This window comes from Synergistaceae bacterium (assembly GCA_031267575.1).
Taxonomy (GTDB): domain Bacteria; phylum Synergistota; class Synergistia; order Synergistales; family Aminobacteriaceae; genus JAIRYN01.
Genome location: JAIRYN010000045.1, coordinates 1 through 57,671, shown reverse-complemented (window position 1 = coordinate 57,671; position 57,671 = coordinate 1). Strand labels below are relative to the sequence as shown.

Below are 57,671 nucleotides of genomic sequence, written 5' to 3'. Positions count from 1 at the left end.
AGAAAAAGGCCCTCGTCTTCCCCGAACCACCGTTGAAATTCGAGACGTCCCATCGACAGAGAAGACGTCCCGTTGGCGAGATCGCTATCCCAGCTATCGATGTCCAACCGTAGTTCCCCGGTGATCTGCCAGCCGCCCAAACGATCCTCCACCACCGAAATTCGCTTGTCCAGTTGGTCCATTCTTACACCCAACGCGTCCAGCTCGTCTTTGAACTCGACAACCAGCCTCTTGAGCGTCTCTATATCCCGCTTCTCGGCTTTCGTGAGATCGACGAGGGCAAGGGCGCGGGCCAAAGCGGACGCCATTTCATAGCGCGTTGTCGGCTGCCTGCCCTTGTACGTGCCATCCGGGTAGCCAGACAAAACACCGCGCGCCGCCAACTGACCAATCGCGTCGTAGGACCAGTGATTCAAGGGCACGTCCATAAAGGGATTTATAGCGGCCAAACTTGGCGTCGCCCACAAAAACACCACACACACACAGAATAAAAAGACTCCGCTTCTTTTTGCAACGCTTACTACTTTTACACCCACCACAAAGACCTCCTTGATGTTTTGTAAACAATCTCTTGAGTATTGTAGCATAAAGTTTGTAAGCGCAAACTCAACTAGATATTAAGAATACACCGAAATTCGTCCCGTCTAGAAGGGAATTTCAGTGTATTGCCGTTGATTTTTTAGAAAAATTGATCTAGCTGGCGATGATTTTGGTGTAAATATCGCGCAGAAAATCCTGCGTGACTGTTTTCTCCCATTTACCACCGAAATGACTCAACCAGAGTTTACTCAAACCCAGGGCCGTCTTGACCATTTTGTCGATTTGCAAGGTGTCGATGCCATAGTCTCTGGCTTTGGGAATAGGGATTTTGTTGATGTGGAGATATCGAAGAGTTTCTTCATATCCGCTGTCCCTGTAAAGATCGACGAGCCCCAGCATGGAGATCGTCACCGCCACGCTATGAGGCAATGTGGGGCTGGAGTTGCTCAGACCATAAGATATGGCGTGACTGGCCCCGACCCGGCCTCCGATGGTGCTGCTGCTTCCAAGGATGGAAGCTCGCGCGGAGCGGACGGCCGTGTCCAGGTCGTACTGGGACAGATCTTGGGAAAGAACGCTCCGGGAAAGCTCCAGACCGTCCTTGGCGTCTTGAATGGCGTCGGGTTCGCTAGTCTTGCTGCGGCTGATCTCGTAGTGATGGAAGTAGCAATCCATCATCGTGAAAAATCGGTTGAATTTTCTGGCTCCTTCGGACAATTGAGGATCTACGACAGCGAGCTTTGGGGCGACGTGGAGCGTGTTGATGCCCAGCTTCTTTTCAGGCCCTCTCAGCACGGCGATGGGCGTTAGCTCCGCCCCTGTTCCATTCAAAGTCGGCATAACCCAAGCGTCGACCCCCGGTAACATATCGAAACCCCAACCTTGATACTCCGCGGCGGACTTGGGGTTCTTCAAGCAGATGCCGGTCGCTTTGGCCAAATCCATGGTGCCGCCTCCGCCCACGCCAACGATCACATCGGGATCCAGATCGTTATCTCGGATTGTTTTCACCAGAAAATCCACGTCTCTAGTTTTTGGTTCCGAGGCTGTCGCGTCGAATAAAAATAGATATTTTCCGTCTTGTTCCAGTATCGGCGCAAACTTTTCTTGCTTGGCCAGGGCCTTGTCCAAAATGAAAAAGGGCTTGCTTTTTCTCTCGCGCAACAGACCGAAAAAATCTCCCACTCCGTTTTTTGACAGAACTATTTCGCTTGGAATCTCTGTTCGCCACCACTTGGGGGCCTGGATAAAATCGTCCAACGCTTTCATGTCCTTCAGCATTTTATATCCCCCTCACGTGTTTGCGATTCTGTATTCTTTGAGTTACTTTAATTGTTTTTATTAATGGTGTAACCCCCGAAAAAACGTAAATCAATATCAGTGACTTCTCGACAAAAATTGTTAATATAGCTGATTTCCCTATTGCTGGATAAGTGAGTATGAAAATCTCATGATCGCGAAAGTGTCCGGAAATTGGACGTCTGATGCATGGAATATTATAATATCTCATAAAATAAGCATACATGACTATAAAATGAAGCACAACAATGGCGCGTCTTGAGGATATAACGGTCGGCAGTAGCGTAATAGGGCATCGCGGGCGACGCGTTCATGAGCGTAATGGCGGTCACATTTAGGAATGCGAACGACAACGCGGCTGAGCAGTTATTATAGCGCGAGAGCGCAAGACGAAATTCATCGACAAGACAGCCAAAGCGGTCAAGAGGTGTGCGAAAGGCGCGGACATCGCGATGAGTAGTGCGGAAATCTTACTGAGACAAAGGTGATGCCATATGAAAAATGATGCTTTTCAAAATGGCGCGACGTGGTGTCGCGCGGATTTTCACCTGCATACCAAAGCAGACAAAGAATTTGTCTATACAGGCGAAGAGAATTTTTATTTTTCTTCTTATGTGGACGCATTGGCGAATGCCGACATCGGCATCGGCATTATCACAAATCACAACAAGTTCGACTTTGAAGAATTCAAGGCATTGAGCAGTACAGCAAAAAAACAAAACATCTTCCTGCTACCCGGCATTGAGTTGTCTGTCAATGATGGCGCGAATGGTATCCACACGCTTATCGTGTTCTCCGATGAATGGCTGAAAAACGGACAGAATCACATCAACCCATTCTTAAACGTGGCGTTTGAGGGTAAGATTCCCGCGAATTATGAGAGTAAAAATGGTAGAAGTTCTCTGAACTTAATGAATACTATCAAAAAGCTCGAAGACTACCATAAAGATTTTTTTCTTGTTTTTGCCCACGTCGAGCAGTCCAGCGGATTGTGGACCGCATTAGATGGCGGGCGATTGCGGGAACTTGGACAAGACGATTTTTTCAAACACCGCGCGCTTGGGTTTCAAAAAGTCAGCACTCACGACAAACCAGACGCCAAATGCCGAACTAAAGTAAAAGACTGGCTTGGCAAAGCCTATCCCGCGGAAGTCGAAGGCAGCGACCCGAAAAAAATTGATGAAATCGGCGCAGGAGAAAGATGTTTTCTTAAACTTGGTGCGTTTACTTTTGAAGCGGTCAAATTCGCGTTGATTGATCACGAAAACCGTCTGCGTTTGAAGAACGTGCCGAAACGCACAAATTCACATATTCGGCAAATCCGCTTTGAGGGTGGGATGCTGGATGGCGAGACAATCCGATTTTCACCGGAACTCAACGTGCTCATCGGCATTCGCGGTAGCGGCAAGTCCTCCGTTCTCGAAGCCTTGCGCTATGCCCTAGACATCCGGCTCGAAGCGAATGCTCATGATCGAGAATACAAACAAAAGCTGGTGGCATGGACGCTTGGAAGCGGCGGAAAAGTTGTAATCGACGCCACCGACCGTCATGGCCAGTCTTTCCAAATCCGACGCATTTGGAAAGAAAACACCGATGTTTTCAAATTTGTTTGTGCTGGGACAACGCGAAAACGAGATGGAAGGCGGTCAAGAGGCGTTTAAACGGAGGAAGGAGATTTATCGGATATGGAAGCCATAGAACTGCTTGCTATCCTGGAGCGCGGAGAAAACAGTCGCCATCAGTTCAAAAAAAACCTCAACAATTCCGACGCGCTGACCGCCGAGTTCATCGCATTCAGCAATGGCGGCGGAGGGCGAATCTTTATTGGTGTGGACGATAGCGGTGTCGTTACGGGGTTGACCGGTGAAGATATCCGGCGGTTGAACCAAATGATCTCCAATGCCGCCAGTCAAAATGTCCAGCCCGCTATCAATCCGGTAACCGAAAATATCAAAACGGGCAACGGTCTTGTCATGGTTGTCGAAGTGCCGGCCGGCATCAACAAGCCTTATCAAGACAAGAACGGCGTGTTTTGGGTGAAAAACGGTTTGGACAAAAGAAAGGCGACTTCCCGTGATGAAATACAACGGATGTTTCAAAAATCCGCACGGATTCACGCGGATGAAATTCCGGTTTCTGGAGTTACCGTCGCCGATTTGGATCTGGATTATTTTAAGGATTTTTTTCAAAAACGGTTTGGCGAAACTCTGGACGATCAAATTTTGTCGTTGCCAAATATTCTGGAAAACATGAACTTATTGAAGAATGGTTCCTTGAATATATGTTGCGCATTGCTTTTTGCGAAATCACCGCAGTATAAACTTCCTGTTTTTATTGTCAAAGCGGGAGCCTTTGAGGCGAACGATCTCGCTACAATTCACTACAATGACAGCCGCGATATTACGGGAAAATTATCCGATGTTTTCTATCAGACCGTCGCTTTTATTGTCTCAAATCTCCACCATATCCAAGACGAGCAAGGTATAAACAGCGTAGGCAAACCGGAGATTTCCGTGGAATCCATTGAAGAGCTGGTTTCCAATGCTTTGATCCATCGTGATTATTTTATCTCAGCGCCTGTACGGGTGTTCGTGTTTTCCAACCGTGTCGAAATAATCAGCCCTGGACACTTACCCAATAATTTAACCATTGAAAACATCAAATCGGGAAACTCTAACGCGCGAAATCCGACATTGGCGTCTTTCGCAAACCATGTACTGCCTTATCGCGGCTATGGATCCGGAATCATTAGGGCTTTGGCAAAATATCCTCACATAGACTTCGTCGATGACCGAGAAGGGAATTTGTTCAAGGTAACTTTGAGACGAGGACAAGATTATTTTGGAAAACGCGGTGATTGAAATGGACGATGGGAATGTCGGAATACAAACTATCTATCAAAAAACCCTTTTATACGCCGCTGGCCGCCACGCTTTGCGAAATCAAATGCTTCCGGAATCCGACATTCCTTACGTCGTGCATTTGAGCAACGTTTGCATGGAAATTTTGATAGCCGGACAACATACGAAAAACTTCAATCTTGAGCTTGCCATCCAAGTCTCTTTATTACACGATGTTTTGGAGGACACGGAAACGAAGGATGCAGATTTGACAAGTATCTTCGGAAAGAATGTAGCCTATTGCGTCGCTGGATTGACGAAAAACGAGTCTTTGCCGAAATCTGAACGCATGAATGATTCTCTTGCGCGGATAAAAGAGTGCCCAAAAGAAGCCTGGGCGGTAAAATTGGCGGACAGAATCACGAACCTCCAAAAACCACCGAAAAGCTGGTCACTCGATAAGATCGCCCATTACCGCGAGGAAGCGGAACTAATTCATGACGCTTTGCGGAAAGGCAATCGTTATCTCGCGAAACGATTAGCAAGGAAAATAGACGAATACGAGAAGTATTGCTTAGATTGAATATCTCATTAGAATATCTCATTAGAATATCTCATTAAATATCTCATTAGAATATCTCATTGAATATCTCATTAAATATCTCATTAAATATCTCATTAGAATATCTTAAAGGAAAATCGAAAAATACGGCTTCAAAAATGAGATTGTCCCTTAGAAATAGAACTCATCCCGTGCGGAGCCGGATGGACTCATGTCTACTTGACCACTCGCGGCGGAGGAATTAGCCATGAGGAAGAAAAGAATCTATAAAACGGTACAGGTTAAAAAATCCAAAGTGGTATTTCAGGAATATCGTTCAATGTGCCACTTTATCTTAATGAATTTATGTCAGTCACTCAGGGGCGGAACAGTATTTTGATTTTTTTCCCACTCACCGAACACTTTCTCGTAATTCCCGTAAAGGGCCTGAAGCGCATTTTGGAGGAGAAGCGGCAAAGACAGCGGATCCAGTCGTTTGGACTTCCCTCTTCCCGCTTTGGGTATATTGAATTATCGCATGTTATTGTTCATGTCTTTTGAGAGTGAGCGAGGGTATTTTGGAGAAAGGCCCCGACTGTTATAATCTTTCTATTTATAAAAGTAACTGAAGGGAAGTGCGAAAATGAAGTTAGGCGAAGACGATGTACGCGCCATCGCGGATGAGGCGCGGCTTTCTTTGACAGACGCGGAGCTGGTCGGAGCGGTGCGCTACATCAACAACTTCCTGGAGATGGTAGACAGGTTCAAGGAGCTCGACCTGAAAGACGTTGAACCTTTCTGTTTCGCGGAAACCAACGTGTGCCCCTTGAGAAAGGACGTTCCGGCGGTGTTTCCCGACGCGAAAGATATCTTGGCTGAACGGACGAGAGACATGGGTTCCTTTTTCAAAGTTCCGCGTATTGTGGAGGACGCCGTGGGGAATCGTGACGTGTCTTGCGAGCCGGCTATGGGGGCGTAGATTATGGAGTTTCACGCACTGGGAGTACACGAAATCGCGGCGGGCGTTCGAGCAAAGAAGTTTACGGCCCTCGATGTTTTTAATGAGTGTTTAGACCGAACTATCGCTTGTGAAAGCAAGTTGTCCGCTCTTATCACCGTGACAGCCGATTCCGGACGAGCTCAGGCCAGAGAGGTGGACGCGGGCATCGCGCGAGGCGAGGAGATGGGACTTTTGGCCGGTGTCCCGGTGATCCTTAAGGACAACATGTGCACTCATGGCATACGCACCACGGCGGGAAGCCGCATTTTGGGGTATTGGTCCCCTCCTTATGATGCCACAGTATGGAGGTTGCTTTCTTCCGAGGGGGCTGTGCTTCTGGGTAAAGCCAATATGGATGAGTTCGCTATGGGAAACACCACCGGCACCTCGGCCTTCGGTCCTACGGCGAATCCGTGGGACCTTTCCCGGGTGCCGGGAGGTAGTTCAGGCGGTAGCGCGGCCAGTGTGGCCGCGGCCTATACGCCCCTCGCTCTAGGCAGTGACACGGGAGGGTCTATTCGTCAGCCAGCGTCTTATTGCGGCATTTACGGACTAAAACCCACTTATGGTCTGGTGAGTCGTTACGGATTGATCGCCTATGGCTCCTCCTTGGACCAAATCGGTCCTTTCACCCGCGATTTAGAGGACATGGCGCTGGCGATGCAAATTTTAGCTCACCATGACCTCAAAGATTCCACAAGCGTCGCCAAAGGCAACATCGATTTTTCCCTTCCTATGGGAGACAAAAATGGCAATGTGAACTTGAAGGGCAAACGTATCGCTTTGGTCAAGGATTTTCAGGACTTCACCCTGGATCCGCCTATCGCGGACGCCATGAGACGCGTTTTACGCGTCATGGAGGAAGGAGGGGCTGAGATTTCCGAGGTGTCATTGCCGACGGTGGCTCGTTATGCTGTGGCGTGTTATTACGCCATCGCGGCCTCGGAAGCTCACACAAACTTGGCGCGTTACGACGGGGTACGTTATGGACTCATGGTGAACACGGCGACGAGTTTGAAGGATATGTTCGAGCAAGTGCGCTCTCAAGGTTTTGGTAGTGAGGTGAAGTCCCGGATCATCGCGGGAACTTGCCTGACCGAACCGGTTCGCAGCGAGGAGTACTACGTGGCGGCCACGCGGGTACGCACGTTGATTGCCGCCGAGTTCGGAAAAGCCTTTGAGAAGGTGGACGCCATCCTTCAGCCCGTAACTCCCTCACTACCGGAGAAAATCGGAGAGTCGGACGAGGACGCGATGAAGGGCTACGAGTCGGACCTCTATACCCTGCCTGTCAATATGGCGGGGTTGCCGGGACTTTCGTTTTGCACAGGCTACGCGCGAGACAGCGGGCCCGTGCCGGGCTTTCCCAGCGAGCCCACGTCGGGACTTCCCGTGGGATTGCAGCTTGTCGGGCCTCGGTGGAGCGACAAAAATCTTCTCGACATCGCCTTCGAGTTGCAAAAAGTTTTAGGCGCTCCTCAAATCGCGAGAGGAGGAATTTGACCATGTCCGATAAAACAAGCGGTGATGCTCTCACCTTCACGCCAGTCATAGGCATCGAGATTCACATACAGTTGAAGACCAAGTCCAAGATCTTTTGTTCCTGTTCGGCGGATTACACCCATGACGCGCCCAACTCGCACATCTGTCCTGTTTGTATGGGGCTGCCCGGCTCTATGCCCGTATTGAACGAGACCGTGGTCCAGCAGGGGATGCTGGCGGGAATGGCGTTGAATTGCGGGATACAACCGACGACGTATTTTTTCCGTAAATCTTATTATTACCCCGACTTGCCCAAGGGACATCAGATCACCCAGAGCGACCTGCCCATCGCGGAAAAGGGCTATCTCATGATCAAAGACGACGCGGGCAACCCGAAAAGGATCCGCATCACGCGCCTGCACTTGGAGGAAGACGTGGGCAAGCTCCACCACAGTGCCGCGGATGGAAGGCTGGAGGGAGCGGCTACGTCCTACGTGGATTACAATCGTTCGGGGTTACCCTTAGCGGAGATCGTTTCGGAGCCGGATATCTCCTCGGCTCGGGAGGCCGTGGAGTACGCGACGGCGTTGCGGCGGCGGGTACGTTACTGCGGCGCGTCGGACGCGGATCTGGAAAAGGGCATGATGCGTTTTGACGCCAATGTGTCGGTCAAATGTTCGGATGGGCGCTGGGGTCGTAGGGTTGAGGTTAAGAACATGAACTCCTTCCGTGCCCTGGAACGGGCCATTGAGTACGAAGTAAAGCGCCAGTCAAAAATTCTGACGGAGGGCGGAGAGGTGTTGCAGGAAACCCGCCATTGGAACGACGCGAAGGAAACGACCATGGCTTCGCGGGTGAAAGAATTTTACCGCAAGTTCATCGTGGAGCCGGATCTGCCGCCCCTGGTAGTCTCTCCGGAGTGGGTAGAAAACACGCGCGCGGCCTTACCCGAAATGCCGGACGAAAAACTTCGACGTTACGTGGAAGAGTGGGGTCTTTCCGAGGTGGACGCGGCGATATTGGCGGACTCTCGGGACGTTGCACAGTATTTCGAGGCTTGTGTCACCGCTGGGGCAAACCCGGCTCGGGCGAGTAATTGGGTGCGCACGGAAATTCTGCGGACTCTCAATGAGAGACAAAATCAGAGACAGAATGAGAGACAGAACGATAAGCAGATGGGGGCGGAGGAACTCGCCGTAAAACCCGAGGCTTTGGCAGAGTTGCTTATCCGCGTCGATGGGGGTAAGATTTCCACGACTCTGGCTAAAAGCGTCTTCGAGAACATGCTGGAGGGACTTTCCTTGGACGAGGCGCTGACAAAGAGCGGCGCGTCGGAGGGAGGCGTGAAGGCTGACGTGTTAAGCGATTTGGCGCGCGCGACTCTCGCGGCTAATCCTGACGTGATCGAGGAGATCAAGGCCGGTAAAGACGTCAAGGGCAAAAAGCTCAAGTTTTTGCAGGGTTTGGTCATGCGGGAGACAAAAGGACAAGCCCGACCCGAGGAGGTGGCCGCCGTGATTGAGGCTGCCATCAAGGTTCTTCTGAAATGAGGTGTTGCCCCCGATTTCTTTTATAACGAAGAGACCGGGGGCATATTTTTTTGTGATTTTTTTGTAATCGCTTTTCTATTCGCGACCCCCGGTGCGCGTCCTTTGGGGGCGTCCCGGAATCAAGAGGAGGTAGTTGGAGATTATGGGATCACGTCAACCTGAGAACACGAGAAGTTTTGCGCTGGTGGCCCACGGCGGAGCCGGAAAAACCACCTTGGCGGAGGCCATGCTTTTTGATAACGGACAAATTTCCCGTATGGGAAAAACGGAATCGGGCAACACTGTCAGCGATTTCAGCTCGGAGGAACAGAAACGTCAGATCTCGATAGGAACCTCGCTCATGACTCTGGAGCGAGGAGGCAAGACTCTCTTCGCGCTGGACGCCCCTGGTTTCGCGGACTTTACAGGTGAAATGAGCGCCGCCATTCGCGTGGCTGACGCGTCGTTGCTCCTAGTCAGCGCGGTGGGCGGCGTCGAAGTTCAGACCGGGCGGGCCTGGGAGTACGCGACGGAAAACGCCTCTCCCGTAATTTTCTATATCTCCAAAATGGACCGAGAAAACGCCGATTTCGATAAGGTATTGGATGACATAAAAGAGCAATTCTCGAACAACGCGCTTCCCGTGTTTCTACCCATTGGAGCCGAGGCCTCCTTTAAAGGGATTGTCCACGTGCTGAAGGGCAAGGCGTACACCTACAACCTGGACGGCAGCGGCAAATTTGTGGAAGAGGACATTCCCATGGATATGGCTGATGCGGTGGCAGCGGCGAAAGAAGCCTTGTTGGAGGCAGCCGTGGAAATGGACGACGCTTTGATGGAACGCTACTTGGAAGAGGAGCCCATAAGCGACGAAGACTTGGTGAAGGTGGTTCGAGCCGCCATTGCGAAACGCCGTATTTACCCTGTTCTGGCGGGGGCGGCGGCAACCAACGTAGGGGTACATCAGTTGTTAGACTTCGTCGTGGACTATTTCCCCTCGCCCATAGATCACGGTCCCGTCAAAGCCGAAAAATCCGACTCCGACAAGAGTCTGATCGAGATCGTGCCCGATGTCGCAGCGCCCTTCTCCGCCCTTTGTTTCAAGGTGATGGTCGATCCCTATGTGGGCAAGCTGTCGTTTATACGGGTCTATTCCGGCACTCTGTCCTCCGAGGGCAACAACATCTACAACGTGAAGAAAGGTGAGGACGAACGCGTCAGTACCTTCAAATTCATGACGGGCAAAGATGGCAAGGATGTGAAGGAGATCATCGCCGGCGACGTCGTGGCGATCCCGAAACTTCAGAGCACCAAGGTGGGGCACACGCTGGCGACGAAGGGCGGCGCCTCATACCTGTTCCCTCACATCGAATTTCCCTTGCCGGTCTACAGTGTGGCCGTAATCGCGAAAACTCGAGCGGACGAGGACAAGCTGGGTAACGCCATCACCAAGACTCTGGAGGAGGACCGCAGCCTGACTTTCGAGAAAAACCCGGAAACCCACGACAATGTTCTGTCTGGTATGGGAGACCTGCACATCGACATCGTCCTGGCGAAGATGAAAGAACGCTACGGTGTCGATTTAGATACGCGTACACCCCAGGTTCCCTATCGGGAGACGATCAAAAAGACCTCCGAGGCTCAGGGGAAGCACAAAAAACAGAGCGGCGGCCATGGGCAATACGGCGACGTCAGCATCCGCTACATCCCCCAGGAACGGGGCATTGGGTTCGAGTTTATGGACAAGATCGTGGGCGGCGCCGTGCCGAAGAACTACATCCCCGCGGTGGAGAAGGGCCTTCATGAGTATATGGAGAAGGGACCCTTGGCCGGTTTTCCCGTGGTGGACTTCAAGGCGGAGCTTTTCTTCGGGTCTTATCACGACGTGGACAGTTCGGAGATGTCTTTCAAACTTGCCACCCGGCTTTCCTTTAAAAAGGGCATCCTGGACGCGTCCCCAGTGCTTCTAGAGCCGATCATGAACGTGGAGGTCATTGTTCCCGATCAGTACATGGGGGATGTGATGGGCGATTTCAACAGCCGGAGGGGACGCATTATGGGCATGGAGGCCCGAGGACGGCTCCAGGTGGTGAAGGCCCAAGTTCCTTTGGCAGAGATGTTTCGTTACGCGATCATTTTGCGCTCCATGACCTCGGGCCAGGGGAGTTTCTCTATGGAGCCTTCTCATTACGAGGAAGTTCCGGGCGACATCGCCAAGAAGGTCATCGCTGCCCACAAACAGGAAGAAGAAGAGGAATAGTCATTCTATGAGGAATAGTCATTCTATTATGAAAGATCTTCAGATATGAAAGATCTTCAGATATGAGAGATCTTCAGAGGGCGGCGGATGATTGCACGTTGAACCGTTCGCCGTCTCTTGGAGTGGTGTTGCCGAAGAACTTGGGACAATGGGTCTCCGACGTTTTGGACCTGTTGGAGAGCCAGTGGCATAATGAGGCGATTCCCCGCGATTTTGCCCATTCGGAACCTCTAGATGGTCTGATTCTCACCGTGCTTTCCCAGCACACGAATGACCGGAACCGGGATGTGGCTTTTTCCCGCTTGAAAGACCGCTGTCCCACCTGGGAAGTGGCCGCTGCCGCGGGGTATGAGGCTGTGGAAAAGGCGGTGCGCCCCGCCGGGCTCGCCCCGACCAAGACCAAGCGCATACTGGAGATTTTGGAAATCGTTTTGAGGGACTTCGGGCGTTATTCGATTTTACCTCTCGTCGAAAAAGGTCGGGACGAGGCGCGGAGCTATCTTTTGTCTTTGCCCGGAGTAGGGGAGAAGACGGCGGCCTGCGTGCTCCTGTTTGACATGCGCCTCCCGGCCTTTCCCGTGGATACGCATATCGCCAGGATTTGCCAGCGTGTGGGATTCGTGCCCAATAAAACGCCAGCCGAGGCTATTTGCGCGCTGCTGGAGCGTCAAGTCGAACCTTCTCGTTACCTGGGCGGGCATATTAACATTATCGAGCACGGTAGGGCCATCTGCAAGGCCCGCAACCCACTTTGCCGGACGTGCGTCGCGGCGAGGCTCTGTTCTTTTTACGCGAAACAGATTTTCGCGGGTCCCGATGCCGAAAGCGTATAAGCGTATAATAATGAACGAAGATTATTTTATGTTCCAGGCGCTTCTCGCGGCGAAAGAGGCTTTGGTCCGAGGAGATGTTCCTGTTGGTGCAGTGTTGGTGAGATCAAAAGAGATCTTGGCGAGAAGTTCGAACACAAAAACTATCGATCCGACGGCTCACGCGGAAATGCGAGCGATACGCGCGGCCGCGGAACGAATCGGGAGCTGGAACCTGAGAGGTTGTGATCTTTACGTGACGCTGGAACCTTGTCCTATGTGCGCGGGAGCTTGTATCAACGCCCGTATACGCAACGTCTTTTTTGGGGCGAAAGATCCCCGTGCCGGCGCGGCTGGATCTCTGTATAATTTGCTTTGCGACATTCGACTCAACCATCGATGCGGGGTATGGGGGGGCGTGCTGGAAAATCATTGTGCGGCCGTTCTCAGAGAATATTTCGAGTCGAGACGTCGTAGGAAAAAATTTGAGTCGGAAAATTTGAATCGGAACGAAGACGTTCTGCGATATAGATTATAATCGGCACGGAGAGGGATTGAACGTCTTGTTGTCGACATGTTTGAATTCGAATCTGAAACTTTACGAAATTGGAGACCTCACAAGAGACCTGGCGAGGAAGTTGTCCTGTTCAGAGCTGACGGCAATGGTATTCGAGATGTGCCATGAAAACAAGCGTTCGGATGTGGACTTCGCTCAAGCGTGGCTGAAGCCTCGGTTCGAGGAGTTGATGGACGCTTTGAACCTGGGAACCGCCAGCCTCGAGGCCGCGAAAAAATGGCGGTCCAAGTGCTCTTTGGGGAATGTTGTTGTTTATGGAGATTACGATGTGGACGGGGTTGCCTCAACGGTGTTGGCTATGGAGATCTTTCGCCACAAGGCCCTAGGTGTTCGTTATTTCATTCCCCGCCGCGACACGCAAGGTTACGGGCTCCATTCATCCGTATTGGACCGGCTGACCGAGGGTGGTTGTAATACTTTGGTGGTCGTCGATTGCGGCACTAACGATGCAGATCTTTTGCGTTCTCTCGAAAAACGAGGCGTGGACGTGTTTGTTTTCGATCATCACTCGGTGAGCGCGCGCGATTCTTTTTTCCCCATGACGGTCAACCCCTGCGCCGACGGCGATGAAATGGCGAAAAAACTTTGCGCCACAGCAGTACTCTGGAGCTGGGCTTGGAAGGAGGAAATCGTTCCTCGTTCCTGGTTACGTTACGTACTGGACTTGGCGGCTTTGGCGACTATCTCCGACTGTATGCCCCTCAACGTCCTGAACCGTGCCATCGTGCGGAATGGCTTGGCTTTGATGCGCAACAATCCCAGAAGGGGCCTTGCCGCCTTATTCGATAAATTGGGTGTCACCCAACAAACCCTGTCGGAGGAGCAACTGTCCATGCGGGTCATCCCTTGTTTGAACGCGCCGGGCCGGATCGGGTGCGCGGATGTCTCAGTCAAAGCGCTTCTTGGAATTGGCGAACTTTATGCTTACGTCAACGACTTGGTCAAGGCCAACAAAAGGCGGCAGATGCTTTCTGAGCGAATCGCCAACGAGATCCGCGAATCCAAAAGTGAAGAGCGTCACGTGATGTTCGACCACGAGTGGCCGGTGGGAGTTTTGAGCGGCGTCGCTAGCCGCATATGCGGCATGAGGCACAGTCCGGTAGTGCTGGCTGCGCCTGTAAAAGGCAAAATACGCGGTACATTACGCGTTCCCGCGGGGGGCAACGCCGTGGGAATTTTGAGTTCCATTTCGGAGAACTTGGAAGCCTGGGGAGGGCATCGATACGCCGCCGGTTTTTCCGTGTCGTCGGACCGTTGGGCGGAGGTGGAAAAAAGTCTGGAGGCGCTTTTGTCTAATATCGAGGTCGAGGAGGAAGTCATCAAGGCCATCACTCTTTCGCCGGCTCAAATCAGCCTCGGGGACTGGCGGGCGGTGGGAGACTTGGGCCCCTTCGGCAACGACAATCCCTGTCCTTACTTTTACAAGGCGAGGCACGAAGCGGATCGGATTCTTCCTCTAGGCAAAGACGGCAAACATTGCTCCGTCGTTGTGGACGATACGCGCCTACTGGCCTTCAATGCCGCGCCCGATCTCGGGGGCGCCTCCGGCGTGACGGGTTGGATTTACCATCCGCGCGTCGACTATTGGCGCAACGAAGAGCGTGTTCAATTTGTGTTGGACTACGTTGTTGAGGGCGAGAAGTGACAGCCATGTCCAGTTTTGGACCTGCCGAAATGAAATCCATCCTGAACAGCGTTCCCGAACTTTCGGCGAATAACGAGTCAAAGGAAATGTCTCAACTCAGAGACTCGTTTTTTACTCGTTTGCCAGACGACTGTAAAACGGAGTCTGTTAAAAACGTTTGGCACGAATTGTGGACAAAAACCGTCGCCTATCTTTCTTCCTCACAGCTCACTCAGGTAGGCAAGGCGTTTCTCTACGCGGGTGAGGCTCACGTCCTTCAAAAAAGATCAACAGGAGACCCTTATGTGGTACACACCCTCAACGTGGCGGTGATTTTGGCGGAAATGCAGAGCGACTCAGCGGCGCTGTGCGCCGCATTGCTCCATGATGTCCTGGAGGACACTGAGACGACAGCCCCTGAGCTGTCCGCCATTTTTGGGGAAGAAGTGGTGACCTTGGTGGACGGCGTCACAAAACTGGGGAAATTGCCTTTTATGTCCCAGGAAGGATATCAAGCCGAAAACCTGCGTAAAATGTTCATCGTCATGGCGCGGGACATTCGCGTGGTCCTGATCAAGCTGGCGGATAGGTTGCACAATATGAGAACGCTAGCCATTTTCAGACCGGAAAAACAGAAGCGCATCTCCCGGGAGACCCTGGAGATTTTCGCGCCTCTCGCTCATCGTTTAGGTATTTATCAAATAAAAAGGGACTTGGAGGACCTGGCCTTCAAATACCTCCAACCGGAGATCTATAACGACATCCGCCGCAGGGTTCGCAGAAAGCTCCCTGAGCGGGAGAAGGTCATTCAGGAGGGGATAGCGAAGCTGGAAGCCCGGCTTGCCGAACACAACATTCCCTGTAAAATCAAAGGTCGCGCGAAACATTTTTACAGTATTTACGAAAAAATGGAAAGGAAAAAAATCTCCTTCGACGAGCTTTACGATCTTTTGGCTATACGGGTTTTAGTGGACGACATTTCGACGTGCTACGCGGTCTTGGGCATCGTGCATTCCCTATGGGTCCCCATTCCTGGACAATTCGACGATTACATCGCAAACCCTAAAAACAACATGTACCAATCGTTACACACGACCGTCATGGCCTTCGAAGCGCCGATGGAGGTTCAGATACGCACTAAGGAGATGAACCGACTGGCGGAATACGGCATCGCCGCTCACTGGCTTTACAAGTCAGGCGGAGTGTCGGCCAGCAACCTGGACGCGAAGCTAATGTGGGTGCGCCAGGCCCTGGAGGGGGAACAGGAAGGACACGATCCGGAAGATTTTCTTGATCTTTTGAAGAGCGACGTCCTGACTTCGGATGTGTACGCTTTCACGCCTCAGGGCAAAGCCTTGGTGTTGCCCAAGGGGGCCACGACCATCGACTTCGCTTATGCTGTGCACACCGAGGTGGGGAACCGTTGCGTCGGAGCCAGAATCAACAATCGTATCGTTCCCCTGAACACGGAGGTGAAGAACGGAGACATCGTTAAGGTCATCACCTCTCCTCAAGGCGCCCCTTCTCGAGATTGGATGCAGATCGCCAAGAGCACCAAAACCCGTAGTAAAATACGCAACTACTTTCGACAGATCGAAAAGACGGACCGCGAGGAGAAGCTGACGCGGGGTTGGGAATCACTGGAAAGAGAACTGAAAAAACGGGGAATTGCCACAAACGACGTGGAGGAGTTTTCCCCTTCTCTCAATAAAGTCGCCCGCGATCTGGGACTGATGGGTAAAGAAGATTTACTGGTGGCCATAGGGTCGGGCTCCGCCGGGCCCAGTACCGTGGCGCAAAAATTGGCTTTGGCTGACCTGCAACGTCACAATCCTTCCGACGATCTCGAATCTATTCTCTCTAATCGGCCCAAACGACCTGATCTGGATATTCTCGTAGAGGGGTATGAAGGTGTGCAAGTGGTGCGGGCAAATTGCTGCGAACCCGTTCCGGGCGACGCTATCGTGGGTTATACCACTCGCGTGAGAGGGATTACCGTCCATCGGATGGATTGCCTCAACATTCTCAACGCTCAGATGGGGCGAGTCGTCCACGTCAGTTGGAATACCTCTTCGGGCTCAGGAAAATTTTACACGACGCGAATCAAGGCGGAAGCCATAGACAGGGGAGATTTGGTTCGTGACGTGGCTCAAGTTATCGGGCAAGCCAACGGGAGTATCCAGGGAATGAAAGTCTCGATTGTGGATAATACACTGGTGCGCATCAAAATAGAGCTCAGGGTAAGAAACCTGGAGCACCTTTACGAGATTACCGGCAAACTGAACGGTGTCAGGGGTATGATGGAGGTAAGCCGGGGATGAGTCCGCTAGTCTCGATTGATCGAGAAGGAGATTGCTTCTAGTTTTACTGCGGCTGTAAATATTCTCAGAGTGGGGGCATCCACTCTTAAAGGAAAAGACGTAAGACCGGTTTCAGTTGGCTGTCTTTGTCGATCTTAGAATCCCACAACTTTAGTCGTGGGAGTATGTCAATAAAGCAGACTATTATTAATGCTGACTTAGCTTGCAAACGGTTTTTCAAGACGAAGAAAGGATTTCCAAAATTTAGGAGGAAACATAGTAGCGACACCGGCTTTTATGTTCTTCGGAACAATGACTTCGTAACAATGACTTTGTAACAATGAAAAGAACACGGAAGCGTGGCGGCATCGAATCAAGATACTCACCCTAGGCTGGGTAAAGCTGAAAGAGTATAGGTATATACCTGTTGGGTTATCCGATGGAATAAGAAATTAAAACGCGGTCTTAAACGAGAACAACGTAAATTTTTTCAAAAATTAATTATAGAAAGAAGGTGAAACCTGCTACTGGAAAATTTGCGAACCTAGACAAATAGCGTATTAAAGTCCAGAAAACCTACTACAGACTTGATTGTGTAAGAAAAGACTATATCAACAAAATAGTCTCTGTACTAGTGATGACCAAGCCTGCCTATATCACAATCGAGGACTTAATATTCTTGGAATGATGAAAAACAAGCATCTCTCAAAGGCCACAGCGGAACAGAATTTTTACTGTTTTGAAACAAAGTTGGCTGAGAAATGCAAGAGGCACAACATAGAGCTTCGAGCTGCTGACCGATTTTTTCCCTCATCTTTTTTCCCTCATCGAAGATGTGCTCGAATTGTGGGACTATAAAGATTGTGGGGCTATAAAGATCGTGGGGCTATGTGGGGCTATAAAGAAGGATTTGAAGCTCGGGGACCGTGTCTATATCTGCCAAGAATGCGGGTTGAAAATAGACCGCGATTTGAACGCGGCTATGAACTTATAGTGTAAAGCGATGTACCGTGAGTTACACGGGAATTTAAGCCTTTGGACTTCCGTACAAACTTGAGTAGCTTTGTCGAAAGAAGGAAGGATGAAGAAGGAAGGATGAAGAAGGCAAAATCTGGACTATTACACATTTGTATAAGTTTTCAGTAGCAGAGAGGATAAAATGCGTGCTGTGGTGCAAAGGGTCACCCGATCTTGCGTTTCTGTGGAAGGAAATGTCGTCGGCGAGATTAGTGGAGGGTTATGTATACTGTTGGGCGTCGGAGTGGGAGATGCCGAACGTGATGCCGAATGGCTGGCTGATAAAATAGTAAACTTGAGAATCTTCGAGGATGAAGCGGGAAAGATGAATCGCTCTCTTTTGGAGATCGGAGGAAGCGCCTTGATTGTCTCCCAGTTTACCCTTTATGGCAACTGCCGTAAAGGACGTCGTCCATCCTTTGTGGAGGCGGCCTCCTCTGAAGAGGGAAAGCGCCTGTACGAGTATTTTATGGAGCGAGTGAGGCTTCGGGGTGTAAAGGCGGCGTGTGGAACGTTCCAGACTCACATGGTGGTGGAAATCGTCAACGACGGTCCCGTCACTTTGATGATAGACACGTGCGCGGATATGGGAAGGATGAAAGAATAAGGATGAAAGAATTATGAACACGAAAGGCGATATAAGCTACAAGCGTTTCCCTTTAGGGTCGCTGTGGACTAACGGTTATCTTTTTTTCGACGGGGAGGGGGTAGCCTTTTTCGTCGATCCTGGAGGGGACCCGAGGGAAGTTCTCGAATACCTGACGCGTAATCATTTGACGCTCTCGGCGGTGTTGCTTACTCACGGGCACTTGGACCATATCGCGGGGATCGAGGCTCTCGTTCCTTTGGTGGGAAACGCTATTTACATTGCCCTGGAGGACGCCCCTCTCCTGAAGGCGCCTCCTGAGGAAATGCGGAGGGCTCTGGGCTTGGAGTGCGAAGGTATTGAGGATTTCAAGACGGTTTCAGAGGGAGACGTTCTCTCTGTGGGGCAATTCGAGATAAAAGTCATGGAGACCCCGGGGCACACCCGGGGTAGTGTATGTTATCTTATTTGCTTGGGGGAAAAGAGCGTTTTGATATCGGGCGATACGCTGTTCGCGCAAAGTGTTGGAAGAACGGATCTACCCGGTGGAGACTCCTCTACGCTTTTTACGTCGCTACGAAAACTGGCGACATTGCCGGACGACCTGGTGGTTCTCCCTGGGCATGGACCGGGCACAACTATAGGACAGGAGCGGGAAAGCAATCCCTTTTGGCCTTGAGGCGCTGGCCTCGAGGCGCGAGAAAGCGCTTTGAAGAATATAAAACGAGGCATCGAGTCGGCAAAGGAGCTTTTTTGCCGAGTTTTTTGAGGCTTTTTGAGGTGATGAGGTAGGATGTTCAAGTACCTTTCCGGAATTTTGGGACTTGACGTGGGAATAGATCTGGGAACCAGCAACATTGTGGTGTACGTAAAAGACGAGGGCATCGTTATTAGTGAACCTTCTACTGTGGCTGTGCGCAAGTTGCCGCGGGGGGGAGGAATCGAAGTCATCGCGGTGGGGCGCGAGGCGAAATCCATGGCCGGCAAGACTCCCACGGGGGTACAGGCCATATGTCCGCTCCAAGACGGCGTTATCGCCAACTTCGATATGACCGAGGAGCTGATACGGTATTGTTTGCGTAAAGCCAACGGGGGGAAGTCGTTTATGTCCCATCCGCGCGTGGTCATATCGGTGCCTGCCGAGATCACGGAAGTGGAACGCAAGGCCGTGGTCGATGCCACTCTGGGAGCTGGAGCCAGCGAGGCATACGTGGTGGACGAACCGATTTCGGCAGCCTTGGGGGTGGGATTGCCCATCAGCGAGCCGCGAGGCTGCATGATCGTCGACGTGGGCGGCGGGACCAGCGAAGTATCCGTCATTTCTTTAGGGGGCATCGTGGTGACCAGCTCCCTTCGCACAGCGGGCAAAGATATGGACAACGCCATCATCGCCATGCTGCGCCAGCGCTATGCTCTTTTCATAGGGGAAACCACGGCGGAGGAGGTCAAAAATACCATCGGTTCGGCCTTACCCCTTTCTCTAGAGCTGGAGATGGCAGTCAAGGGACGGGATTTGACGGATGGCCTGCCCAAAATCGACATGGTTTCCTCCGTCGAAGTCCGGGAGGCCCTGGACCCGATTTTTTTGCGTATTGAAGATATGGTCAAGGTGGCCTTGGAAAAGACGCCTCCTGAGCTGGCGAAAGATATTGTGGACCAAGGGGTGGTCCTTTCCGGAGGTGTGGCGCTCATGAAGGGTTTTGCCGAACGGCTTGCCAGGGCTATCAACACACCTGTCATCGTGGCGGAAAATCCACTTTTCTCAGTGGCGTTGGGAGTGGGCAAAATTTTAGAAAATCTCGGGGCGATGCGGCGCGTCCTCATGTCTGTGGAGCGGGGAGCCCGTTAACGCAGGTTTGACTCATGGTCGATCGTCGTTTGACCCTTGAATGGATCCATGGAATTGTGGCTCTCACCTTGGGACTTTTTTTATTGGGGGTATCTCCCAATGTCCGTTTTCTGAGAAATGTGGTCGATTTCGTGGGGAGCGTTCTGTCGGTTCCCGAACACCCCGCGGTGCGGTTTCGGGAGTTTTTACAGGAGCTTTACCTTTGGTCGCGGGATAAAAGCGACCTCACGCGACAGCTTGAAGTTTTGAAAAACGAGAACGCCAAACTGCAAATCGCGAATTCCGTTATTATGGCGGAGCAGATTAAATCAGAATTGGACATGCGCATGGAGGACGCCCGTGTGACGTTGCGGGAACCTCACTCTTGGTGGAACGAGGTCAGGATAGATAAGGGGTTAAACGACGGCATCATTATGGGATTACCCGTTTTCCAAAATGGGTTTCTGGTGGGGCGCGTCAGCTCCGTTAGTGCCTTTTCTTCTTGGGTCGAGCTTTTGACGTCGTCCGCGTTGATGATCCCCGTGGTCATAGAGGAAACTCGCGAACTGGGGGTCGTGGTGGGAAATAGTAATGGAGCTGTCTTGTTGACTTACATTCCGGAGGGACGCGGTATCGAAAAGGGCATGAAGGTCAGCACGGCACTCATTGGCGAGCTTCTGCCTTCGGGAATACCCATTGGCGCTATCGCCGACGAAGGAAAGGCTTCCTCGGACAACGGTTATATGACCTATAAAATAGAACCAGGGGCCTTCATGTCCAGGTTGTATACAGTTTCCGTCCTAAAACACTCAGGGGGCATCGTTCGATGACCTACGTGATGTTCTGGCTTCTTCAGGATTTTTTGACCGTTTTGACCTTCGGAACAATGCGGATTCCGGAGCTTTTTTTGCTGTATCTCGCCTACCGACTCTTGACACAGGATTGGGGAAAAAATGTATCCGTCATTTGGGCGGCGTTTTTGGGGGGGTTGATGTGGGATTTGCGCTGGATAGGTATTCCGGGTTTCTTTATCCTAAGTTATGTTAGCGTCGTGATGGTGGTCCTGTGGGTGTGGAATACGCTTCCGACTTCAGGCAGAACCCCCACGATCATCTTTTTTCTGTTTTGGACAGTCCAGTTATTGCCCGCGTTTCTGTCCACGTTGATTTTAAGACGAGGCGCTGATGGTGGGAACTGGATCTTGTTCGGGCTTCAACAGGGGTGCGCTGTGCCGATCGCGCTGCTAGGCGTCTTTCTTTATATTCAACACGGAAAGAAACAAAATGCTTGAGACGCGAGACGTCATCGATGCCCGTTTGAAAGCGCTTCTGTATGGAGTCTTCGTGACTCTGATAATTTTGTTTGTGGGCCTTTATTTCTTTCAGGTCGTGCACGCTGACAAGTACATTCGCCTTGCTTACGCCAATCGTTTAAGACTGATTCGCTTTTCCGCGCCCAGAGGAGAGATCTACGACCGCAACGGAGTTCCTCTGGCCGTGAACGAGACCACCTTCAGTATCATGGGCTATCCTCTGAATTTGGATGAACCGGGTATGTTGTCTCACCTCAGCGGGCTTCTCTCGGATCACGGTATACCCATGTCCGTGGAGGATCTGGAAAAAACGATCAAAAAACAGAGGGGGGCTCCCTATCGCGTCATACGCTTGGTTCCCAACCTCACGATGGCTCAGATGGCCGAACTGGTGGCGGATCCAAAGTTCCCGAATCAATTTTTCCCCATGCCAGTGTGGCGCCGCATTTATCCGGCGGGAGCCCTGGCGGCCAACATCACAGGCTACGTGGGAGAAATCTCCGAAAGTGAGCTGAAGGAAAGCCTGCCAGGAAGCTACGTGGGAGGAGACCTGGTCGGTAAAGGCGGTGTCGAGCGATTTTATGAAGAACAATTGAGAGGGGTTGCTGGGGAAGAGTCCATTGAGGTCAACGCGAAAGGTCGTAAAGTCAGGACCATCGATTTGCGCTCTTCGGAGAAAGGCCAGAACGTTTACCTGACCCTGGATATGGGTGCTCAGAAACGAGCTGTGGAGCTGTTAAGCGACTACAAGGGTGCCATCGTTGTGATGGATGTGAAAACGGGGGCAGTACTCGTGTCGGCCTCTTTGCCAACCTATGATAGCAACCCCCTTGCCTGGGGCGTCTCCGCAAGGGAATGGCTGGATATAACAGAGGACAAGGACAAGCCGATGCTGGATCGCGCCATTTCAGGCGTATACCCTCCAGCCTCCACTTTCAAACCGCTGGTTGCTTTGGCTGCTTTGGAGGAGGGAGTTATCACGCCAGGAACAACTTTTTTCTGCTCAGGGGCGTTGAAGTTGCCGTCACGCACTTTTCGGTGTTGGCGAAGGAACGGTCACGGCAACGTGAATTTGCTCGGAGCGCTGCAAAATTCCTGTGACGTTTATTTTTACCAGGTGGGGATGAAGCTCGGCATCGATCGGTTGTTGAAGTGGGCAAAAAAATTTGGGCTGGGTGTTCCCACCGGGATTGACCTGCCTGGGGAGAGCTCAGGGAACACGGCGGGGCCCGACTGGAAAAAAGAGCGATTCAAGAAAGGCTGGTACCAGGGGGATACGATCAATTACTCGATCGGCCAGGGCTTTTTATTGCTCACCCCTCTTCAGATCGCGCGTCTTTACGCAGCCATCGCCAACGGAGGGCGCCTGGTGACGCCCCACGTCGTTTCCGAGAATTTTCAAAAGCCCACAAACATAGGCATAGCTCCCGATAAACTGGCCATGGTGCAGAAAGGACTCGATTACGTGGTCAGCCGCGGAACGGGTTTTAGGGCGGGCAATTTCGGCGTGGCGGTGGCCGGCAAGACGGGCACCGCGCAAAACGCCCACGGTTTAGACCATGCCATTTTCGCGGGATATGCCCCCGCCGACAACCCTCAATACGTGGCGGTCGCCATGGTGGAGGCGGGGGAACATGGCAGCAGTGTCGCTTCTCCCATTGTGGGACAAATACTGGCACATGTATTGAGCCATCCCACCGAAAATTTAGCGTTCAAGAGGGTTGAAAACAATGGACAATAATACGCACCATAATATGCGCCACAATATAGACAATGACGCCGATCTTTCGCGTGTGCAACTCAAGGGAACAAGCTTGGGCATTAAAGTTATTTTGTCAAGAGATTCTCCCGACGATCTTCTTCTTGAGAAACTGGAGGAGATTCCCGAACAGGCTTTTGTCCTGCCTATGGGAACGGGCATCGTTTTCGATTTTCAATCGCGCTCCTGTTCGGAAGAATTGATCGGGAAGATGCTGTCCAAGGTGATTTGGCCCAAAAAGCTCAACGTGTTGGCCTGGACGAACGCGGACGCGGAATCGACGGAGCGGCTGGAAAGAGGAGGCTTCAAAACCTCCTTGCCCGTTTTGGAAAGCGCGAAAGACGCGAAAGAGACAAAGGCCCTTCCCCTGATTTTAGAGCATTCTCTCAGGTCTGGGCGGCACGAGGAACATTCTGGAGACGTGGTGCTTCTAGGTCACTTGAACAGTGGAGCTGAAATCTACGCGGGAGGAAGCGTTTCCGTCCTCGGCAAATTGAAGGGGCTCGTACACGCCGGACGCAAAGGAACGGATGGAGTCTATATCGTGGCCGGATCCTTTGAAGCGCGTCAACTTCGCATAGGGGATAGACTGTGCGATCAATTCAGCGCCGATATGAAATGGTGGAAAAAACCTGTTATCATTACTTTGGAAGGGGAGTGGCTTTTTGTCAGGGATTGGAAATTGGAGGCTGAGACTATCGGATATTTTCATAAAGGTAACCTAAAACAAAGCCGGTAAACATTCAAGCTCAGGGGGGTAAAGCCCGTTTGTCCCAAAACGGTCTCACTGGCTCCCCCAAAACCCCCTAACGAAAACCCTGTCAGATGAAAGTCGGGTGGAGGGGGGAACAGTTACCAAAGCCGGACAATCGGAGCCGAGGGATTAGAGTGATAGTTTATAGGGGAGGGCTTTCTTTTGAGTGCACGGGTAATTGTCATTACATCCGGCAAGGGCGGCGTCGGAAAGACGACGTCTACCGCCAATATTGCTGTGGCATTGGCGAAGGCAGGGAAAAAAGTGGTGGCGGTCGACACGGATATCGGATTACGGAACCTCGATATGGTGATGGGGCTCGAAAGCAGGGTTGTTTATAATTTTATCGACGTCATCGAAAAACGTTGCAGACTCAATCAGGCGTTGGTAAAGGATAAGCGGATAGAAAATCTCTACCTTCTCCCCACGGCTCAGACCCGTACCAAGGACGCTGTTTCTCCGGAACAGATGACGGAACTCTGTGGACAATTGCGGCCTGATTTCGATTTTGTCCTTCTGGACTGTCCAGCCGGAATCGAAGGCGGTTTTAGAAACGCCGCTGCGGGGGCGGACGAGGCGATCGTGGTTACGATGCCGGAGGTTCCGGCCGTCAGGGACGCGGACCGCATTATCGGGATGCTGGAGTCGATGGGAAAGTCTCCGATTCGTCTGATCATTAATCGCTTCAGGGCTATTATGGTCCAAAGTAACGAAATGTTGTCACAAGAAGATATTCTGGATGTTCTATCTGTTAAATTGATCGGTATTGTCCCCGAAGACGACAGCGTCGTCAAAGCGGCCAACCGGGGCGAGCCGTTGACTTTTGCTCAGGAGTCGCCGGCGGCCCAGGCTTACGCGAATATCGCCGGCAGGATTTTGGGCGAAAATGTTCCTCTTCTCCACTTGGACGTCAACAAGCCTAACGATCTCTTTTCGAGCTTGAAAAAACTGTTCGGTTTCTGACGCGTGTTCGGTTTTAAAGTCTCGAGTGCTGTTGAGGCAAAAAATTGAAAAAAGCTGTGCCACTTGACGAAGGGGAGATAGAGGTGGATTTTTTGCGAAAATTGTTCGGGGGTAGTGATATGGCTTCGTCATCGGCTCAAACAGCAAGAGAACGCCTTAGATTGGTGTTGATTCACGATCGAACCGATATTTCACCTCAGTTGTTGGAAAACTTGCGAGTGGATATAATTGCTGTTTTAACCAGATACATGGATATCGACGAATCTAGAATAGAGATAGATTTGGGAGAGATCAATAGTACCGTGGCGTTGGTGGCTAATATTCCCGTTTTGCGGATCAAACGCGGGGTAGCCGGGTCACTGGAAAAGAATGGGGCGGAAAATACAATGCCTCAGCACTTGGAGTTTTCTTGAATCTTGACTTCAGAAGCTATCGGCATCAATAGTCGTTCATAGGTTCATAATGGACACACCTCGCTTTTCCACTTTCAAAGAGGATCTGGCCGCGCTAGATAAACTTCTTCTGGTGGTGGTAGCGTTTTTGATCTTGACGGGGATTGCCTGTATTTTCAGCGCGGGATTCGGAAGCGTGGAGCAAAGGGAAGAATACGCGATTCGTCAGGTTGGGTGGACAGTATGTTCTGTTGTGGCGTATATCTTGGTGGTGGCTGTCGATTACCGAAAATTTATGGACCTGGCCTATCCCATTTATGGAGCGGCTCTTTTCTTGCTTTTTATCACCTTGTTGCTGGCTCCCAATGTGAAAGGTTCCCAGAGTTGGTTCTCTCTGGGCTTTACTCGTTTTCAGCCATCGGAGTTTGCCAAGATCTCCTTAATCCTTATTCTGACAAAATTTTTGAGCCGATACCCCCCTCTTTCTCTAAAGGCTTTCCTAGGTGGACTAGGGGTGGGGATGCCTCTTTTGTTTCTGGTTCTGGCCCAACCGGACGCAGGCAGCGCTTTGGTCTATGTGGTGATCATCGTGACGACCCTCTTCGTAGCGGGAACCCCCTCGAAATATCTTTTGTCCATTCTGGGGTTGGGGATGGGTACTCTTCCTTTCGCGTGGTTTTTTCTCAAGGACTATCAGAAAATGAGGTTACTCGTTTTTCTGGACCCTACGCGGGATCCTCTGGGCGCGGGGTATAATGCCATCCAGTCCCGCATCGCCGTGGGATCTGGCAGTGTTTGGGGTAAGGGATTTCTACAGGGATTGCAGAGCAAGCTGCGCTTTTTGCCGGAACCCCATACGGATTTTATTTTCAGCGTATACGCGGAAGAGTTCGGTTTCTGGGGGTCATTTGTGCTTCTATTCCTTTTTGGTATCATATTTAAGCGCATCGTGAAGGCGGGAATGAGAAGCCGAGACGTGCGAGGCAAACTCCTCGTGGCGGGAGTAGCGGCTTGGGTATGGTTTCAGATGTTTGAAAGCATCGGCATGAACATTGGTCTCATGCCGATCACGGGGCTTCCTCTTCCGTTTTTGAGTTACGGCGGAAGTTCTCTTTTGTCTCTTTCCATCGCTCTGGGACTGGTATCCAGCGTTTACGCGGGGTCCGCGAAACGCTATAAATGAATATATAGAAAATGAACGCAAAAGAATGAATCCCGACGATTTAGGGTTTCGTTTTATACCTAAAAGTTGTTTTAGGAGGAATTGAATGTCATTTTCGGAGTTCGACAACCCTCTGTGGCCTCTTTGGGCGCAGGTTTCTCGCCCTTCCCGCTACAGCGGAAGCGAATGGCGTTTTTCGTGCCCTGACGACGGAGAAGAAAAAAAAGAAGATTCCGACGCCTTGAAAATCTGTTTAGCTTTTCCCGACGTCTATGAAATCGGTATGAGTTATTATGGATTTCAGCTTCTTGCGTCTTTTCTGTGGAAGATTTCCGGTGTGGTCGTAGACAGGGTCTATTGTCCTTGGGTGGACATGGAGCGGCTGCTGAGGGCGAACTCTCTTTCCTTGACATCGATCGAGCGTTCCCTTCCCCTTTCCGCCTTTGATGTGGTGGGTTTTACACTCCAGCATGAGCTAGGATACACCAATGTGTTGACCATGTTGGATCTAGGGGGAATACCTCTGCGCGCGGAGTCGCGGGACGACCGACACCCTATTGTCGTCGCGGGGGGACCGGGGGCCTTCGTGCCGGAACCCATCGCTCCCTTTATCGATTTATTCTGCGTGGGCGAAGGAGAGGCCGTCTTGCCTCGGTTACTCGCTTCTTTAAAAAAAACGAAAACGCGATTGGACGCTCTCATGGCCTGCGCGTCTCTTCCAGGCGTTTACGCGCCGGGGTTCGCTCGCCCAAGCTATGGAGAAGGAGGCGTTGTTTTCGACGCCTCGGCGAGTCCGATGAAACTACCGGTTCGTAGACAGTTTCTCGCCTCTTTCGACGAGACGCCCCCACCCGACACGATCATCGTTCCGTCGGTGGGCATTGTTCATGATCGGGCGGCGCTGGAGGTCTTCCGTGGTTGCTCGCGAGGGTGCCGTTTCTGCCAGGCGGGAATGACCAATCGTCCCGTCCGCGAGCGAAAAGCAGAGACGGTGGTGAGCTCGCTTCTGGACCTGGCCCGCCGAACGGGTTGGGAAGAGGTGGGGTTATTATCCTTAGCCACTTGCGATTATTCCGCGATTGATCGGGTCATCGAGGATCTCGCCCCTCATTTGGTAGAGGAAGGGATTCACCTGAGTCTCCCCAGTTTGCGCATGGACGGTTTTTCCGTAACCTTGGCGGCGAGGCTCCAGAAGGTGCGACGGGGCGGTTTGACCTTCGCTCCCGAAGCCGGGACTCAGAGATTGAGAAACGTCATCAACAAAGGCATCGACGAGGAGTCCATTTTCACCTGTCTGAACGAGGCGTTTTCCAAGGGATGGGATAGGCTCAAACTTTACTTTATGATGGGATTGCCCACCGAAACAGAGGAAGATTTGGATGGTATCGTTCACCTGGCCCAATCCGCCATTCGCTTGGCGCGGACGCACAACCGGAGACGGGCTTCCATCTCGATTTCCGTGGCGGGGTTTGTCCCGAAGGCTCATACCCCTTTTCAATGGGAGAGGCAGAATACTGTCGAGGAATTCAGGGAGAAGGGTCGAAGGCTCAAAGCACAGATCAAAGACAAAGCCCTGTCGCTGAAATACCACGAGCCGGAGCAATCCTTCCTAGAGGGGGCGCTGGCGCGAGGGGACCGAAGGCTGGCCGACGTCATCGAGACAGCCTGGAGGAAAGGCGCTCGCTTCGATGGGTGGAGCGAGACCTTCAATCTGAGGCTCTGGTTCGAGGCTTTCGAGGAATGCGGGTTGGATCCTGCGGACTATACTCGGGCACGTGAACAAGACGAGGCTTTGCCCTGGGACATTGTCGACGTGGGGATCACAAAATCTTTTTTGTGGAAAGAACGTTGCGCCGCCTACGCTGAGCGGTTGACACCTGACTGCCGGGAAGGCTGTTCTGCTTGCGGGTTGAACTGCGACATTGCGGCGCCGAAAGCGATGGGGTTGTGAACGTGACAGGCCAGGTCGCGCGCGTCCGGCTGATTTACGAAAAAAGAGGCGGAGCGTGCTTCGTTCCTCATGTGGCGTTGGCGTCCCTTTTTACACGTGCCGCCAGACGAGCGGGAATAGTGTTGCACTCGACCGACGGATTTTCCCCCCATGCCAAGATCAGCTTTGGGCCCGAATTGCCCGCAGGGGTAGTGGCCCTTTGCGAACCCGTGGACCTTTGGGTGAAGTCGCAAGAAAAACGAGACAAGGACGGCTGGATTTTCGACGATCTAGCTTTCGGACTAGCTTTCGGATTGAACGCATTGAATGCATTGAATGCATTGAATACATTGAATGCTAGGTTAAACGAGCAGATGCCCGATGGGTTTCGTATCAAGAAATGTCTTTTTCCGGCGGAAGGCGCTCCTGCTTTGGGAAAGGAGTGCGGCGCGGCCCATTACCTGATATGGGAAAGAGGTCTTCGCCCCGTGGAGAACCTCTTGGATCACTTGAGGAATCATTTCGGCGGAGAAGTGCTGTTTTCCGCGACCCGGAACGAGGATAAGGAGGATAAGGAGGATCAGAAGGATAAGGGAGCGAGCGGTTCCCGGATTTCCGTCGTTTTGGCGAATCCGGCTAAAAACGGTATTGGCGGGTGGGTTAAGACGCTGGGTTCCGCTGAAGGACGAGCTGAAGGACGAGATATTTACGGCTGGAAAGATTTGTGTATTGTCCGCACCGCCTTGGGACGCTGGGATGGGGTTCGGATGAAAACTTTGGTGGAGGAGGACGTAGCGTGGCTTTAGAACTCGATATCAGCGCCAATAGAAGCGTCTACGTGAGCAAAAACGCCAATACAGGCGTGAAAGCCCACCAGATGACCGCCGGCTCGAATCCGAATTTGAAAAAGCCTTCGAATAAAATTTCGGACAGGAAAATTATCGCCGACACGTTGGAGAACGAGGAAACGCGGGTCGCGATTCTCGAAAACGGACGTTTGTCGGAGATTTTCATAGAGCGCATGTGGGATCACCAAAAAGCAGGGGAGATCTACAAGGCGCGGGTCGAAAGTGTCCTCCCTGGCATCAATGCCGCTTTTGTCAGCATAGGAGACGGCCGCAATGCTTTCTTGTATCTCAACGACGCCAAAGGAATCGATGTTACGCCCAACCAGGAGTTGGTGGTGCAAGTGACGAAAACCGCCCGCAAAAACAAGGGCGCCCGAGTCACACCGCGCCTTTCCCTTCCGGGTCGATACCTCGTTCTGATTCCTCACGGGGAAGAGGCAGGGGTCTCTCGGCGTATCGCCAGTGAGGAAGAACGGAAGCGTTTGCGGCATTTTGCCAAAGACTTGCGGGGCGACGACTTTGGCATCATCATCCGCACCGCCGCCGAGGGTATCGACGAAGATGTCCTGGCACAGGATGTGGAGTTTCTCCTGTCTTTGTGGCGCGAGATCGAGCACAACGCTGCACGTCAGTCCGCTCCATGTCTTTTGTACAAAGACATTGGGCTTCTGGGTAGAGTGCTGCGGGACGAAATCCACGGCAACATCGACGAGGTTTTAGTGGACGGCGAGGACGAATTTGAGCACGTGAGCGACTTCGTGTCTATGCTCTACGAAGATGGGCGTCCTGACGTCACCCTTTACCATGGAATGGTACCCATCTTCGAGTATTACGGCATAGAGCGCGAGATCGAGCAGGCCCTCGAAAGAAAGGTCTGGTTGCGGTCGGGCGCTTATCTTGTGATCGAGCACACCGAGGCTCTGACGGTCATCGACGTCAACACAGGCAAATATGTAGGTAGCATGGACATGCGTCACACGGTCCTTGATACGAACCTTGAAGCCGCGGACGAGATAGCACGTCAATTACGTTTACGCGCCATCGGCGGTATTGTCGTTATCGACTTCATCGATATGGAGTTTGAAGAGGACCGTCAAATGCTTTTGACGCGATTGGAGGAGGTCTTTCAGTCTGATCGTTCCCGCGCTCGCGTCTTCAGCATGACACAGTTAGGATTGGTCGAACTCACCCGTAAACGAGGTCGCCCGGACTTGAAATCTGTCTTGACACGAGGTTGTCCGTTTTGCAATGACAACGGCTGGGTTTTGCGGGAGGACACGGTGGCCATGTCCATGAAACGTTTTCTGCGTAAGGTCGGACACGCCAACAAATCCGAGGCCGTTCTCCTTCAGGCCAACTCCGCAGTGGCCCAGTACGTAAACGATACTTACCTTGCCTTCTGGGAAGAGGAGCTGGGTCGTAAGATCCTGATCGCCGGGATTCCCGACTTCGTCTGGAGCCGCTATCGCATCGAGGCTCAGGGAACCCGCGAGGCGATCGAACACCGGGCGAAACAGATGGAGCAACGGGAGAGCACGACAGTTGTCTATCGAGTCTCTTCGTCTTAAGGGGTTTAAAAGTTTCGGCACGAGCTGCGAGTTTTCCTTTTCCGATGGGCTGACGGCCATTGTCGGCCCCAACGGCAGCGGTAAAAGCAACATTCTGGACGCTCTGCGCTGGGTACTGGGGGAAGGTAGTCCGGGAACGTTGCGCATTGCGCGTCAGAGCGACTTGATTTTCCAAGGTAGCGCCTCTATGAACCCCGCAAAAGAAGCAGATGTTGCGTTGAAGGTTGCGTTGAAACTGAAACAATCCGCTACTTCCACCTCTTCCTTTTCTTCCCCTCTCACGTCTATCCTTCGTAGGCAGTACACGGCGGAGAACGGTTCCCTTTTGCAAGTCGATGGAACAAAAATAAAATTACAGGATTTGACGGACTTCAAGGCGCGTTTCATGCTCGAAGGGGATAGTTTCGCTTTTATAGGACAAGGCGAGGTTTCCGAGGCGATCCATCAGCGCCCAATGGAGCGTCGCCGTCATTTGGAGTTGCTTTTTGGCATTGATCGCTACCGAAAGCGCCGAGAAGAGACCCACCTCAAGCTAGAAAGCGCCTTGATCGAGATGCGGCGTATCTCTACCCTGGTTTCGGAGCTGGAGGCCCGCCGCGGGGAGATCGAACCCGAGGTGATGGTCGCGGTTGAGGCCAAGGGGATTCTAGACAACCTGGAAAATGTCCGACGGGATTTTTATTTCTCACGCCGTCTCACCCTCGAAAAAAAAGAACAGGAGTACCGAAGTCAGCTTCAATTGATCATGGAGCATGGAGACCTTGTTGCCCAATGGAAAGATTTTTGGCACGCGGCCATTTTTAGGATGGAGGAAAAACTGCGTAACGAGGGCTTCGACGAGCAGTTTTTTCTCGCAAGGGAACGGGAGCTGACCGGACGGAAAGAGACTTTGCGGCGACAGGCTTTTTCCGCGGCGACCGGGGTCAAGGGGATTCTCTCGGATCGTCGTGACCTTGCAACCGAGATGGAGCGCGCTTTCGCCACATTGGCCTCTGTGGGGACGGAAATGGAGAAAACACAAAACGAGGAGTCGGCGCTGAAGCAGGAACTTGAGATAAAACGCGCCACCTTCGAAGACGCGCTGCGCCGCCTGGAGGAAAACCGGGCCGTTGCTGAACGGGAGCGAGCTCGCCGTCAAGCAATACAGAACGAACACGCCGAGAAGACTGTGTCGCGCTCAAAATTAGAGGCGCGCCTGAAAGCTCTATCCTCGTCGCAGGATGAGTACGGAAAAGACCTTGTGCGCCTCGAAGCAGACCGCGCCGCGATAGCCGCCGCGGTAGAAAAATTTGCCCAGGAGTTGGAAGTTCTCGAAAAACGTCATGAACAACTTACTTTGGAGCACTCCGATATTTACGCCACTTGCCAAAAATACTCCGCCAATTTGCGACAATTGAAACGCGAGTTGGTTACTCAAAAAGCGGAACTGGACGCGGTCAAAGAGAATACAGAAGCTTCCATTTACCCGGAGCCCACACGCCTTTTACTCTCCGCCGCCCGACTGGGGAGAATGAAATCGAAACCCGAGGTCGTCGCTGAGGCCTTTTCCTGTCCCCCCGACGTAGCACCTGCCTTGGAGGCTTACTTGGGCGGGAGGCAGTTCTGGCTCTTGGTGCGTACTTTCGACGAGGCCCAGGAGGGTATTGAGCTTTTAAAACAGCGCCGGGCCGGCCGTGTGACGTATTTGCCCTTGGAGCGGTGCCGCCCCCGTTTCCCGGACGCTCATTTTCGGTTGCCCTTGAAGGGCGTGGTGGGGTGGGGCATCGAAATCATCACGCCCCGTTCCCCTTGGGCACCGGTCTTGCAACATTTGCTGGGAGACCTTTTAGTGGTGAGCGATTATGCCTTGGGCAGCGGCATGCTCAAGGACGGCGCCAAGTTCCCTATTGTGACCCTCGAAGGGGAAGTCTTTTCTCCGGCTGGCACGGTGAGCGGCGGCCGCGCTCGGCAAAGCGGGGGAGCCATCAGCCACAATCAAAAGGTGACAGAACTTTCTGTCCGCGTCGACGCCTTGACGCAAAAGATCAAGAGCTTGGAATCGGAACTCGCCCGAGCGGAAAAGCAGGAGCGGAAGGCGGCCGAGGACCGAGAGGCTCTTGGGACGGAGGTGATGCGGAACAAGAACGCATTCTTGACATCTCAGCGGTCCCTTGCGGGTTTGGTTTCCGAGATCGAGCGCGTCGGACAAGAAAAAAGTTCGTCCGAAGCGGAAATTGCCCTCATCGGTAGGGAGCTTTCGGAACTCGAAGCACAAATCGTCGAACTTGAGGCCCGAATCGCCGAATTTGCCGGAACCGACGGAGGAGCCGACGAGACACTGATAGGGATTGGAGGACTTTCCCTGGGGGGGATTCACGCCGATGTCGAAGTGCTCGAAGAACGTTTGCGGGGAACAGCGAATATGCTCGTTCGCATCCAGAGGGAACACGGTGACCTGGAAAACCGCATGGCCTCCATTGCAGCCGAACTCGAAGGAGGTCGATCAGAGGAGGCTGGTCTGAAAAAACAGCTCTCGGAACTGGGGCGCGAGCAGTTCGCCGTCTGGAAAGAGATATTGAGCATTCACGCCACGTTGGAGGAGGAGCGCAACAAGGCCCGCAGGGCACACAACCGTTTGCAGCGACTCCGCGCTCACGGACAAAAGGCAGAGGTCAACCTGACGACCAATGTCACGGATATCGGGGCTCTGAAGGAGCGCGTCGCCTCCACCCGAGCAGAGGCGGAACAACTGAGAGAAGACTGGGACGAAAAGTACCCCTACGACGCTCACGAAGCCTCTCGTGCCGAGAGTGAGCGAGAAGGGAGTTCCCGAGATCTGGTCACAACTATACGTCGCCTTGATCGAGAATTGCGGGCTTTGGGGACGTACAACTTGGGAGCGCTCTCCGAGGACGAGTCCTTGACCGAGCGTATCGATTATCTGACGGAACAGTCGGAGGACGTTAGCACGGGGGTCGAGGAACTGAGGAATTTAATCGACGAAACGGACAATCAGGTGGAAAACCTGTTTAGCCAAGCGATGAGCGACATCGACGATCGTTTCAACTCTCTTTTTCAGCGGCTTTTCATGGGAGGGGAAGCACACTTGACCTTGCAGGAGGAAGGGACGATCTGGGACAGGGGTGTCGAGATCCACGCTCGGCCTCCAGGAAAGCGGTTGCAGAATATTTCACAGCTTTCGGGAGGGGAGCAGTCTTTGACAGCGATAGCGCATCTTTTCGCTGCTTTGGAGGTGGCGCGTATGCCTTTAGCCGTTCTGGACGAGGTAGACGCCGCCCTGGACGAGTATAACCTGATCCGTTTCGCCGAGCTGGCGAAGGAGTATTCGAAGAGAATGCAGCTTCTGATCATGACCCATCGACGTACTACGATGGAGCGGGCGGATCTGATTTACGGCGTGACGATGGTGGAGGCAGGGCTTTCCAAGATCGTGGGTATTGACGTGGAAAATTATAAGTGACCGATTTCCTCCTGCGGCAAATGCCGGCGAAGAACATAGCCAATCAGTTTCAGTCTGTGAAACACCATCGCCAGTTTTTTGTCGCTCAGTTCTTTTGTTACACCCGGCATAATCCCACTGAGCGACATTATGTCAAGACTCCGTGAGTTTCCTAGAGTTTCCTACCAGCGCTCTTGATGGACGCGGGCTGGGTCGATGCCCTGATGAGAGGGTTTCTCCTCTGCGCCGTAACCGATGGCGGCAATGCCCATAACTTGAATATGAGAGGGAATCCCCAAAAGGCCGCGGATCTTGTTCGGAAAACCGCTCGCCTCGTGGTGATAAACGCCAAGCCAAACGCTGCCCAAACCTAAAGCCGTGGCCGATACCAGAATGTTCTCCATAGCAGCGCTGCAATCCTGCTCCCACCAGACGTCGGGGCTGCCCTGCCTTTCTTTTTCCGCGCAGACAATGATCGCTAAAGGTGCCTGAGCCAGCATCTTCCCGTAAGGATGAATATCCGCCAGAACGTCGAGGGCCTCACGCTTTGTCACCTCGACAAAATGCCAAGGACGGAAGTTGTTTGCGCTAGGGGCTGCTGAGGCGCACTCCAAAATCTTATCGATTTTCTCCCGGTCCACTGGTTTGTTTTCGTAGCGGCGCACACTCCGCCGCGCCAATATCGTCTTGATCGCCTCGTTTTCCATAGACATACACCTACTTTCTTAATATAAAGACTTCTCAAAATCACCGCGAAATCACTGCCACGTCAACACTGTGCCTCCCCAGGACAGCCCCACCCCGAAGCCCATGATCAACACCTTGTCGCCTTTCTTCAATCGCCCCGTGAGTTCAATGTCACGCAGAGCAATGGGTATGGTACAACTAGTTGTGTTGCCATGGTTCTCGATGTCGAAGACGAATTTTTCTTGGGGGATCTCCAGAGCGTCGCGCACTTTTTCGAGCAACATGCGACTAGCCTGGTGTAGAACCACGAACTTGATTTCGGAAAGACTCGTGCCGTTCAGCCTCATGATCGAGTCGAAACAAGGAGGCGCTACTTCGAGGGTGAAGCTCAGGACCTCCGGCCCGTTCATGTAGAGGTTTTCCGGAGTGCGGACATTACCCCAGCGGTTGGCCGTCTCCTGGCGCGTCTCGGATGAGGAGGGGCAAGCCCAAGCTCCTGCGGGAATTATCAACTTGTTTGCTCCGCTTCCATCGGTGCCCAGCTCGAAAAGCCCCACTCCTTCCTCCTGAGATGCCTCCAGCAGCGTAGCCGCAGCGGCGTCCCCAAAAATAGCGCGGGTGCTTTTGTCCTTGGGGTGTATCACTCGGGTAATGGTATCCGCCGTAATCAGCAAGATCTTCCGAGCCACGCGGGCGGCAATCAAGCCCTTCGCCAGCGCCAACCCATAGATGTACCCCGAACAGCCTAGATTATAGTCCAGCGCGCCCACGTTTTTTCGCAAACCGAGACGATTCTGGACAACGCAGGCCGTGGCGGGCAAAAAATAGTCGGGGCATTCGGTGCAGAGTAGGAGAAAATCCACCTCCTCCTGATGGACGTCGTGCTCCGTCAGCAACTTCTCCCCTGCCTTCGTCGCAAGGTCGGAAACCAATTCCCCATCCACGACGTGACGCCGGATGACGCCTGTCTTGTTGAAGATCTTCTCCTCGGTCCAATTCCCAAACTGGCGGACCAGCTCCGCGTTGTCCAAGACCTTCTCTGGCAGATAAACCGACAGAGCTCGTATGACAGTGTTCGTTCCTATTTGGCTCATATTTATTTACACTCCCGATCTGCAAACATTTCGCCCTTCCTCTCCCCAACGGAAAAGAAGGGCGAAACTGATTCCTGATTTTTCTTCCCCGCTTCTATTCCTTACCTTGAAGCCAGGAGAGGCGGCTTTCCACATGTGAAACCCACTGGGACGCCGGATAGCGTTTCAAAAAGCTCTCTAGAATCTCTCGCGCTTTGCCCTCCTGAGGTTCGTCAAAGTCATCTAGGTAGAGGTTTGACAAAGCCCAATAGGACTCCTCCGCGGCCTCCGTTTTTGGACACTCCTCAATGAGGCGGAGAAAGAGCCTTTCTCGCTCGGCGGCGTCGCTCACAGAGGTTCGATCGATGCTCAACCGGTACTCCAAAGCCAAAATATCTTGCTGAACAACGTCCACGGAGGCAGCCCAAACCGTGCTTATAAATAAAACCAAAAATAGAACCCCAAACGACAAGATTGAACCTTCCCAAGTGATGTTGCGTTTCGTCATCGGCATGATGCTGTCACCTCTTGACATACTCCCACGACTAAAGTCGTGTGATTCTAAGATCGACAAAGACAGCCAACCGAAGTAGGTCTTACGTCTTCTCCCTTAAGAGTCGATGCCCCGACTCTGCGGATATTCAGCGCCGCATTGATATCCCAATACTGAAAGGTATTTTACCCGTTTACCGTGAAATCGGCAATGGGAAAGGTGTTAGATACGTAGTTCTTTTGCTCGAATGGATAAATATTGATAAATATTGATAAAATGGAACCGCGTAAGCGCGAAACCGAAAAGGAGGCGTTTAAACTTGGAAGTACAGTTTGTCAAGCTAAATCCCACCCAAAACATGACCATTTTGGTGGAGAGCCCCATTGAGCGCGAACGGTACCCTGAGATTGCGGGCTATCTTATGCGCTACGAAAGCCTGCACGCCGAACAAACAGGCTTTATCGAACGCCCCGCACCGCAGGACAGCGCGGCCTGGGCACGGCTCCAGATGGCGGGTGGAGAGTTTTGCGGTAACGCTACGATGGGACTCGCGACGTATTTGGCGTGGCTGAAAAACACCCCAGACGGAACGCGCGTCCTCGTCCCTCTGGAGGTCTCCGGCGCGAACGAGTTGGTCGAGTGTTCCGTTTGTCCCGACGGCGGCGCGTTTTTTTGTACCCTGCGAATGCCAACGCCGGAGAAGATTGTTGACATCGTCCTGCCGGTCAATGGCGCTGAGGAAAACTTCACCGCCGTCGTCCTGCCTGGCATCACTCATGTTATCGTGCCCGTCGCCAGATTTGGACTCGACCCGCGAACAATGGCTGAGAGTGTCGTTCAGGAGTGGGGAATGCGAATCTGCGCGGATGCCTTTGGGATTATTTTATTTGATGAGGAAGCCTGTCGCATCGATCCGCTGGTCAGTGTCAAACCGCTCTCAGGAGCGGGAGTAAGCCTGGTGTGGGAGCGAGGTTGCGGTAGTGGCTCGGCTGCCGTAGGGGCGTATCTAGCGGCGAAGGGCCGGGGCAACCTTATCTCTCAGGTATCGCAGCCGGGTGGGATTCTAGAGGTGGAGGCGCGGTGGAAAGACGAGACCTTTTCGCTTCTGTCGATCACAGGCACAGTGCGGCTCGTCGCTCGCGGCGTCGCCTATATATAGAGCCTATATTATTATAGAAAGGAGAGAAGGCGATGGGTCGAGAAAAATCGAGGTACCGTATAGTAGGTGTGGCCGCGTTGGCGTTTTTGGTGTTTTTGGCAAGTGACTTCTTGGGAGGCGCGGAGGCGCGAGAGGTCCGTATTTTTGTTGATTTTGAATACGCCGACGCCAGGGAATTCAGCGAAGGACTAGCCGCCGTGAAGTCAAATGACCAGTGGGGCTACATTGATCTCACGGGGCGAGTTGCCGTTTCCTTCGAGTATCGTGTTCCCGACGTGGGGCCTTTTTCCGAAGGAGTCGCTTTCGTGGGCGACCGTTTTATCGATGTTCGAGGGAACCCCGTTTTCGATGGGAAAACTTTCGAGCAGGCGTCTTCTTTTTCTGAGGGACTGTCCGCTGTCCAAACCAACGGACAGTGGGGGTTCATCGACCCCAATGGGAGATTCGCCATTCCCTCCAGCTATGAGGGCGCGGGAGATTTTTCCGGCGGTATGGCTCCCGTCAAAAAGGACGGGTTGTGGGGCTACATTGACATCCGGGGCCGTATGCTGATTGAGCCGCGTTTTGTCCGAGCCGGAGCTTTCAGTCGGGCGGGCAAGGCAGAGAATTACTTAGCTCCGGTGGAACTGGAGGGAAAGATCGGGTACATTGATCGATCTGGCCGTTTCGTGGTGCGGCCCACCTACGACGAGGGAGGGAGGTTTAGCAACGCCCTGGCCCCCGTTTGTGGTTCCTGGAACAGAAACGATTGGGGCTACATCAACGCCGCCGGCAAGGAAATCATTCCGAGGCGGTTTCATGGGGCGGGCTTCTTTAATGACGGCCTCGCTCCCGTTGCCACGAATGCCCGGTGGGGCTACATCGATCTGACAGGAAAGTTGGAGATTGCGGCGCTCTACGACAACGCGCGACCCTTCAGCGAGGGAGCGGCCGCCGTAGAGCGCGACGGGAAATGGGGCTATATCCGGGTGAAATAGTCGGAGAACCGGAGGGTTTTGCCCAGTTTCTGAAAAGAAGCACGAACGTCGGGCGAAAGGGAAGGTGACTGAAGAGAGGTCTGTATCCGCAGTTTATTCTGGGCAGCAAAGTAGAGATTCTGAATCTCGTACAGGTCTATGTTCCACGCAAGTTCGCCCAAAAAAAACGCGAGGATGTCGTTGAGCCGTTCGATGGCGGCGGGATTCGACGGCGATTCATGAAGTTCCGTCATCCTTTCCACAGTCCATTTTTGGAGGACCACGGTGATCTGAGCGTTGTCCAGGGGAACGTTCCGCTGCTTGGTGAGGGATATATTGCGGCGCAGTCCCTGGATGTCCGGAATGTTCGTCTCCAATCCATGAACAATATCGGCGGTCAAGGCGATGCCCGCGGCGGAGCGAATCACGTCAGGCGCATTGACTCCCAGAGTCGCCAGAAACTCGAAGAGATTGTCGTAATCGTGCACCACGGTGTGGAGGCTCTCTTCGATGAGCGCGACGTCGCGCCGCAACAGTTGAGCGAGTAAAGCCCTTCGAGCGTCATGTAGGATATGGCGCAGCGAAAAAAGTTTGTGGTCGAAGTTTTTCACCATCTTCTCGTTATTGGACGCGGCGAAAATCTCTCTCAGCGCCTTCGTGTCTTCCAACAACTCTTTTCGTGTCTCTTCCGAGTTGGGGGCGACGCCGCAGATCACTGAGGTTTTTTGCCGGTGGTTGGCGGCGAGAATGAAGGATTTTCTCTCCCTCGTGACACTGGAGACGATCTCCACTTCTCCGGCAGCGAAAGCCTGGGAGTTGGGGGAGGAAACCGGCTCCCGCGTCACGCGCCCCGTCATGTTCCAACAGCCAACAGAGATTCCCCCCTCTCGGTCAGACTCCAAGCCAGAGATCAAGTCAGGAAACAACGCGAGCATACCGTAATGGGCGGCCATCCTTTCAAAAGAAATCTGTGACGGCTTCACCAACAGTTCATAGATCCGCTTGCCATTCATGAGCTCCGGGATGTTGCTGGGCGCTTTTTCTAGCAGGCGCTCAAACTTCAAGTTGAAGTCCAGACCGGTCAGGCTATGTGTCAGACCTATGGCGCGCGCCGCATAACGCAGAATTTGAGTGGACTCCAGGCCCGATATATCATCGAAAAACCAACCGCAGCTTGTGTACATCAAAATAGCAGATCTCTGGCTCTCCATGAGCTTCAGAACACAGACCGTTTCTTCCTCCGTCAGGGGATGCGAGGCGTGAGCGGCGATCCACTGGTCCACCGTTTCAGGGGAGCGGTTCAAGATCAATTGGATGTAGTCCTCGCGGGCTTCCCAGGGGTCTTTCAGGTATTTGGCGCCCTCGTACTCGAACAGCACGGCGAGTTTATCCCTCAGCCAATCCAGAGCGTCTCGCAAGGGCTTCCGCCATTTTTGATGATAGCCTGGGGTTCCGTTTGAGCAGCCGCAGTCGTTGCGCCACCGTTCCACCCCGTGGGTGCAGCTCCAGGAGGAGTTTTCCACGATGCGCACCTCGTAAGTGGGCGGGTTGTTCTCCAGAAATTCGCCATAAATCGTCAATTCGGCCTCGTGTGCCTCGTCGATGGTATTCAGGCAGTAGGCGAGGGCCATATCTCCGTTGCGATGGTGATGACCGTAGGATTCGCCGTCCGTGGCCACGTGTGAGAGTGTGGCGGAGGTGCCATCGGGTTGGGCCTCGATCAAATGTCTGGCGTAGTTGCCCCCGTCGTACAGAAGCCCTCCAAAAGCAATGGCCTGAGATAGGTGTCCATCATAGAAGAAAAGGGTGATATTCCGCCCGGAGGGAAGGCGGCAGAGATAGGGCATTCCGGTGTCTATTTTTTCCCATTTGACGTCGAGCCACGCTTTGTCCATCCCTTTGTCTATTCCTTTTCCCAAAGGGCGCACCGCGCTGGCCTGCTTAGGGGCCAAAATGGTGAAACGGATTCCATTCTCAGCCAACACGTCGAGGGTCTCCGTGTCTACGGCCGTCTCGGCCAGCCACATACCCTCCGGTGCGCGGCCAAAGTGACTTTCAAAATCCCGGATGCCCCACTTGACTTGAGTGGTTTTATCCCGCCGGTTAGCCAAAGGCATGATCATGTGGCTGTAGACCTGGGCCAGAGCCGGACCGTGGCCCGAAAAACGCTCCATTCCCTTAACGTCTGCGTCAAGAATGCCCTGATAAGAAAAAGGAGCGTTCTCCTTCAGCCAGGACAAAAGGGTGGGTCCTATGTTGAAACTCATGCGAGAATAGTTATTGCAGATTTTTCGTATATTTCCCTGATGATCTAGAATGCGGGACGCGGTGTTACGCCGGTAACATTCCGCTGTGACACGGTCGTTCCAGTCATGCCAAGGCGAGGCCGATTCCTGGGCTTCCACGAACTCCAACCAGGGGTTTTCACGAGGCGGCTGGTAAAAATGGCCGTGCACGCAGATATAACGCGGCATGGATTAATCCTCCTTCTTTCGAGACGCGGCAAAAACGACGATAGCCAAGGGAGGCAAGGTCAAGGGAAGAGACCAACCTTGTCCGTGACAGGGAACGGGGTCGGCCTCCATTCCTCCCGCGTTGCCTATTCCGCTGCCTCCGTAGATTGTAGAGTCGCTGTTCAGGATCTCCGTCCAGAAACCGCCCCAGGGAACCCCGATGCGATAATGATCGCGGGGTTGGGGCGTGAAGTTCGCCACGGCCAGAATCTCGTCTCCTTCTTTTTCTCCCTTACGTAGGAACGCTACGACGCTCTTCTGCCAGTCGGAGCAATCGACCCAGCGGAAGCCATTCCGGGAGAAATCCCGCTCGTAGAGAGCCGGATATCGACGCAGCACAGAATTGAGGTCCTTCACCCATTGTTGTATACCCTGAAAATCCGGTTTGTCCAACAGGTGCCACTCCAGTTCAGTGTCGTGGTTCCACTCCAGTCCTTGGGCAAATTCGCTCCCCATGAAGAGCAGTTTTTTCCCAGGATGGGTCCACATATACCCCAACAAAAGACGCAGGTTAGCGCGTTTCTGCCACCAGTCACCCGGCATTTTGTTGATCAGCGACAATTTACCATGAACCACCTCGTCGTGGGAGATCGAGAGCATGAAGTTTTCGCTGAAGGCGTACCAGATGCTGAATGTGAGCTGGTTGTGGTGATAACTGCGGTGAATAGATTCGTGGCTCATGTAGGCGAGCATGTCGTGCATCCAGCCCATGTTCCACTTCATGCCGAACCCCAGGCCACCTAGAAACACCGGACGAGACACCATAGGCCAATCCGTGGATTCTTCCGCAATGGTTTGGACTTCGGGGAAACGTCCGTACACCTCTTTGTTCAGGTCACGCAAAAAGGCGATGGCCTCCAGGTTTTCGTGACCACCATAGATGTTGGGCTCCCATTCCCCATCTTTACGGGAGTAGTCGAGGTATAGCATCGAGGCCACGGCGTCGATACGCAGCCCGTCCACATGATAACGGTCGAGCCAGTAGACAGCGCTGGATATTAAGTAGCTTCGGACCTCGTTTCGGCCGTAATTGAAAATATAACTGCCCCAGTCGGGGTGAAAGCCCTTCTGGGGGCTCTCGTGTTCATAGAGAGCCGTTCCGTCGTAGCGGGCCAGTCCGAAATCGTCGGTGGGGAAGTGGCTGGGGACCCAGTCCAGGATCACGGCCAAGCCGCTCTGGTGCAACTTGTCCACCAGATACATAAAGTCCTCCGGGGTTCCGAACCGGCTGGAGGGCGCGAAGTACCCCAGGGTTTGGTAGCCCCAGGAAGCGTAAAAGGGGTGCTCCATGATCGGCAGCATCTCCACAGCGGTGAACCCCATCTCCAAGCAGTAGCGGGGAAGTTCCTCCGCCAGATCCCGGTAGGAAAGGGAGAGCTCGTCGTCTGGATTGTGTTTCCAGGAACCCAGGTGCACCTCATACACGGACCAAGGCGCGGAAAGGGAGGTGTATTTTCCGCGGGCAGCCATCCATTCCCCGTCATTCCATTGATAGTCGGGCCAGTGGAGGATGGATGAAGTACGAGGCGCCACCTCAAACAGTGTCGAAAAGGGGTCCAACTTTTCCTTGTGACTGCTCAGGCTGTTCTTGATATGAAACTTGTAGAGATTCCATTTTTCAAGGCCGGGGATGAAACCCTCCCATATCCCGCTTCCATCCCCGCGAATGGTCAAGGGGTGAGCGGTGGGGTTCCACCCGTTGAAGTCGCCGACGACGCTCACTGATTGCGCGTTGGGGGCCCAGACCGCGAAACAAACGCCCTCTACCCCGTCTTTAGAGGTAATCTTGTGGGCTCCTAGTTTCTCGTACAGGGTATAGTGCGTCCCTTGTTTGAAGAGAAAAACGTCATAATCGGTCAGAATAGATTCGTCGTACCGCACTTTGTTACCAACGCCCGCGTTTTCTTTAGACATCGCGACCTCCCGATATACGTTTATCAATCACACCAATTATCACGCCAACGATCAATAACTATTAATAAGTATTAATAAGTATTAATCACGCCAACCCGTAAAACGATAGCCTGCGTTCGACTTCGTCACGGCCCAGTAGAAGCGCTACCTCGAAGACGCCGGGACTGACCTTCATTCCCGTCAAAGCGAGTCTCAAGGTCATGGCGTAGTCCTTCATTTTGACGCCCTTCTCCTCCACCCAGGTCCTAGCGCGAGCTTCCAGGCGCTCCGAAGTCCAGTCGGGCTCGCCCAGAAGGGCGGCGAAAAACTCCCTCAGTCTTTCGCGCAGTTCATCCGAAATCTCGTCGGGCTTCCAACGTTCCTTTACAGGCTCGAAGGATACGTAATAGTCTGAGAACCCAGCCAGTTCTTTGGCGGTTTGTCCGCGTCCTCCCATTGAGGTGAGGGCCTCGGCCAAGTAGGTGTCGTCGTGGCTTTCGACGGGCAAACCCCTCTCTTTCCAGAAAGGCTTTATCAATTCGAGTCTCGCTGTAGGGTTCATACGTTTCAAATGTTCTTGGTTGATGTAATTCAGCTTGTCGGGGTCGAAGACGGCGGGCTTGCGCGTCACGCGGGAAAGCTCGAAGAGCTCCGCCGCCTCCTTACGGTCAAAAATTTCTCTTGCGACGCCGTTGGCGTCGTCGCCGGCGGACCAACCCAGGTTGGCCAAGAAGTTGAAAACGGAATCCGGCATGTAGCCCATATCCCGATATTCGTAGACGCTGGTGGCTCCATGTCGTTTGCTCAGTTTCTTTTTGTCCTTGCCCAGAATCATCGGCAGGTGCGCAAAAAGAGGAGGTTCCCACCCGAAAGCCTTGTAGAGCAAAAGTTGTTTTGGCGTGTTCGAGATGTGGTCCTCACCGCGGATGACGTGGGTTATTTTCATGAAATGATCATCGATAACGACGGCGTAATTATAGGTAGGCATACCATCTCCCTTGATCAAGACGATATCCTTGAGTTTTTCTGACTCCCTTTCCCGCAAGCCGTCGCTAAAGGTCTCGATGCGCCCGTAGACCACGTCGTCAAAGGAAAGTTCCACGTTGGGCATGACTTTGAAGAGGATCGCGCCGTTTTCCCCATAAGCCTGCCCTTCTTCTACCAGCTTCTCCGCGTTTTCTCGGTAAAGCTCCATCCTTTGGGATTGACGATAGGGACCATAAGAGCCGCCGCGGTCCGGCCCTTCGTCCCAATCCAACCCCAACCATTTCATACCGGACATGATGGTTTCTTCGTATTCTTGGGTGGAGCGCTCTCTGTCCGTGTCCTCTATGCGAAGGACGAACTTGCCCTTCGTGTGCCGCGCCCACAGCCAGTTAAAAAGCGCGGTGTGCCCACCCCCGATATGCAACGCGCCCGTGGGGCTCGGGGCAAAGCGTACACGTGTCTCCATTTTTTGTCCTCCCTTGCCGCTCTTCTATCGCTTTTCTATCGCTCTTCTGTCGCTCTTCTTTAATTGCGTGGCATGCTTATTGCGTGGCATGCTTCCGCCGGTTTGCCGAGTCGCGATAATGCGTTATTATAACCTAACGAAACGTTTAAGCTCAGAGAAACAGAACTTGTTATCGAGAGTTGGAAGTGCAATATCGAGAGTTGGAAGTGCAATATGGAAGTGCAATTTGGAAGTGCGATATCGATAAAATTCCCGAACGCGAGGATCATTTACTGGGAAACGACAAAAAAGACGCCAGATGAGGTAACGCTGACGTTGAGCTTTCCCGACGGGGAGTATTATCATTACGAATGCGGAGAATGGGAGAATGAGAGAAGAATTGAAAATGAACAATAAAATACTGATCGTCGATGGGCACGGTCTTGCTTTTCGTGCCTTTTATGCTGTACCTATCTTAAACGCACCGGATGGAACGCCGACAAACGCGATCCTGGGCTTCATCAATATGCTGACAAAGGTGGAAAATGACGTGACCCCTTACGCCTGTGTTGTGGTTTTCGACGCGCCGGGGCCTACCTTTCGCCATGAGCTTTATAAAGATTACAAAGCCCAGCGCAAACCAACCCCTGAGGAGTTCAAGCCCCAGGTTCCCCTGCTGAAGAAACTGCTGACCTTACTGGGCTACTCTGTCGTCATGGAGTCCGGTGTAGAGGCCGATGACGTCATTGCGTCTATGGCTCTAGCTGTCGCTCGGGACGGTCAGGAGGCGGTCATCGTCACTTCGGACAAGGATTTGTTTCAGGTACTGGGCCCTGGTGTCAGAATCCTGCGTCCCCAAAAGAGCATCACGACGCTGAAGACCTACGATGAGATGGTCTTTACGGAAGAGTTCGGGTTTCCGCCCTCTTCAATGCCTGAGTATCTAGCTCTGCGGGGCGATGCCTCGGACAACGTACCGGGCGTTCCGGGCATTGGGGAGAAGAGCGCCCTTCGGTTGATAGGGGAGTCCCATACCCTTGAAAGGCTTTTCGAGTCTTTGGAAGTCGCGCCCAAGTCGGCTGTGGACAAAAAACTGGCGGCGGGAAAAGAGAGCGCTTTCCAAAGCCGGGAGCTGATCCGTCTGAAGCTGGATCTTCCCATGTCCCGCGTTGCGCCAAAAAGCCCGCCTAACCTGGAGGACGCATTGGTCCTTTGCAAGCGCCTGGGGCTGGCAAAGTTATTGGATAAACTGCAGAAACTCTCCGAACGGACTCTAGGCTTTTCCGAGGAGGCGTCTGAAAAAACGGAACCTAACAAGAAGGAGTTTGGGGAAGCCAGAGGGATCGAAAAGACGAGAGTCGAAAGTGTCGAGGAAATGCCTTTAGAGAAAGTAGATTTTAAAAGTCTGCTCAACGCGGTGGAGCTGGCGGTTCTGTTGTCACATTCGGGGAAATATCCTCCTGACCCAGGAGCTGTGGAACTGCAGCTGGCCGATGCCCAGGGCCATTATGCTCTGGTTCAGGGGCTCGAACTGGGGAGCGATTTTGGGGCGCGACTCGCGGGCAAGAAACTTTTTGTGAACGACTACAAAGAATTGGCCGCCTGCCTGGGGCCGCGGCAGTTCGAGTCGTGTGAGATTTGGGATTTGAAGACCGCCCACTACCTGCTTCACCCCGATAAGCCCTCCCACGCGCTGAAAGATCTCTATCCCCAAGTATTCCCGGAATCTCCAGAAATCCCGAAAGCGCCCCTTCTCTGGCGCGCGGCTCGAGATTTGAACAGGGAGATCCGACGCCATGAAGGTCTTTTCGAGTTGATGGAGCGGATTGACCTGCCTCTCATCCCCGTGTTGGTAGAGATGGAGCGGGGGGGAATACGGCTTTTCCCCAAGATTTTTATGGAGCTTCAACGAGAGTTAGAGGGGCGTCGCGCTGCCATCGAGAATGAAATCGGCGCGGCGGCGGGGGAGGAGATCAATCTCAACTCGCCCAAACAGGTGGCGTGGCTTTTGTTCGAGCGATTGGAGCTTCCTCGTGGCGCGAAGACCAAGGGGAAAACGGGTTTTTCCACCAGCGCCTCAGTGTTAGAAGACCTGGCGGAACTGGGGCTGCCTTATTCCCAGGTTCCTCGTCTGATGCTGGAGCATCGGGAGTTGTCCAAAATGTTGAGCGGGTTCGTCGTGCCCCTGCAAAAGGCGGCGAACCTGGGGGGCGGTGTGGTGCGTACCACCTTCGAGGCAGCTTTTACGGGGACGGGGCGTTTGAGCAGCCGGGACCCCAACCTGCAAAACCTGCCGGCGTTCGGGAACTGGTCACGCCGGCTCAAAGAGGGATTGATTCCGGAGTCTCCAGACCGAGTTTTTGTGGCCGCGGATTACTCCCAGGTTGAATTGCGTGTATTGGCCCATTTTTCGGGAGAAGAGCGACTACAGGAGGTCTTTCGCAAAGGAGGCCGCGACATTCATCGGGAGACGGCGTCCTGGGTGTTCGCTACCCCTCCAGAGGACGTTACGCCTGAACTTCGGCGCGTGGCGAAAATGATTAACTTCGGTCTGCTCTATGGCATGAGCGCTTTCGGCCTCGCGGATCGATTGGGTATTGCCCGGGGCGAGGCCAAGGGCATCATTGCTCGTTATTTCGCCGCGCTGCCCGGCGTCGCGCGATACCTGGAGGAGAGCGCCGCCGCAGCCCAGGTCCGGGGACACACTCAAACGCTCTTCGGCCGTATCCGCCCTATCAACGAGGCGATGGAGGGGGTTCGGGACAAAAACGGGGACAAGAACGGATTGAAACGTGTCGCTGTTAACACGCCTATCCAAGGAACGGCCGCGGATATCGCGCGCAAGGCGATGATTGATTTCGACCAACGTTTCGCGGGAGACAAGGAGGTTCGACTCTTTTTGCAGATTCACGACTCCCTGGTCTGCGAATGTCCAGCAGGCCGCGCGGGCGAGGTAGGGGAGGCTTTGGCCCAGGTCATGACATCGGTGGTTTCCTTAAACGTCCCTCTGGAGGTAGAGCTGAAAACGGGGCGTTCCTTAGCGGACGTTTGACGTTGACGCGAAACGAGAGCGCGGGGACGTGATTGTCATTTTACGATAAAGCGATGAGAAAGCCAAGGGCTTTAGCCGTTGAGCCGTTGAGCCGTTGGATGAGAATCACAACGCCGCCAACGAGCGGTGTTCGTTTTTGTTTCTTGTCGTGTCTCTAAATTCATGTTAGACTTCTTTCATGATTGCGATATTAATGCGGCGCTGAATATCCGCAGAGTCGGGGCATCGATTCTTAAGGGAGAAGACGTAAGACCCACTTCGGTTGGCTGTCTTTGTCGATCTTAGAACCACACGACTTGAGTCGTGGGAGTATGTCAAATCCTGTATAATAGCTGTGAGGGAGGGGAAAATACCATGCGTAAAGAACTTATTGACGTTGAAGTTCCTGAAATTCTTCCTCCGTCGGACGATGGAGTGTTTAAAACCCTGTTGACCCATCCAGACGCCAAGGCCTGTCTTCTGGATGTTATTGCCTCCAACATTGGTTTGCCCGTGACAGAAGTGACGGTGAGGAACACCGAACTTCCCATTAGCGCCGTCTGGGAAAAGCGGGAACGATTCGATGTGAGTTGCGAGATTGACGGCGGGGATCAAGTCGAGGTCGAAATGCAGGCAGACCCCATGGAGGGCGATAAACTGGCAAACGCGCACAAGAACATCAGAAACCGGGTGATTTTTAACGCGTGCAACCTGCACTCCACCCAAAAGGGATCCGGTGTCCCGTATGGAAAATTAGCGCGAACGTATCAAATCACGTTCTGTGGTTACACGGTTTTTGCGGAACGCGAAAGTTGTTTCAACTGTTTTAGTTTCCGAAACGCGGAGGGCGAAGAACTGCTAGACGCGGTGAATATCCTGTTTGTGGAGCTGTCGAAACTAAAGCGTGTGTTGGAAAAACCTGTCAATGAAATGACAAGCGCTGAGATGTGGGCGTTCTTTCTGGCCTACGCGAATAAACCGCGGTATAGGGAATTGTTGGATAAAGTGATAGGCGCGAAGGGGGAGATCAAGATGGCATACGACCTTCTGACAAGCATTAGCCGGGACGCGGACGAGCGAGCGAGCTTCCGCGCGAGGCGAAAATTTCAGATGGATCTGGAACACAACCAGATCGTTTCCTTCTGAAGAAGGAAAGCTTAAAGGAAAACTCGAAGGGATACTCTAAGGCAAAATCAAGGTTGCGAAGAATCTGTTAAACGGCGGGCTGACTATCGACGAGGTTGCTTGATTCGCTGATTTATCTCGTGAACAAGTCGAAAAACTCTGCATTGGCGGTTAGGTTATATTTATAAGAAAGTATTGTCACCAACGTTTTTTCTATGTTTTTTTCTATTAAAAATAGCCGATAAAGCGATGTTGGAATGAGTGAGATGTTTGTACTGAGCTAGCCAGGTATTGACATTAAGAGTTCAATAGGGTATTTTTGCTTATATGTCTGAGATATATATTTTCTGTTTTCTAGAAAAAGCGTAGTGGAGGAGATTCGAAGCGTATGTTGTCTGCAAGGTGTAATCAAGTCGAGGATGTGATGCCAGGGTCGGAGTTGAAGAGTGGAAACGAAATCAAGGGGAAGAATTAGGCGTGACGGGGGGATTTTTGTGATTTTGCTGGCTGAAAAGAATTCAGAAAATAGCGTAGATCGAGGGATAGAAGGAGGCAGCATAATGAAGAAAGTATTGTGGCTCTTGTTGGTTGTTGCGTTGGTGGGAGTGAGCAGCGCTGCTTACGCGGCTACGGGTGGGCATACGGTTCCGATTTCGGACGATGTCGATCTGGTGATTCCTACTCCTACTGTGGTGACGTCGGTGGAAACTTCGACACAAGTGATGACGAATATATCGACAGTGGTACAAAACAGCGTTGCCGCGACGGTGAGCTCGACGACGATAACGACAACGACGGCGCAAGAACTAGTTTATACTGTTTATAGCTCGGTGACTACTTCTACGTCTGTCGTCAGTACGGTCATTCTTTCGTCTCTGACTACTCAAACTACTACTGTAGGTGGTAGCGTGAATGCTGTTACTAGCATGACTCAGAGCTCGCTTGTGTCTGGTTTGACCAAAACTAACACCACGTCTACTACGCCTGCGACGACGGTCACTATCGACCAGAGCATTGTTCTTATTTTGAGAAACTATGTTGCTGTTACTTCGGGGGACGCTACAGCCATCAAAGCCATTAAAGCGCTTGACGACGAATCGGCGGTAACGGAATTTACATATGTGGCCTCGACAGATGTGGGAGAGAAACAATTCACCTTTCTCAGCAACAGTGGCGACGTACTTCCAGCCCTCAGTGGTGCGGATGACGCCAATCTCGTAGTGCACGTGGAGGACGGTGGCCTCTATGATCTGGATGGTGAGAAGAATGGTAGCGTCCAGATAGAGCCGATACTGGCAAGGGCAGAAGAGGTAGTGGAGGAGCCGACGGATCCGGTTAATACGAGGGCCAGCAGCGGTGGCGGTTGCGACGCAGGTTTGGGTTTGTTCGCGTTGTTCGCGGTAGCCGGTGGCCTCCTTCTGAGAAAGCAGGGAGTATAGTTACCAGTTAAGCCATTGGCGTCCCACTGAGGGATTCCTATAGCAGAGATGTTGAAGACGGACCAAAATGTAGCTGTCAAGGTGAAATGGAGGTCCGTTTCATTTTGTCAAACGCCAAGGGTGAAATAGGTGGGAAAAGTGCGCAAGATCCTTTTTTGTTGCATAGCAGTTTTTTTGATCTTTTTACAAGGGGTCTGTGAAGGAGGAGAGACGGCGGCCAATCCCGGCTTTGTGGGCTTGTGGGAATACCCCACGGCGGAGATGTCCACGGATGGCGCCGGTCGTTTTGGTTACACCCACGCTTTTCCCTACGATTTTTACTACGTCGATTTATCCTGGTTGCCCTGGCTGGAGATCAACGCGCGCTTGACCACCTTCGAGAACGTATACGTCGCGCCGAGTGGCGCGATCAACGTGCAAGGTCAAGGACGGCATTACATGGACAAGGCTCTGGACCTGAAGGCGATGTTGTATCGTTCTCGCGAGGGCTACCTGCCCTCTCTGGCTTTTGGGGTTACCGATGTTATGGGGACGGAACTGATGAAAGCCTGGTACGGGGTAGCCACGTGGCGTTTCGGTTCTTGGGCCGTGTCCATGGGGTATGGCACGGATAGAATGAATGGTTTTTTCGGTGGGTTTTCTTGGGATATTGCGAATTGGTTGACCCTGAAAGCGGAATATAGCCCTATGGATTACACGTTGGATCAGGCGAGCGGGCACAAAACCCATCCTGAACAGGCTGACGCAAAATACAATGTGGGGCTTGTTTTGAGTGCACCCTGGGGTATGGAAGGCGCGTTCAGTTGGCAGAGGGGCGAAGAATTCGCGATTTCTCTTTCTCAGCGTTTCGATCTAAGGGGCCCTCTGTTGTTTGGAAATCGAGACAAAGGGAAAGCCTACGACGCGCCAGGTATCGGACGCATCCCTCAGTGGAAGGACGTGGACCCCGCGAAACTGGGCCAGGATATTATCGAGGGCCTGGCGGACTTTGTCCGGGTTCGGGATGTAGAGGTGGCTGTGGCCGACAGGAAGGTTTTTGTGGCCTATGAAAATTACGGCCATGCTTCTCAAGCGGAGGCTATGGTGCGGGTATTGGTGGTGACGGCGGCTCTGTCTCCACATTTGGAGGCGGTCTTCATGATTCCTCGGGTCCGGGGCGTGCCGGTGATTTGCGCCGAGTTTCCAGGCGATCTCCTTTTTGGACTCCGAGTTCGAGATCTGGGAGGGGAAAATCTTCTAGAATCCGCCATTTTCACCTGGGCGGATAGGGATTTTTTCGATATAAAAAAGGGTGAAAATCAGGAAAAATGGCTTTTTCGCAGTGAACGGTTTTTGCAAGAGCGGGCTCAACATGACCTAAAGGCAATGATTGTATACGAACCCCGTATCGACCAGACCCTGGATGATGATTATCAGAACCGCTGGAGTGTTGATTTTATCTATGAAAACCGCTCTTCGAAAGGTTGGGGTGGTGTGGCTGATGTAAGGGTTCCCTTTTTCAGCGACGTGGACATTTGGTGGGAACCGGATATGAACGAAGATCCACGCGTTCATCAGGCGGTTGTCAGCTACTTGAGTAACTTGAAGAAGAGTGACTCGAAAAATGAAGACGGCCTCAGTTTATGGGCGTTAGGCGAGGTCGGTTGGCTGGACGAAAATTGGTTTGGCCTTAATCTGTGGGGGAGGATTTACGGGCGAAACGGTCGCTGGTGGAGCGGTGTACGTCTGGGTGTAGTTCGTGATCGAGATCCTTTTGCTTTTGCCAGTTTGGCTGAAGGTCAAATTGATTATGATTGGGGGGGGCGCGACAATCCAAACGCCGATCCCTGGAGGACGATAGCCTGGCTTCAAGGGGGATACAGTTTTCCCGATATAGATTTGGATTTGCAGGTGGACTATGGACGTTTCATCGACACGGATGTGGGAGGTAAGGTTTCGGTAATGCGCCATTGGGACGACACGACTGTGGGGTTCTGGATATCTCGAACGGATCGGTTGAGTCCTGGCAAGGATTTTACCAATACGGGCATTCATTTGGAAATTCCGGCTGAAAAATGGCTGGGGAGCTGGTTGGGTGATAGATCCAGCTCGCACGTGTGGAACCAGGATGTGTCGCTGTTGTCCATATGGCGTATTGACGCAGGTAGGGAGCCGGGAAGCTGGCGCGATCCGGAGAGATTGTTGTCCCAGTTACGACCGATGGAACTCAAGAAGAACGTAGGGAAACTTTTGGAGGAATATTGTTCTTTCGAGGCGGCCGAAACGGCAAAACCTCAGATTCAGAGTTTATTTGATTTTTTCCGCTAGGCTTTCGACAAAGGGCAAGGAGTTGAGGCTTATGTTCATGAACAATCCAAACATAAAAGAAAAGTATGCTTTATTTTGCGTTTTATTTATAGGAGCGCTGTTGTTCTTTTTGCCCCATGCCGACGCGGCGGCGTTGGCGACTGGAGAACGGACGAGTGGCGTTGTATCGACGACTTCTGCGAGATCCACATCAGCACTCGTAGGAGAGGCGGCGGCGCCTTTGGAAGGAACCTTTGTTCAGGGAGAAACTTCTTCTTCGGCTTTGGATGTGGGAGACACGAACGCTTCAGATCCTGCTGAGGGGCCTAGCGAGATGGAGATCAACCAGTATTTCGCCGAAATCTTAGGAGCGTCAGATTTTACGCCAAATCCTGTGGGTACTTTGCTACGACGACTTCCTCGCTATGGTATGTCGTTTTTCCGTCAGTCACCCTCGACTTACGCGCCTGTGGACTCCGTGCCGGTGACGGCAGGTTATCTCCTAGGTCCAGAGGACGAGTTGGTGATTACCCTCTGGGGAATGGTAGAGGGGAATTTTAACGTTACTATTAATCGGGATGGTTTTGCTAATGTACCCAATATCGGGTCGGTTCGCCTGTTGGGGTATACCCTGGAAGAGGCGAAAAGGGTTTTAAAAGCGGCTTTCGACCGCTACTTCACGGATTACCAGATGAATGTTTCCATGGGGGGCTTGCGCTCTGTCACTGTTTATGTAACGGGGGATGTTCGACGCCCAGGGGCTTACACGATTTCCTCCTTCGCCACGCTGGTCAACGCTCTTCTAGCCTCAGGGGGACCTTCTAATTCCGGTACTTTGCGTTGCATCGAGCTGAAACGCGGAGGTAAAACGATTACGACTTTCGACATGTACGACTTGTTGTTGAAAGGGGATAAAACGAAAGACGTTCGCCTTTTGCCAGAGGATGTGATCTTCGTTCCTCCCACAGGGCCTTTGGTCGGTCTGACAGGGGAAATTCGGCGTCCCGGCGTCTATGAATTGAAGACGAAAACTCGCGTCCAAGACTTGCTCTATCTGGCAGGGGGCATTTCCGCCCAAACTTTTAAAGGACGCATTCAATATTATAAAATTGGAGATCAATCTTACCGTACCGTTTTCGAAGGCGGAGTACAAGAGTTGTCAGGAACTCTTTTGTCGGACGGGGATATTCTGCGTCTGTTCCCTGTGATCAATCTTTCCACCATAGTGAAAATTGGAGGACCTGTAGGACGTCCCGGCACTTATGGGGTTGTGCCCGGTGTGACGAAAATCAGCGAACTTATTTCCTATGCGGGTGGTTTGTTGATAACGGCCTCCAACAGAGCGGAGCTGACACGCATTACTCCCACCCCCTCTGGGCCTGTGACGAGTCGTTTCGAGATTGATGTCTCCGCCGCTTTGAGCGAGGATCCAGCTCACAACCTCACGTTGGAAGTAGACGATTACTTATTGGTGCATATTATCCCCGATTGGGAATCTCAACGGATGGTCAATATCAGAGGGGAAGTTCTTCATCCTGGAACTTACGCGGTGATCAAGGGAGAACGGCTTTCTGACCTTCTTCTTCGGAGTGGAGGGTTTACCTCTCGGGCTTATTTAAGAGGGGGAGTTTTTACCCGTCGCCGTGTAGCGGAGGAACAACGTAAGGAATTGAACCGCACAGCCGATCAGATGGAACGAGATTTACTGGAGGTATCGGGACAACAGACGACCAATTCCGCGTCGGCCGCTCGCGCTGAAGAATACCAACGCCGTCGCGAGCTGATCGAGAGTCTTCGAAACGTGCCTGCGCTGGGGCGGGTGGTGATCAAGCTGGACGTTTCCGAAGCGATTAAAGGGACGCCTTGGGACTTAGAACTGGAGGATGGGGACCAACTTCAGATTCCTCAAGTGCCTTCCACTGTGGAGATTATGGGAGCGGTGTATGCTGCTTCGTCTCAGGTGTATAATTCACGCATGGGAATTAACGACTATATCAACGCGGCGGGCGGGTATCTGCGTACTGCTCACAAGCGAATGTTATATCTGATGAAAGCCGACGGCACAATCGTTCGTCTTACTCGGGGAGCGGGTGTTTTGTCGAGTAAAAAATGGATGCCGCCCAAAGGACTTTCCGCTATGGTGGAGCCGGGGGACACGATTGTCGCTCCTGTGAAGTACTCCGACCGGCAATCTTTCGAGTCGCTCCGAGACACGATAGACATTATCTACAAAGTGGCGGTGGCAGTGGGGGTCATTATTCGATGAGGAGAAAGTTTTTTTTAGTGTTGGCTTGTGGGGTGTTTTTTGTGGGCTTCATGGGCTTGCCCGTTGTGTACGCTCAGGAGATTGTGCGTTACGAGTATAAAATTGTGCCTTTGAATTCCTTGACTCCCCTGCAGAAGAAAGCGGAGACAGTGGAAAAGTTGAACGAAATCGAAGGGATCCTTAACAAAGAAGGGCTTCAAGGTTGGGATATGGTCAGCATTTTTGCCGTGCGGACTACGTTTGATCCCAATGTATTTTTTGTGGCGATGAAGAGACCTCTTTCTAATTCTCAAACTAATTCTCAAACAAAAGGGACGCAGGAGCCATGAAGGATAATGTTTTTACCGAGGATGCCGCTTTGAATTCTCTTCCTGTTCAATCAGCTTTCTATGTCGCTAAACGCTTGACGGTGCAATTGACCCAGGTGGCGCTGGATTTTGGTGTTTACTGGGTCTGTTTGGGACTCGTGTTGTCCCTGTGGACTTCTATACCTGGCGTTTTACAGGTAGAGAGAAAGCTTTTTTTGAGTGGCGTTTTCTTGGTATGTTTCGCTTTCAATTCTCTCTACGAATTCAAGAGTTGGATGTTCTGGGACGAAATGCGGGCAGTTTTGAAGGCCTCAGTGACGGCGACGGTGATTGTCATTGTCGCTCTTTTTACGCTGAGGTTGCCTTTTTCTCGGGTTGCTATCTTTGTTAGCGCGGCTCTCTTTGCTCCATCGTGCTTAGTGGGGCGTTACTTTTTTCGTCGATTGCTTTTCGGGTTAGGACTCCTTAAAACGCGTATTCTGATTATTGGAGCGGGAAAAACAGGAGAGTTATACGCCAAAAAGATAAAAGAACATTCCTTTATGAGTTGTGAGGTTGTGGGTTTTCTGGACGATGATGCTGCGAAATGGGGAACCACCGTGGTCGATGTTCCTGTTCTAGGTGGGGTGGAAGATTTCGCGGAGATTCAGCAGAATCTGAACGTGGGGGAAGTCGTTGTGGCAATCCCCTCGAGTGCGCGAGATCTACGAGCTCACATCTTAGATATTGCGGGGATGCGCGTGAAGCGGGTCTCTTATATTCCCGATATGTACATGCTTACCACTTTCACTGCTTCTATGCGTGATGTGGATGGTGTTCCGGTGATATCTTCCTCACGAAACCCGGTAAATCTAATTAAGACTATGATGGATTGGGGAGGAGCTTTAATAGCGTTATTTCTTTTTTCGCCGATTTTTTTGTACGTGGCCTATAGAATCAAAAAAGATGATGGAGGAAGTGTTTTTTTTACACAAACACGTATGGGGCACAATATGGTGCCTTTCACCATGTATAAATTTAGAACTATGGTTCCAAACGCAGAGCAAAAGTTAAAAGAAATGTTGAAAGATGAAACGCTGAGGCAAGAATACGAAATTTCTTTTAAACTTAAAAACGACCCTAGGGTTACAAAAATTGGTCACTTTTTGAGAAAAAGTAGTTTAGATGAATTGCCTCAACTTTTTAACGTCCTTAAAGGTGAAATGAGTCTTGTGGGACCGCGTCCTTTTGTCCCGTGGGAAATTGAGACCCGCTACGGAGAGATGGCACGCCAAATTTATAGTGTTAAACCAGGTTTGACAGGGTTATGGCAGGTTAGTGGTCGGAATGATATTTTAGATTATCAACAAAGCAAAGATTTGGATTTATATTACACTCGTAACTGGTCACTGTGGTTAGATATTGTTATTTTGTTTCGCACGATTCAGATTATAATCAATGCGGATGGGGCATATTAAAGTTTTCTGCTATAACTGACTTTGAGTTACTCTGAAAATTCTTGTTTGTGGGAGGTTCGAATGTGTCTCGTCTTCTCGTTACCGGTGGAGCTGGGTTCATTGGGTCACATCTTTGTGAAAAATTACTAGAGCGGGGGAACGAAGTACTTTGTGTCGATAACTGTTATACAGGCTCTAAAGCTAATGTCGCGTCTCTTTCGCGACATCCTCATTTCGAGTTTATTCGCCACGACGTGACGTTTCCGCTCTACGTGGAAGTAGACGCAATTTATAATTTGGCATGCCCGGCTTCACCTGTCCATTATCAGCGAGATCCGGTACAAACAACAAAGACATCTGTGCATGGGGCAATCAATATGTTGGGTTTGGCGAAGCGTACGAGAGCGAAAATTCTTCAGGCTTCCACGTCTGAAGTTTACGGTGATCCTGTGGAGCATCCTCAAACGGAGGCCTACTGGGGTAACGTGAATCCTATTGGGACACGGGCTTGTTATGATGAAGGCAAACGTTGCGCGGAAACGCTTTTTTTCGACTACCATCGTCAGCACGGGCTCCATATTAAAGTGGCACGTATTTTTAACACTTACGGACCACGTATGGATCTCAATGATGGACGAGTAGTCAGTAACTTCATCGTTCAAGCCCTAAAGGGAGAACCTATCACCATTTACGGCGATGGAAACCAGACGCGTTCTTTCTGTTACGTTGACGACCTTGTTGATGGATTGGTGCGTTTGATGGATTCCGACGACGACTTTACTGGACCCGTGAACCTTGGCAACCCAGGAGAATTCACTATCCTAGAACTGGCGCGTAAAGTCTTGGAACAGACGGTCAGCAAATCAGAACTTGTTTTTGACCCTCTCCCTCAGGATGATCCGCGCCAACGTCGCCCAAACACGACTCTAGCACTACAAAAACTGGATTGGCGGGCCGTTACTCCTCTTGATGAGGGACTCTCTCGTACTATTGCGGATTTTCGCGCGAGATTGAGAAAACAATGAATACGCTTATCACTGGAGGCGCGGATTACATCGGCAGCGTGATGATCGTAGCACTCACGAAGCAGAACGAAGCAACGCGAAGCAACGCGAAGCAACGCGAAGCAACGCGAAGCAACGCGAAGCAACGCGAAGCAACGCGAAGCAACGCGAAGCAACGCGAAGCAACGCGAAGCAACGCGAAGCAACGCGA

At 52.3% G+C, this 57,671-nt stretch carries 46 protein-coding genes (1 of these 46 running past the window's edge); 37 read left to right on the top strand and 9 right to left on the bottom strand.

Annotation, left to right across the window (positions count from 1 at the left end; translation table 11 throughout):
- Together LBJ36_06645 and LBJ36_06640 are read right to left on the bottom strand one after the other, a co-directional pair.
- Window positions 1-536, bottom strand: partial view of an S-layer homology domain-containing protein gene (locus tag LBJ36_06645; protein ID MDR1378717.1) — the 5' end (the start) only. Its footprint begins 1,018 nt before the window's first position; 536 of the gene's 1,554 nt are visible here — the first part of the coding sequence; it begins with the start codon at window positions 534-536; its stop codon lies beyond the left edge, outside the window.
- 157 nt (window positions 537-693) lie between these two features.
- Window positions 694-1,821, bottom strand: coding sequence for an iron-containing alcohol dehydrogenase (locus LBJ36_06640; GenBank protein ID MDR1378716.1), 1,128 nt, complete (start codon window positions 1,819-1,821; stop codon window positions 694-696).
- A 512-nt stretch (window positions 1,822-2,333) separates the two neighbouring features.
- On the opposite strand from LBJ36_06640, the gene LBJ36_06635 reads away from it, so the two are divergent.
- From LBJ36_06635 to smc, 26 genes are all read left to right on the top strand, one after another.
- Window positions 2,334-3,500, top strand: a complete 1,167-nt coding sequence (locus LBJ36_06635) for an AAA family ATPase (GenBank protein MDR1378715.1) — start codon at window positions 2,334-2,336, stop codon at window positions 3,498-3,500.
- Between the two features lie 24 nt (window positions 3,501-3,524).
- Entirely contained in the window at window positions 3,525-4,700 is a 1,176-nt protein-coding gene (locus LBJ36_06630) for a putative DNA binding domain-containing protein (GenBank protein ID MDR1378714.1), read from the top strand.
- Entirely contained in the window at window positions 4,681-5,262 is a 582-nt protein-coding gene (locus LBJ36_06625) for an HD domain-containing protein (GenBank protein MDR1378713.1), read from the top strand. The genes LBJ36_06630 and LBJ36_06625 overlap by 20 nt, the downstream gene beginning before the upstream one ends.
- A gap of 601 nt (window positions 5,263-5,863) precedes the next feature.
- A complete protein-coding gene (gene gatC, locus LBJ36_06620; protein MDR1378712.1) occupies window positions 5,864-6,199 on the top strand; it encodes an Asp-tRNA(Asn)/Glu-tRNA(Gln) amidotransferase subunit GatC in 336 nt (111 codons plus the stop codon).
- Between the two features lie 3 nt (window positions 6,200-6,202).
- The gene (gene gatA, locus LBJ36_06615; protein MDR1378711.1) at window positions 6,203-7,723 is read left to right on the top strand and encodes an Asp-tRNA(Asn)/Glu-tRNA(Gln) amidotransferase subunit GatA; all 1,521 of its coding nucleotides are present in this window, start codon (window positions 6,203-6,205) and stop codon (window positions 7,721-7,723) included.
- A 2-nt stretch (window positions 7,724-7,725) separates the two neighbouring features.
- The gene (gene gatB, locus LBJ36_06610) at window positions 7,726-9,252 is read left to right on the top strand and encodes an Asp-tRNA(Asn)/Glu-tRNA(Gln) amidotransferase subunit GatB (protein MDR1378710.1); all 1,527 of its coding nucleotides are present in this window, start codon (window positions 7,726-7,728) and stop codon (window positions 9,250-9,252) included.
- Between the two features lie 142 nt (window positions 9,253-9,394).
- Window positions 9,395-11,491, top strand: a complete 2,097-nt coding sequence (gene fusA, locus LBJ36_06605; protein ID MDR1378709.1) for an elongation factor G — start codon at window positions 9,395-9,397, stop codon at window positions 11,489-11,491.
- 62 nt (window positions 11,492-11,553) lie between these two features.
- Window positions 11,554-12,324, top strand: a complete 771-nt coding sequence (locus tag LBJ36_06600) for an endonuclease III (protein MDR1378708.1) — start codon at window positions 11,554-11,556, stop codon at window positions 12,322-12,324.
- Entirely contained in the window at window positions 12,308-12,838 is a 531-nt protein-coding gene (gene tadA, locus LBJ36_06595; protein ID MDR1378707.1) for a tRNA adenosine(34) deaminase TadA, read from the top strand. The genes LBJ36_06600 and tadA overlap by 17 nt, the downstream gene beginning before the upstream one ends.
- 40 nt (window positions 12,839-12,878) lie before the next feature.
- Window positions 12,879-14,522: a DHH family phosphoesterase gene (locus LBJ36_06590; GenBank protein MDR1378706.1), complete on the top strand. Its 1,644-nt coding sequence runs from the start codon at window positions 12,879-12,881 to the stop codon at window positions 14,520-14,522.
- Window positions 14,523-14,527: 5 nt separating this feature from the next.
- Window positions 14,528-16,822, top strand: coding sequence for a bifunctional (p)ppGpp synthetase/guanosine-3',5'-bis(diphosphate) 3'-pyrophosphohydrolase (locus tag LBJ36_06585; protein MDR1378705.1), 2,295 nt, complete (start codon window positions 14,528-14,530; stop codon window positions 16,820-16,822).
- A gap of 859 nt (window positions 16,823-17,681) precedes the next feature.
- Window positions 17,682-17,795, top strand: a complete 114-nt coding sequence (locus LBJ36_06580) for a transposase (protein ID MDR1378704.1) — start codon at window positions 17,682-17,684, stop codon at window positions 17,793-17,795.
- A gap of 165 nt (window positions 17,796-17,960) precedes the next feature.
- Complete coding sequence (dtd, locus tag LBJ36_06575; protein ID MDR1378703.1) at window positions 17,961-18,425, top strand: D-tyrosyl-tRNA(Tyr) deacylase; 465 nt, start codon at window positions 17,961-17,963, stop codon at window positions 18,423-18,425.
- A 13-nt stretch (window positions 18,426-18,438) separates the two neighbouring features.
- The gene (locus LBJ36_06570) at window positions 18,439-19,083 is read left to right on the top strand and encodes an MBL fold metallo-hydrolase (protein ID MDR1378702.1); all 645 of its coding nucleotides are present in this window, start codon (window positions 18,439-18,441) and stop codon (window positions 19,081-19,083) included.
- A gap of 114 nt (window positions 19,084-19,197) precedes the next feature.
- Window positions 19,198-20,253 (top strand): rod shape-determining protein, encoded by a 1,056-nt coding sequence (locus LBJ36_06565; protein MDR1378701.1) that lies wholly within the window; start codon window positions 19,198-19,200, stop codon window positions 20,251-20,253.
- Between the two features lie 14 nt (window positions 20,254-20,267).
- A complete protein-coding gene (locus LBJ36_06560) occupies window positions 20,268-21,062 on the top strand; it encodes a rod shape-determining protein MreC (GenBank protein MDR1378700.1) in 795 nt (264 codons plus the stop codon).
- The gene (locus LBJ36_06555; GenBank protein MDR1378699.1) at window positions 21,059-21,523 is read left to right on the top strand and encodes a hypothetical protein; all 465 of its coding nucleotides are present in this window, start codon (window positions 21,059-21,061) and stop codon (window positions 21,521-21,523) included. The genes LBJ36_06560 and LBJ36_06555 overlap by 4 nt, the downstream gene beginning before the upstream one ends.
- Window positions 21,516-23,285 (top strand): penicillin-binding protein 2, encoded by a 1,770-nt coding sequence (gene mrdA, locus LBJ36_06550; protein ID MDR1378698.1) that lies wholly within the window; start codon window positions 21,516-21,518, stop codon window positions 23,283-23,285. The genes LBJ36_06555 and mrdA overlap by 8 nt, the downstream gene beginning before the upstream one ends.
- Entirely contained in the window at window positions 23,275-24,042 is a 768-nt protein-coding gene (locus tag LBJ36_06545; GenBank protein ID MDR1378697.1) for a hypothetical protein, read from the top strand. Before mrdA ends, LBJ36_06545 begins: the two co-directional genes overlap by 11 nt.
- A 177-nt stretch (window positions 24,043-24,219) precedes the next feature.
- On the top strand, window positions 24,220-25,020 hold the full coding sequence (gene minD / locus LBJ36_06540) for a septum site-determining protein MinD (protein ID MDR1378696.1): 801 nt from the start codon (window positions 24,220-24,222) through the stop codon (window positions 25,018-25,020).
- Window positions 25,021-25,139: 119 nt separating this feature from the next.
- Window positions 25,140-25,433: a cell division topological specificity factor MinE gene (minE, locus tag LBJ36_06535; GenBank protein MDR1378695.1), complete on the top strand. Its 294-nt coding sequence runs from the start codon at window positions 25,140-25,142 to the stop codon at window positions 25,431-25,433.
- A gap of 49 nt (window positions 25,434-25,482) precedes the next feature.
- Window positions 25,483-26,595, top strand: a complete 1,113-nt coding sequence (gene rodA, locus LBJ36_06530; protein ID MDR1378694.1) for a rod shape-determining protein RodA — start codon at window positions 25,483-25,485, stop codon at window positions 26,593-26,595.
- A gap of 85 nt (window positions 26,596-26,680) precedes the next feature.
- Window positions 26,681-28,525: a TIGR03960 family B12-binding radical SAM protein gene (locus LBJ36_06525; protein ID MDR1378693.1), complete on the top strand. Its 1,845-nt coding sequence runs from the start codon at window positions 26,681-26,683 to the stop codon at window positions 28,523-28,525.
- Window positions 28,477-29,310, top strand: coding sequence for a DUF2344 domain-containing protein (locus LBJ36_06520; protein MDR1378692.1), 834 nt, complete (start codon window positions 28,477-28,479; stop codon window positions 29,308-29,310). The genes LBJ36_06525 and LBJ36_06520 overlap by 49 nt, the downstream gene beginning before the upstream one ends.
- 71 nt (window positions 29,311-29,381) lie before the next feature.
- Window positions 29,382-30,920 (top strand): Rne/Rng family ribonuclease, encoded by a 1,539-nt coding sequence (locus LBJ36_06515; protein MDR1378691.1) that lies wholly within the window; start codon window positions 29,382-29,384, stop codon window positions 30,918-30,920.
- Window positions 30,895-34,380, top strand: a complete 3,486-nt coding sequence (gene smc / locus LBJ36_06510) for a chromosome segregation protein SMC (GenBank protein MDR1378690.1) — start codon at window positions 30,895-30,897, stop codon at window positions 34,378-34,380. Before LBJ36_06515 ends, smc begins: the two co-directional genes overlap by 26 nt.
- Here the strand turns inward: smc and LBJ36_06505 are convergent.
- The 4 genes from LBJ36_06505 to LBJ36_06490 all read right to left on the bottom strand — a co-directional run bounded on the left by LBJ36_06505 (window position 34,371) and on the right by LBJ36_06490 (window position 36,633).
- A complete protein-coding gene (locus tag LBJ36_06505) occupies window positions 34,371-34,508 on the bottom strand; it encodes a hypothetical protein (GenBank protein MDR1378689.1) in 138 nt (45 codons plus the stop codon). The two genes, smc and LBJ36_06505, sit on opposite strands and share 10 nt — an antisense overlap.
- A 33-nt stretch (window positions 34,509-34,541) precedes the next feature.
- Window positions 34,542-35,072 carry a nitroreductase family protein gene (locus LBJ36_06500; GenBank protein MDR1378688.1) on the bottom strand — a complete coding sequence of 177 codons (531 nt, stop codon included), beginning with the start codon at window positions 35,070-35,072 and terminating at the stop codon, window positions 34,542-34,544.
- Between the two features lie 45 nt (window positions 35,073-35,117).
- Complete coding sequence (locus tag LBJ36_06495) at window positions 35,118-36,140, bottom strand: ketoacyl-ACP synthase III (GenBank protein MDR1378687.1); 1,023 nt, start codon at window positions 36,138-36,140, stop codon at window positions 35,118-35,120.
- Between the two features lie 94 nt (window positions 36,141-36,234).
- A complete protein-coding gene (locus LBJ36_06490) occupies window positions 36,235-36,633 on the bottom strand; it encodes a hypothetical protein (GenBank protein MDR1378686.1) in 399 nt (132 codons plus the stop codon).
- A 298-nt stretch (window positions 36,634-36,931) separates the two neighbouring features.
- Here LBJ36_06490 and LBJ36_06485 point away from each other — a divergent pair, with 298 nt between their 5' ends.
- Window positions 36,932-37,771, top strand: a complete 840-nt coding sequence (locus tag LBJ36_06485; protein ID MDR1378685.1) for a hypothetical protein — start codon at window positions 36,932-36,934, stop codon at window positions 37,769-37,771.
- Between the two features lie 32 nt (window positions 37,772-37,803).
- Window positions 37,804-38,748 carry a WG repeat-containing protein gene (locus tag LBJ36_06480; protein MDR1378684.1) on the top strand — a complete coding sequence of 315 codons (945 nt, stop codon included), beginning with the start codon at window positions 37,804-37,806 and terminating at the stop codon, window positions 38,746-38,748.
- Here LBJ36_06480 and LBJ36_06475 read toward each other — a convergent pair.
- The 3 genes from LBJ36_06475 to gltX all read right to left on the bottom strand — a co-directional run bounded on the left by LBJ36_06475 (window position 38,730) and on the right by gltX (window position 44,586).
- Complete coding sequence (locus LBJ36_06475) at window positions 38,730-41,201, bottom strand: DUF3536 domain-containing protein (GenBank protein ID MDR1378683.1); 2,472 nt, start codon at window positions 41,199-41,201, stop codon at window positions 38,730-38,732. The genes LBJ36_06480 and LBJ36_06475 overlap by 19 nt on opposite strands.
- A 3-nt stretch (window positions 41,202-41,204) precedes the next feature.
- Window positions 41,205-43,154 carry a 1,4-alpha-glucan branching protein GlgB gene (gene glgB / locus LBJ36_06470; protein MDR1378682.1) on the bottom strand — a complete coding sequence of 650 codons (1,950 nt, stop codon included), beginning with the start codon at window positions 43,152-43,154 and terminating at the stop codon, window positions 41,205-41,207.
- 85 nt (window positions 43,155-43,239) lie between these two features.
- Window positions 43,240-44,586 carry a glutamate--tRNA ligase gene (gene gltX, locus LBJ36_06465; GenBank protein ID MDR1378681.1) on the bottom strand — a complete coding sequence of 449 codons (1,347 nt, stop codon included), beginning with the start codon at window positions 44,584-44,586 and terminating at the stop codon, window positions 43,240-43,242.
- A 385-nt stretch (window positions 44,587-44,971) separates the two neighbouring features.
- Here gltX and polA point away from each other — a divergent pair, with 385 nt between their 5' ends.
- The 9 genes from polA to LBJ36_06420 all read left to right on the top strand — a co-directional run.
- Window positions 44,972-47,617, top strand: coding sequence for a DNA polymerase I (gene polA / locus LBJ36_06460; GenBank protein MDR1378680.1), 2,646 nt, complete (start codon window positions 44,972-44,974; stop codon window positions 47,615-47,617).
- Window positions 47,618-47,971: 354 nt separating this feature from the next.
- Window positions 47,972-48,742, top strand: coding sequence for an Rpn family recombination-promoting nuclease/putative transposase (locus LBJ36_06455; protein MDR1378679.1), 771 nt, complete (start codon window positions 47,972-47,974; stop codon window positions 48,740-48,742).
- A gap of 560 nt (window positions 48,743-49,302) precedes the next feature.
- The gene (locus LBJ36_06450; GenBank protein ID MDR1378678.1) at window positions 49,303-50,160 is read left to right on the top strand and encodes a hypothetical protein; all 858 of its coding nucleotides are present in this window, start codon (window positions 49,303-49,305) and stop codon (window positions 50,158-50,160) included.
- A gap of 174 nt (window positions 50,161-50,334) precedes the next feature.
- A complete protein-coding gene (locus tag LBJ36_06445; GenBank protein ID MDR1378677.1) occupies window positions 50,335-52,467 on the top strand; it encodes a YjbH domain-containing protein in 2,133 nt (710 codons plus the stop codon).
- A gap of 37 nt (window positions 52,468-52,504) precedes the next feature.
- On the top strand, window positions 52,505-54,712 hold the full coding sequence (locus LBJ36_06440; protein ID MDR1378676.1) for an SLBB domain-containing protein: 2,208 nt from the start codon (window positions 52,505-52,507) through the stop codon (window positions 54,710-54,712).
- Window positions 54,709-55,041 carry a DUF4177 domain-containing protein gene (locus LBJ36_06435; GenBank protein MDR1378675.1) on the top strand — a complete coding sequence of 111 codons (333 nt, stop codon included), beginning with the start codon at window positions 54,709-54,711 and terminating at the stop codon, window positions 55,039-55,041. Before LBJ36_06440 ends, LBJ36_06435 begins: the two co-directional genes overlap by 4 nt.
- Window positions 55,038-56,477, top strand: coding sequence for a sugar transferase (locus LBJ36_06430; GenBank protein ID MDR1378674.1), 1,440 nt, complete (start codon window positions 55,038-55,040; stop codon window positions 56,475-56,477). The genes LBJ36_06435 and LBJ36_06430 overlap by 4 nt, the downstream gene beginning before the upstream one ends.
- 62 nt (window positions 56,478-56,539) lie before the next feature.
- Window positions 56,540-57,481 (top strand): SDR family oxidoreductase, encoded by a 942-nt coding sequence (locus LBJ36_06425; GenBank protein ID MDR1378673.1) that lies wholly within the window; start codon window positions 56,540-56,542, stop codon window positions 57,479-57,481.
- On the top strand, window positions 57,478-57,671 hold a 194-nt coding region (locus tag LBJ36_06420), incomplete at its 3' end, for a hypothetical protein (GenBank protein MDR1378672.1). The genes LBJ36_06425 and LBJ36_06420, both read left to right, overlap by 4 nt.

Excerpts from the sequence above, each read along its gene's own strand:
- LBJ36_06525 (MDR1378693.1), top strand. The coding sequence starts at position 26,681 with ATGTCATTTTCGGAGTTCGACAACCCTCTGTGGCCTCTTTGGGCGCAG.
- LBJ36_06495 (MDR1378687.1), bottom strand. The coding sequence starts at position 36,140 with ATGAGCCAAATAGGAACGAACACTGTCATACGAGCTCTGTCGGTTTAT.
- LBJ36_06435 (MDR1378675.1), top strand. The coding sequence starts at position 54,709 with ATGAGGAGAAAGTTTTTTTTAGTGTTGGCTTGTGGGGTGTTTTTTGTG.
- gatA (MDR1378711.1), top strand. The coding sequence starts at position 6,203 with ATGGAGTTTCACGCACTGGGAGTACACGAAATCGCGGCGGGCGTTCGA.
- LBJ36_06600 (MDR1378708.1), top strand. The coding sequence starts at position 11,554 with ATGAGAGATCTTCAGAGGGCGGCGGATGATTGCACGTTGAACCGTTCG.
- LBJ36_06515 (MDR1378691.1), top strand. The coding sequence starts at position 29,382 with ATGACCGCCGGCTCGAATCCGAATTTGAAAAAGCCTTCGAATAAAATT.
- LBJ36_06430 (MDR1378674.1), top strand. The coding sequence starts at position 55,038 with ATGAAGGATAATGTTTTTACCGAGGATGCCGCTTTGAATTCTCTTCCT.
- mrdA (MDR1378698.1), top strand. The coding sequence starts at position 21,516 with ATGCTTGAGACGCGAGACGTCATCGATGCCCGTTTGAAAGCGCTTCTG.
- LBJ36_06545 (MDR1378697.1), top strand. The coding sequence starts at position 23,275 with ATGGACAATAATACGCACCATAATATGCGCCACAATATAGACAATGAC.
- LBJ36_06570 (MDR1378702.1), top strand. The coding sequence starts at position 18,439 with ATGAACACGAAAGGCGATATAAGCTACAAGCGTTTCCCTTTAGGGTCG.
- dtd (MDR1378703.1), top strand. The coding sequence starts at position 17,961 with ATGCGTGCTGTGGTGCAAAGGGTCACCCGATCTTGCGTTTCTGTGGAA.
- LBJ36_06585 (MDR1378705.1), top strand. The coding sequence starts at position 14,528 with ATGTCCAGTTTTGGACCTGCCGAAATGAAATCCATCCTGAACAGCGTT.
- LBJ36_06475 (MDR1378683.1), bottom strand. The coding sequence starts at position 41,201 with ATGCCGCGTTATATCTGCGTGCACGGCCATTTTTACCAGCCGCCTCGT.
- LBJ36_06640 (MDR1378716.1), bottom strand. The coding sequence starts at position 1,821 with ATGCTGAAGGACATGAAAGCGTTGGACGATTTTATCCAGGCCCCCAAG.
- LBJ36_06500 (MDR1378688.1), bottom strand. The coding sequence starts at position 35,072 with ATGTCTATGGAAAACGAGGCGATCAAGACGATATTGGCGCGGCGGAGT.
- LBJ36_06565 (MDR1378701.1), top strand. The coding sequence starts at position 19,198 with ATGTTCAAGTACCTTTCCGGAATTTTGGGACTTGACGTGGGAATAGAT.
- LBJ36_06490 (MDR1378686.1), bottom strand. The coding sequence starts at position 36,633 with ATGCCGATGACGAAACGCAACATCACTTGGGAAGGTTCAATCTTGTCG.
- LBJ36_06630 (MDR1378714.1), top strand. The coding sequence starts at position 3,525 with ATGGAAGCCATAGAACTGCTTGCTATCCTGGAGCGCGGAGAAAACAGT.
- LBJ36_06560 (MDR1378700.1), top strand. The coding sequence starts at position 20,268 with ATGGTCGATCGTCGTTTGACCCTTGAATGGATCCATGGAATTGTGGCT.
- LBJ36_06455 (MDR1378679.1), top strand. The coding sequence starts at position 47,972 with ATGCGTAAAGAACTTATTGACGTTGAAGTTCCTGAAATTCTTCCTCCG.
- gatB (MDR1378710.1), top strand. The coding sequence starts at position 7,726 with ATGTCCGATAAAACAAGCGGTGATGCTCTCACCTTCACGCCAGTCATA.
- gatC (MDR1378712.1), top strand. The coding sequence starts at position 5,864 with ATGAAGTTAGGCGAAGACGATGTACGCGCCATCGCGGATGAGGCGCGG.
- LBJ36_06555 (MDR1378699.1), top strand. The coding sequence starts at position 21,059 with ATGACCTACGTGATGTTCTGGCTTCTTCAGGATTTTTTGACCGTTTTG.
- minE (MDR1378695.1), top strand. The coding sequence starts at position 25,140 with ATGGCTTCGTCATCGGCTCAAACAGCAAGAGAACGCCTTAGATTGGTG.
- gltX (MDR1378681.1), bottom strand. The coding sequence starts at position 44,586 with ATGGAGACACGTGTACGCTTTGCCCCGAGCCCCACGGGCGCGTTGCAT.
- LBJ36_06635 (MDR1378715.1), top strand. The coding sequence starts at position 2,334 with ATGAAAAATGATGCTTTTCAAAATGGCGCGACGTGGTGTCGCGCGGAT.
- tadA (MDR1378707.1), top strand. The coding sequence starts at position 12,308 with ATGCCGAAAGCGTATAAGCGTATAATAATGAACGAAGATTATTTTATG.
- LBJ36_06440 (MDR1378676.1), top strand. The coding sequence starts at position 52,505 with ATGAACAATCCAAACATAAAAGAAAAGTATGCTTTATTTTGCGTTTTA.
- rodA (MDR1378694.1), top strand. The coding sequence starts at position 25,483 with ATGGACACACCTCGCTTTTCCACTTTCAAAGAGGATCTGGCCGCGCTA.
- LBJ36_06480 (MDR1378684.1), top strand. The coding sequence starts at position 37,804 with ATGGGTCGAGAAAAATCGAGGTACCGTATAGTAGGTGTGGCCGCGTTG.
- glgB (MDR1378682.1), bottom strand. The coding sequence starts at position 43,154 with ATGTCTAAAGAAAACGCGGGCGTTGGTAACAAAGTGCGGTACGACGAA.
- LBJ36_06505 (MDR1378689.1), bottom strand. The coding sequence starts at position 34,508 with ATGTCGCTCAGTGGGATTATGCCGGGTGTAACAAAAGAACTGAGCGAC.
- fusA (MDR1378709.1), top strand. The coding sequence starts at position 9,395 with ATGGGATCACGTCAACCTGAGAACACGAGAAGTTTTGCGCTGGTGGCC.
- polA (MDR1378680.1), top strand. The coding sequence starts at position 44,972 with ATGAACAATAAAATACTGATCGTCGATGGGCACGGTCTTGCTTTTCGT.